The 49,703-nt window shown below is 51.4% G+C and carries 45 protein-coding genes, 7 tRNA genes, 1 rRNA gene and 1 other RNA gene; 7 read left to right on the top strand and 47 right to left on the bottom strand.

Annotated features, from left to right (window positions below; all coding sequences use genetic code 11):
- On the top strand, positions 1–173 hold a 173-nt coding region (locus GON22_RS22525; protein WP_160394370.1), incomplete at its 5' end, for an IS3 family transposase.
- A 47-nt stretch (positions 174–220) separates the two neighbouring features.
- Here the strand turns inward: GON22_RS22525 and GON22_RS22520 are convergent.
- The 13 genes from GON22_RS22520 to GON22_RS22460 all read right to left on the bottom strand — a co-directional run bounded on the left by GON22_RS22520 (position 221) and on the right by GON22_RS22460 (position 15,804).
- The gene (locus tag GON22_RS22520) at positions 221–583 is read right to left on the bottom strand and encodes an NAD(P)H-dependent oxidoreductase (RefSeq protein ID WP_272898822.1); all 363 of its coding nucleotides are present in this window, start codon (positions 581–583) and stop codon (positions 221–223) included.
- A 120-nt stretch (positions 584–703) separates the two neighbouring features.
- On the bottom strand, positions 704–1,186 hold the full coding sequence (locus GON22_RS22515; protein WP_160398359.1) for a hypothetical protein: 483 nt from the start codon (positions 1,184–1,186) through the stop codon (positions 704–706).
- Between the two features lie 570 nt (positions 1,187–1,756).
- Positions 1,757–2,121: a transfer-messenger RNA gene (gene ssrA, locus GON22_RS22510) on the bottom strand.
- 527 nt (positions 2,122–2,648) lie between these two features.
- A complete protein-coding gene (smpB, locus tag GON22_RS22505; protein WP_160398358.1) occupies positions 2,649–3,131 on the bottom strand; it encodes an SsrA-binding protein SmpB in 483 nt (160 codons plus the stop codon).
- Positions 3,132–4,109: 978 nt separating this feature from the next.
- Positions 4,110–7,394: a ribonuclease R gene (gene rnr / locus GON22_RS22500; protein WP_160398357.1), complete on the bottom strand. Its 3,285-nt coding sequence runs from the start codon at positions 7,392–7,394 to the stop codon at positions 4,110–4,112.
- 333 nt (positions 7,395–7,727) lie between these two features.
- Positions 7,728–8,153: a MerR family transcriptional regulator gene (locus GON22_RS22495; RefSeq protein WP_160398356.1), complete on the bottom strand. Its 426-nt coding sequence runs from the start codon at positions 8,151–8,153 to the stop codon at positions 7,728–7,730.
- Between the two features lie 251 nt (positions 8,154–8,404).
- A complete protein-coding gene (secG, locus tag GON22_RS22490; RefSeq protein ID WP_160398355.1) occupies positions 8,405–8,641 on the bottom strand; it encodes a preprotein translocase subunit SecG in 237 nt (78 codons plus the stop codon).
- Positions 8,642–8,759: 118 nt separating this feature from the next.
- Complete coding sequence (locus tag GON22_RS22485; RefSeq protein ID WP_160398354.1) at positions 8,760–9,650, bottom strand: ROK family protein; 891 nt, start codon at positions 9,648–9,650, stop codon at positions 8,760–8,762.
- Positions 9,651–9,727: 77 nt separating this feature from the next.
- Entirely contained in the window at positions 9,728–10,501 is a 774-nt protein-coding gene (locus tag GON22_RS22480; RefSeq protein WP_160398353.1) for a sugar phosphate isomerase/epimerase family protein, read from the bottom strand.
- Positions 10,502–10,744: 243 nt separating this feature from the next.
- Positions 10,745–12,040: a phosphopyruvate hydratase gene (gene eno / locus GON22_RS22475; protein ID WP_160398352.1), complete on the bottom strand. Its 1,296-nt coding sequence runs from the start codon at positions 12,038–12,040 to the stop codon at positions 10,745–10,747.
- 244 nt (positions 12,041–12,284) lie between these two features.
- Positions 12,285–13,817, bottom strand: coding sequence for a 2,3-bisphosphoglycerate-independent phosphoglycerate mutase (gpmI, locus tag GON22_RS22470; RefSeq protein ID WP_160398351.1), 1,533 nt, complete (start codon positions 13,815–13,817; stop codon positions 12,285–12,287).
- A gap of 1 nt (position 13,818) precedes the next feature.
- Positions 13,819–14,574: a triose-phosphate isomerase gene (gene tpiA, locus GON22_RS22465; protein WP_160398350.1), complete on the bottom strand. Its 756-nt coding sequence runs from the start codon at positions 14,572–14,574 to the stop codon at positions 13,819–13,821.
- Between the two features lie 48 nt (positions 14,575–14,622).
- Positions 14,623–15,804, bottom strand: a complete 1,182-nt coding sequence (locus GON22_RS22460; protein ID WP_160398349.1) for a phosphoglycerate kinase — start codon at positions 15,802–15,804, stop codon at positions 14,623–14,625.
- 20 nt (positions 15,805–15,824) lie between these two features.
- On the opposite strand from GON22_RS22460, the gene GON22_RS22455 reads away from it, so the two are divergent.
- Entirely contained in the window at positions 15,825–15,974 is a 150-nt protein-coding gene (locus tag GON22_RS22455) for a hypothetical protein (RefSeq protein WP_160398348.1), read from the top strand.
- A 319-nt stretch (positions 15,975–16,293) separates the two neighbouring features.
- Here GON22_RS22455 and gap read toward each other — a convergent pair whose 3' ends face one another.
- Positions 16,294–17,298 carry a type I glyceraldehyde-3-phosphate dehydrogenase gene (gap, locus tag GON22_RS22450; protein WP_160398347.1) on the bottom strand — a complete coding sequence of 335 codons (1,005 nt, stop codon included), beginning with the start codon at positions 17,296–17,298 and terminating at the stop codon, positions 16,294–16,296.
- A 108-nt stretch (positions 17,299–17,406) separates the two neighbouring features.
- Positions 17,407–18,453, bottom strand: a complete 1,047-nt coding sequence (locus GON22_RS22445; protein ID WP_160398346.1) for a sugar-binding transcriptional regulator — start codon at positions 18,451–18,453, stop codon at positions 17,407–17,409.
- A 274-nt stretch (positions 18,454–18,727) separates the two neighbouring features.
- Between GON22_RS22445 and GON22_RS22440 the strand changes: the two genes are divergently transcribed.
- Positions 18,728–18,802: transfer RNA gene (locus tag GON22_RS22440), tRNA-Arg, on the top strand.
- A 161-nt stretch (positions 18,803–18,963) separates the two neighbouring features.
- On the top strand, positions 18,964–19,545 hold the full coding sequence (gene clpP, locus GON22_RS22435; RefSeq protein WP_199558771.1) for an ATP-dependent Clp endopeptidase proteolytic subunit ClpP: 582 nt from the start codon (positions 18,964–18,966) through the stop codon (positions 19,543–19,545).
- A gap of 80 nt (positions 19,546–19,625) precedes the next feature.
- On the opposite strand, the gene GON22_RS22430 is transcribed toward clpP, so the two are convergent.
- Positions 19,626–20,531: a LysR substrate-binding domain-containing protein gene (locus GON22_RS22430; protein WP_160398345.1), complete on the bottom strand. Its 906-nt coding sequence runs from the start codon at positions 20,529–20,531 to the stop codon at positions 19,626–19,628.
- Between the two features lie 119 nt (positions 20,532–20,650).
- Here GON22_RS22430 and GON22_RS22425 point away from each other — a divergent pair, with 119 nt between their 5' ends.
- From GON22_RS22425 to GON22_RS22415, 3 genes are all read left to right on the top strand, one after another.
- Positions 20,651–21,934, top strand: coding sequence for an adenylosuccinate synthase (locus GON22_RS22425; RefSeq protein ID WP_160398344.1), 1,284 nt, complete (start codon positions 20,651–20,653; stop codon positions 21,932–21,934).
- 147 nt (positions 21,935–22,081) lie between these two features.
- A complete protein-coding gene (locus GON22_RS22420; RefSeq protein WP_160398343.1) occupies positions 22,082–23,404 on the top strand; it encodes a diguanylate cyclase domain-containing protein in 1,323 nt (440 codons plus the stop codon).
- Between the two features lie 19 nt (positions 23,405–23,423).
- Positions 23,424–24,659, top strand: coding sequence for an extracellular solute-binding protein (locus GON22_RS22415; protein WP_160398342.1), 1,236 nt, complete (start codon positions 23,424–23,426; stop codon positions 24,657–24,659).
- 186 nt (positions 24,660–24,845) lie between these two features.
- Here GON22_RS22415 and GON22_RS22410 read toward each other — a convergent pair whose 3' ends face one another.
- The 31 genes from GON22_RS22410 to GON22_RS22260 form a co-directional block, all read right to left on the bottom strand.
- Positions 24,846–25,115 (bottom strand): HPr family phosphocarrier protein, encoded by a 270-nt coding sequence (locus GON22_RS22410; protein WP_006039595.1) that lies wholly within the window; start codon positions 25,113–25,115, stop codon positions 24,846–24,848.
- A gap of 161 nt (positions 25,116–25,276) precedes the next feature.
- Positions 25,277–26,206, bottom strand: a complete 930-nt coding sequence (whiA, locus tag GON22_RS22405; RefSeq protein WP_160398341.1) for a DNA-binding protein WhiA — start codon at positions 26,204–26,206, stop codon at positions 25,277–25,279.
- 6 nt (positions 26,207–26,212) lie between these two features.
- Positions 26,213–27,202 (bottom strand): gluconeogenesis factor YvcK family protein, encoded by a 990-nt coding sequence (locus tag GON22_RS22400; protein WP_160398340.1) that lies wholly within the window; start codon positions 27,200–27,202, stop codon positions 26,213–26,215.
- A gap of 12 nt (positions 27,203–27,214) precedes the next feature.
- Entirely contained in the window at positions 27,215–28,105 is an 891-nt protein-coding gene (rapZ, locus tag GON22_RS22395; protein WP_160398339.1) for an RNase adapter RapZ, read from the bottom strand.
- A gap of 99 nt (positions 28,106–28,204) precedes the next feature.
- Positions 28,205–29,155: an ROK family glucokinase gene (locus tag GON22_RS22390; RefSeq protein ID WP_160398338.1), complete on the bottom strand. Its 951-nt coding sequence runs from the start codon at positions 29,153–29,155 to the stop codon at positions 28,205–28,207.
- Between the two features lie 413 nt (positions 29,156–29,568).
- On the bottom strand, positions 29,569–30,519 hold the full coding sequence (gene trxB, locus GON22_RS22385) for a thioredoxin-disulfide reductase (RefSeq protein WP_160398337.1): 951 nt from the start codon (positions 30,517–30,519) through the stop codon (positions 29,569–29,571).
- Between the two features lie 127 nt (positions 30,520–30,646).
- Positions 30,647–32,404 (bottom strand): tetratricopeptide repeat protein, encoded by a 1,758-nt coding sequence (locus GON22_RS22380; protein WP_160398336.1) that lies wholly within the window; start codon positions 32,402–32,404, stop codon positions 30,647–30,649.
- 132 nt (positions 32,405–32,536) lie between these two features.
- Entirely contained in the window at positions 32,537–33,487 is a 951-nt protein-coding gene (locus GON22_RS22375) for a ribose-phosphate diphosphokinase (RefSeq protein WP_160398335.1), read from the bottom strand.
- 85 nt (positions 33,488–33,572) lie between these two features.
- On the bottom strand, positions 33,573–34,379 hold the full coding sequence (gene hisJ, locus GON22_RS22370) for a histidinol-phosphatase HisJ (protein WP_160398334.1): 807 nt from the start codon (positions 34,377–34,379) through the stop codon (positions 33,573–33,575).
- Positions 34,380–34,417: 38 nt separating this feature from the next.
- Positions 34,418–35,125 carry a bifunctional phosphoribosyl-AMP cyclohydrolase/phosphoribosyl-ATP diphosphatase HisIE gene (hisIE, locus tag GON22_RS22365; protein WP_160398333.1) on the bottom strand — a complete coding sequence of 236 codons (708 nt, stop codon included), beginning with the start codon at positions 35,123–35,125 and terminating at the stop codon, positions 34,418–34,420.
- On the bottom strand, positions 35,122–35,880 hold the full coding sequence (hisF, locus tag GON22_RS22360) for an imidazole glycerol phosphate synthase subunit HisF (RefSeq protein ID WP_160398332.1): 759 nt from the start codon (positions 35,878–35,880) through the stop codon (positions 35,122–35,124). The genes hisIE and hisF overlap by 4 nt, the downstream gene beginning before the upstream one ends.
- 49 nt (positions 35,881–35,929) lie before the next feature.
- Positions 35,930–36,544: an imidazole glycerol phosphate synthase subunit HisH gene (gene hisH / locus GON22_RS22355; protein ID WP_160398331.1), complete on the bottom strand. Its 615-nt coding sequence runs from the start codon at positions 36,542–36,544 to the stop codon at positions 35,930–35,932.
- A gap of 3 nt (positions 36,545–36,547) precedes the next feature.
- A complete protein-coding gene (gene hisB / locus GON22_RS22350) occupies positions 36,548–37,147 on the bottom strand; it encodes an imidazoleglycerol-phosphate dehydratase HisB (protein ID WP_006039607.1) in 600 nt (199 codons plus the stop codon).
- 44 nt (positions 37,148–37,191) lie between these two features.
- Complete coding sequence (hisD, locus tag GON22_RS22345; protein WP_160398330.1) at positions 37,192–38,484, bottom strand: histidinol dehydrogenase; 1,293 nt, start codon at positions 38,482–38,484, stop codon at positions 37,192–37,194.
- 36 nt (positions 38,485–38,520) lie between these two features.
- On the bottom strand, positions 38,521–39,129 hold the full coding sequence (gene hisG / locus GON22_RS22340) for an ATP phosphoribosyltransferase (RefSeq protein WP_160398361.1): 609 nt from the start codon (positions 39,127–39,129) through the stop codon (positions 38,521–38,523).
- Between the two features lie 29 nt (positions 39,130–39,158).
- Positions 39,159–40,367: an ATP phosphoribosyltransferase regulatory subunit gene (locus tag GON22_RS22335; RefSeq protein WP_160398329.1), complete on the bottom strand. Its 1,209-nt coding sequence runs from the start codon at positions 40,365–40,367 to the stop codon at positions 39,159–39,161.
- Positions 40,368–40,597: 230 nt separating this feature from the next.
- On the bottom strand, positions 40,598–41,800 hold the full coding sequence (locus tag GON22_RS22330; protein WP_160398328.1) for an acyltransferase: 1,203 nt from the start codon (positions 41,798–41,800) through the stop codon (positions 40,598–40,600).
- 22 nt (positions 41,801–41,822) lie between these two features.
- Positions 41,823–42,329 carry a DapH/DapD/GlmU-related protein gene (locus GON22_RS22325; protein WP_160398327.1) on the bottom strand — a complete coding sequence of 169 codons (507 nt, stop codon included), beginning with the start codon at positions 42,327–42,329 and terminating at the stop codon, positions 41,823–41,825.
- A 16-nt stretch (positions 42,330–42,345) separates the two neighbouring features.
- Entirely contained in the window at positions 42,346–42,987 is a 642-nt protein-coding gene (gene ppaX / locus GON22_RS22320) for a pyrophosphatase PpaX (RefSeq protein WP_160398326.1), read from the bottom strand.
- Between the two features lie 87 nt (positions 42,988–43,074).
- A complete protein-coding gene (gene lgt, locus GON22_RS22315) occupies positions 43,075–44,034 on the bottom strand; it encodes a prolipoprotein diacylglyceryl transferase (RefSeq protein WP_336604358.1) in 960 nt (319 codons plus the stop codon).
- Between the two features lie 93 nt (positions 44,035–44,127).
- Positions 44,128–45,066, bottom strand: a complete 939-nt coding sequence (gene hprK, locus GON22_RS22310; RefSeq protein WP_160398324.1) for an HPr(Ser) kinase/phosphatase — start codon at positions 45,064–45,066, stop codon at positions 44,128–44,130.
- Between the two features lie 164 nt (positions 45,067–45,230).
- A complete protein-coding gene (locus GON22_RS22305) occupies positions 45,231–46,352 on the bottom strand; it encodes an ABC transporter ATP-binding protein (protein ID WP_160398323.1) in 1,122 nt (373 codons plus the stop codon).
- A 93-nt stretch (positions 46,353–46,445) separates the two neighbouring features.
- Complete coding sequence (locus GON22_RS22300; RefSeq protein WP_160398322.1) at positions 46,446–47,540, bottom strand: PucR family transcriptional regulator; 1,095 nt, start codon at positions 47,538–47,540, stop codon at positions 46,446–46,448.
- 140 nt (positions 47,541–47,680) lie between these two features.
- Positions 47,681–48,538 carry an MraY family glycosyltransferase gene (locus GON22_RS22295; RefSeq protein ID WP_336604357.1) on the bottom strand — a complete coding sequence of 286 codons (858 nt, stop codon included), beginning with the start codon at positions 48,536–48,538 and terminating at the stop codon, positions 47,681–47,683.
- Between the two features lie 274 nt (positions 48,539–48,812).
- Positions 48,813–48,888, bottom strand: a tRNA-Lys gene (locus tag GON22_RS22290).
- Positions 48,889–48,897: 9 nt separating this feature from the next.
- Positions 48,898–48,982: transfer RNA gene (locus GON22_RS22285), tRNA-Tyr, on the bottom strand.
- A 35-nt stretch (positions 48,983–49,017) separates the two neighbouring features.
- Positions 49,018–49,093 (bottom strand) — tRNA-Phe (locus tag GON22_RS22280).
- Between the two features lie 46 nt (positions 49,094–49,139).
- Positions 49,140–49,216 (bottom strand) — tRNA-Asp (locus GON22_RS22275).
- A gap of 12 nt (positions 49,217–49,228) precedes the next feature.
- Positions 49,229–49,304 (bottom strand) — tRNA-Val (locus GON22_RS22270).
- A 12-nt stretch (positions 49,305–49,316) separates the two neighbouring features.
- A tRNA-Met gene (locus GON22_RS22265) sits at positions 49,317–49,393 on the bottom strand.
- A gap of 186 nt (positions 49,394–49,579) precedes the next feature.
- Positions 49,580–49,703: ribosomal RNA gene (locus GON22_RS22260) — 23S ribosomal RNA — on the bottom strand; the annotation flags it as partial.

The following is a 49,703-nucleotide window of genomic DNA, read 5'->3' as shown; positions in this document are numbered from 1 at the left end:
TGGAATCCTTTTGGGGAAAACTGAAGATGGAATGGCTCAATGATTACACATTCAAGACGCGAGCTGAGGCTAAGAAGGCAGTATTTGAATACATCGAGCTTTTCTACAACCGTCGGAGAACGCATTCCTCCAACAATTATGTCCCGCCATTCCTGGTCGGAGCAGAGATGTAACTATTAGACTAATTGGTGTCATTGAGGGTTTCTGCGTGTCTACTTTTTCAGGGCAAGGTCAATACGTCCCTGTTCAGTTGTGAATACTGAAAGCCCAGATCATATGCTCGTTTCAATAATCCCTCCCTAGCGTTAAGGTCAGCATCAAGCGTGTTATACAAAATTTCTACTTTGGAATTAGCGATTCCAGCGTAATTAGCCATGCCAACATTGAGCTGATGGGCAAGCATTTTATCGTAATTCCTTTTCTCAAAATGCTCAAATGAAGCACCTGCCAGCCCAAGCCACAAAACCTGCTCATGATGAAGCTTGCCCGTTCCGTATGCATAGCCATTGTTCCACACGCGGTCGATATACCCTTTTAACATAGCTGGCATGCTGTACCACCAAATCGGGAAAATATAAGCCAAACTATTCCTATCCTATAGCTTACCGATTACAAAATTTTGACCTTGTATCAAAAAAAGGGGCTTCTATACGGTATTGGTCCCAGCCAAAGAAAAAAGACCCTGGGGAAAGGGTCCTTACAATTAATACACTAACCGCAAATTTACGATGCCGAAACCTGCCTGTTCTCGCCCTTCGATCCCAAAGGTATAAGTACCATCCGGAACCAAGGCATCAGTTACATGGCCATCTACAGGATTTTTGGTAACCCATTCGCTAAAAAGGGCGCTAGTAGCGGAGCCATTATCATTTTTATATATCATACGAACATCTACCAAACCAAACCCCGCTTGTTCTTTCCCTTGAATTCCGATAACCAATTTGTCATTAGGTAAGTATTCATCTTTAATCCAGTGGTGATTGCCGTTAGTGAGCCAACCAGTTACTTGAGTTACCCCACCAGTATCGTCATTATGTTTACGAAAGTGTAATCTAATATCTGTGATGCCAAACCCAGCCTGTTCCTTGACTTCAACGCCTGAGATTACATGTCCATCTGGGACAAATATTGGTCCACGCTCTTCACCTTCTTGGTTTGTCGTAACCCAATTAGAAAAACCACTCACCTTAAAACCTCCTTTTATCCCCCAACACCTCCATAATTATTTGTTTTCTCTCCCCTTATTATTCATGCTGCCTAGACACGGTGAAGTATTACAACTTTTATTTTCTATATGAAATTGCGGGGTACTGTACTCTAGCAATACCTATACAAATACAAAGTGCAGCCAAAGGACGTTTTGACCTATTACAAATGTCAATCAAAATGCGGACATACAAGTATTCGTAAAGAGGACATTGAACAGATAACAATACGCGAACTAGTCTCTAACGAGGTTGGCTAATTGGATCGAAGCATTAAGAGCCGGTGTGAATGCGTTATCGAGAACTCAAGATAGCTGTTCAGCGCAAAGAAGCACTGTAATATGAATTAAAACAAGCTGAAATTCTTAATCAGACGAACTTACTCGACGCATCAATTGTTATTAATATCATCAACGCCAAAAAGGACTAGCTCCAATCCGCCGATGATGACGAAATGAAACAAGTCCTTCAAGAATATGTAGATCGTCTCGTGAACCAATCGCCCACCAATATAAACAAAAACCCCGACCTCATGCGGTCGGGGTTCCTGATGGTGGAGGCGAGGGGATTTGAACCCCTGTCCAGAGATAACGCCACACAGGCTTCTACGGGTGTAGTCACAGATTTGATGTCACCTAGGCCAACGCCCTGTAACCGGCTTCGATCAAGGTCAGCCTGATTATCTTATTCCGTCGACCCCAGGCGGAGACCGAACGGCGTATCCCACTACTTGTTAGCCCCTAGTCTAGTCACATGGGCGATGCTAGGTAGGAGCACGCTCACAGGTTATTAAGCTGCGAAAGCGTAGTTGTTTTGTTGTTTGCCAGTTAATTGGCTTTAGCGTTGATGAAGCGGACGCTCCCCACTACCCGCAACCCATGCTCGAACTACCCCCGTCGAATCCATAAACGCCCCCAAAAAGTTCGGCATAAGCGGTCCATCAACAATCAACCGTTAGCCTTGCAGGCGACTCGAATGGGTCGGCACTACTGTGCCATTCCTAGCGAGCACGAATGCTTCTTGCATCAATCAGCCTCTAGATCACCAGCTAACAATCACTCATGACCGGCTGTTGAACTCAGTATACCACGTCCACCGGACAAAATGTCTGGTTGGTTGTTGGCAGCACTAGCGTTCTTCGCCTAAATCGGCTAAAAGTACGAGAAGACCTTAATTGTAGCAACTCAGCGTTTGGATTGCAAGCTACTTCCAATCCCTGTCCGCTAATGCCCTTAATTCGTTTACTTTGCATGTATTGAAAGACTGCTTTCTACTTTGTTCGTCGCCGACTGGCACATAAGCTCACGGAACCTTAAGGCATTGGCGTTTACAATCGCAAACAAATAAAACCTTTGGCGCTACTCCGATAATCGAGATCCTGAGATCTGAATTGATCGTAGTGTTTACCAAAGGGTTTTTATTTAGCCGGATAAGGGCGTCAGGTTATCTCGCCACTTTTTGCTTCTCGCGCAGTGCGCGCTGGATATCACGTTGAGCGTCCCGCTTCGCCGCGGTGTCGCGCTTATCGTAGTTCTTTTTACCCTTGCCGAGACCAATTAGCAGCTTAGCATAACCGTTACGGATGTATATTTTGAGCGGTACAATCGTGTACCCTTCTTGCTTGGACAAGCCGAGCAGCTTATGAATCTGCACCTTATGCAGCAGCAGCTTACGCGTACGTGTCGGATCAGTCGGGTTATGGCGATTGCCTTGCTCGAATGCGCTAATATGCATGTTGTGAACGAACATCTCGCCATTACGGATCGTCGCAAATGCATCACTAATATTCGCTCTACTGTTGCGAACCGACTTGATCTCCGTACCTGTCAGCACGATGCCCGCTTCATACGTATCCTCGATGTAGTAGTCATGCGATGCTTTCTTATTCTGTGCGAGTGGCTTGCTATCATTCGTTTGCTTCGCCATGGTCTCTCCACCTTCCTTGGTTACGTAATTCATTAGCATGAGATCAGCAGCAGCCAAAAAGCCCGCCAATGCTGGCAACTAGACCTTCATTGTAGCAACTTTCCAGTTCGAAAACAAGGCATGGCTGGCTTGCTGAGCATAAGAACTGTCCGGCTGCACAGCTGTATGGACAGATGCAAGGGATACAACGGCATCGTATAAAGCACATGAGGGTTAAGTGATACATAATCCCTCTTTCATCAGGAGATACCAATATGGCTGTCTGTCAACAGGCAACTCATCTTCGAGTAAAGGAGGCGTCGCATTCCATGTCGACACGTCGAGAAAACGGCAATAAACAACAAGGCCACGGCAACCAGAACACGCAAACGAAATCCGGCGATAAAAAAGGCAACGATTAACAGCGGCAGCTTGCGTTGAATCTGAATTCAAATACTTAGCAGTCAAAAGAAGTATGTGCGAACTCGTCACTGTGACGGGTTACCGCACATGCTTCTTTTTGGTTGGTTGCTACTACTCCACTGAACTTCAGCGTACTGCAGGATGAGAGCTGCCGCGGCCAAATAAGATACGTTATGTGTGTCATTGCATTCCATACAATGAACCGACGCCCATTTAGCCATAATTGCTCCCCTCATTGTAAAACGTACAATGCCCGCAAACGCCCAAGGAGTAAATAACACCATTTACTAGCTGGCACTTACTTCTACAAGCAGTTTTCATTGTACAAACTACAATGACAAAGGCTCATCCGCCAAATTGATGTGTTCTCATTGTACAGACTGCAATGCACGGCCTTCAGATGCTTGAGAGAGTGTTACTTATACGACAGTAGGACCAGAACCAGTTGTTCTCGATCATACTGGCTCGTAATGTTCTCTGCCCCGACAAAAAAGCATGTGCGAACTCCCACTGTGGCGGGTTATCGCACATGCTTCTTCCAGTTATAACTGCTAACCTCTGTGTTTAAGGATTCGCTTATTTCCGTTTCTTGCGGACGAACGCTGCCGTAGCGTTGCCTCCGGATTTCTTCTTGCGCGGCTTGCCATGGCCTCCGTTGCCTTGACCAGATGGACCACCACCGTTGCCCGCGCCAGTGCTGCGCTGCGCACTGCCGCCTTCTGAGCGGTTGCCCGAGAACACGCCGCTCTCGGACGTATTTTTCCGTCGGCCGGATGAGCGGCCGCCTTGGCCGCCTCCGAATCCTCCGCCGCCACGGCGATTGTCGCCACCGCGACGCCCGTCTCCGCGGCGTGCCCCTTCGCCGCCTTCGCCGCCGTCATCGCGGCGAGGGTTAAAGCCGCCGCGAATCGGCAGGCCCCACATGTCTACACGTGGGCCTTTATTCGCCGCACGCGGGGGCCGCGTGCTCCAGAGCGCGCCGTCATCGTCGCGCTCCGCCGAGCTCCGCTCGGCGCCATCGCTCGTCGCGTCCATCCGGCGCGGAGCCTCGCTCCACGCTTCACCGCCCGGCGCGCTATCGCCACGCCGTCCGCGCCCACGCCCCACTTCGCTCGCGCCCCACTCGCGCTCGCCCGCGCCTTGCGCGCCGCCGCTCGCTCCACGCCCGCGTCCGCGGCCTTGCCCTGCTCCGCCGCTAGCCGCTCCTTCGCTCGCGCCCCAAGCATCCCGCGCACCTGGCGTGCCGCCGGTCTCGTTCAAACCCCAAGTGCCGCGCTCGCCGTCAATTTTGCGCCCTCGGCCTGCTCCTCCGCTCGCATTACCGCCTGCTCCACGCCCACGGTCCGCTCCATTCACATTCCACTCACGCTCGCCTGCGCCATTCGCTCCACGTCCACGCCCGCGGCCTGCCTCTCCGCTCGCACTGCCGCCTGCTCCACGCCCACGGTCCGCTCCATTCACATTCCACTCGCGCTCGCCCGCGCCTTGCGCACCGCGTCCACGGCCGGCATCTCCGCTCGCTCCGCGCCCGCGGCCTCCTTCGCCACGCGGCGCGCCGCCGCTATTGCCTGTTCCGCGTCCACGGCCCGCTCCGCCACGGCCGCCGCTCGCTGCCGTTCCACGATCATCGCGCCCGAAGCCGCCGCTGCGCTTGCGCGCTGGCCCGCGTCCGCCCCCGGACTCCGCAAACCCGCGGAAGCCGCTTCGGGGCTTCATATCAACCATTTCAAAATCGATCGTATAATCTTCCATATTCACGCGCGCCACACGAATTTTCACTTCGTCGCCGATCCGGTATACCTTGGAGGTCCGCTCACCGATCAACGCCATATGCAGCTCATGGAAGTGGTAGTAGTCGTCGGTCAAGTCGCTCAAGCGAATCAAACCATCGACTGTATTGTCCAACTCAACAAACATGCCGAAGCTTGTTACACTGCTAATAAGCCCATCGAATTCTTCGCCGACCTTATCGAGCATGAATTCGCATTTTTTGAGCTTATCCGTATCCCGCTCAGCATCAACCGCTACGCGCTCCCGCTCTGACGATTGCTGTGCAATCTCCGGCATTCTGGCGCGGAGCGTATCATTACGCAGCTCCGTGAGCGTCCCGCCATTCTCGATTACCTCGCGCATCACGCGGTGGATAACCAAGTCCGGATAACGCCGAATCGGAGATGTAAAGTGCGTATAAAATTCCGCCGCGAGTCCAAAGTGGCCCAAGCTCTCTGCGTCATACTTCGCTTGCTTCATCGAACGCAGCATCATCGTTGAGATGACCGTCTCTTCCTTGCTTCCCCGAATTTCTTCGAGCAGCGTCTGGAGGGAACGTGGGTGAACCGAGTTGCCCTTTCCTTTGACCACATAGCCAAAGTTGGACACGAGCTGCATGAAGTGCATCAGCTTCTCGCCATCTGGATCATCATGGGTCCGGTACAGGAACGGCACGCGCAGCCAGTGGAAATGCTCTGCCACCGTCTCGTTCGCGGCGAGCATGAATTCCTCGATGATCATCTCCGCGATGGAACGTTCCCGCTTTACGATATCGACCGGCTTGCCCTGATCGTCGACGATAACCTTGGATTCTTGGAAGTCAAAGTCGATCGCACCGCGTTTCATCCGCATTTTGCACAGGCGCATTGCCAGTTCTTCCATTAAATCAAACAATCCGAGCAAGCCTGCATACCGTTCTTTCAGCTCGGTTTCCGGCTCTTCTTCTGTCGCCGTGAGCAACCGCTTCACATTCGTATACGTCATGCGCTCTGTCGTACGGATTACACTCGTAAACACTTCATGGCGTACCCGCTTCAGCGTCGTAGCATCAAACTCCATCTCGCACGACATCGTCAGGCGGTCCACCTGCGGATTAAGCGAGCAAATGCCGTTGGACAGCCGATGCGGCAGCATCGGAATAACACGGTCTACGAGGTAGACGCTGCAGCCACGGCGGTACGCCTCTTCATCGAGCGCCGACCGCTCCCGAACATAGTAGCCTACGTCTGCGATATGAACGCCGAGCAGGTAGTTGCCGTTTTCGAGCCGCTTAACATGTACCGCGTCATCGAGATCCTTCGCATCCTCGCCATCGATCGTCACAATCGTCTCGCCACGCAAGTCACGGCGGCCCTGCTGGACAATCTCTTCCTCCGTTATGGAGTCCGGTGCCGCTTCCGCTTCTGCCAGGACGTCTACAGGGAAACTCTCCGGCAACTGATGCTTGCGGATGATCGACAAAATATCGACGCCCGGATCATCCTTGTGACCGAGAATCTCAATAACTTCGCCCTGTGCCGCTGCTCGGCCTTCTGGATAAGCCGTGATGCGCACGACAACCTTTTGCCCGGATACTGCACCGCCGAACTGCCCTCTCGGGACAAAAATATCTCGGTTGATCCGCTTGTCATCCGGCAGCACGAACCCATACGCATCATGGTTGTCAAACGTGCCTACAACCTGTGTCACCGCACGGGTTACGACGCGCACAACCTCGCCTTCCATTCGTCCGCCGCCCTCGCTCTGCGAGGTGACGCGCACGAGTGCGATATCGCCGTTCATCGCGCTCTTAAGATCGTTGGCATGCAAATAAACATCCGGATGCTCTTTTTCGTCCGGAATGAGGAAAGCAAAGCCTTTGGCATGCGCCTGGACGCGCCCTCGCACAAGGTTCATCCGCTCAATGACGCCATAGCGGTCATTGCGGGTCCGAATGATTTTGCCCGCTTCCTCTAATTCGTTTAGCAGCTTCAGGAACGACCGGAAATCCTCCGCGTCCGCCATCTTGAAGTGCTGCTCCAGCTCCTGGTAAGTCATCGGCTTATATGCCGTTTCTCTCATAAAATCAAGCAAGTCCTGCTCTAAGCTCATGATTCCTCCGCCCTCGCGTCGTCTTGACCGGGTCTCTTGTAGTTCGACAATAAAGGATATATTTTCATATACCATCTAGTATACACGAAACCCTTGTCCTTCATCCGCAATCCTAAAAAAATACAAACACGCTCACACCGCATGGCAGCGGCATTCTTAAGCCATTCAACCCCCGTCCTATCGGCTCCCTTCGCGGCGTATTCCTTTCCCATATATCATATGCAGACGACCCTCTAATATCCGCGGCACAAAGCCCGTTCCTGCCATGCTAACCTGCTAACCTGCTCCGCTCTAAGTTCTGTTCTTAGATCTGCTCTGCTTTTCATTCTTTGCTCAGTCGCTCATCGCCTTCAACTGTTTCACGCGATCCATCCGCTGCTGAAAACCGGCGCGCAGCTCCTGCAGCTTATTTATCCGTTCATCAATCCGGTCCATAAAAGATTGCAACTCGATCTCGCCCTGGTCGAGAAACTTGCGCTTTTCCTCGGCAGTCGTCTCTTGCGAATAGGCGCTGCGGATTTCGCCAAGGCGTCCCTCTAATGCCATAATTACTTTAATCTCTTGCAGCGAAATGCCTAGCACTTCCTTCATCCGCACGATCTGCTCAAGCTGTACCATAATCCTGTCATCATAATACCGGTGGCCGCCTTCCGTACGTGGCACACCGCTCAACAGGCCAATTTCCTCATAGTAATGAAGCGTTCTCGCCGTCACGCTGAATCGTTCGCATACTTCTTCGACTGTGTATCGTTCCTTCATGCGCTTCCTCCCGAACCTGCCGGCCTGGCAATAATTATCCCAATTATTATAAACGATATCTTACGCAAGCATAAGGCAATCCCGTTGAAAAGGAACATAATTTCGCTGGGGGGCAATATTATATAGACCATGGCCATTCCTGATTTCAACAAAAAAGAAGCCGAGACAATGTCTCAGCTTCTCCATGTTTAGCATCATAAAAGATACCGGCCATTAACATTAATGGTTTAACCCGTTAATGGTTAATGGAACTAGTTTTTAACGACATACGATACAACTAGCGCGAGGATGAAGAAGCTAGCTGCAAAGCCGATCGTCAGGCGCTGCAGGAACAAGTCCAAGCCGCGTGCCTTCTGTTTGCCGAACAAGTGCTCCGCACCGCCGGAGATGGCGCCGGACAACCCTGCACTCTTACCTTTCTGAAGAAGCACGACCGAGATCAAGCCCAATGCCGCGATGATCAGCAAGATTTTGAATAAAATGTCCACTTTTCCACCTCCTAAGTTGAGCCTTGTACGGATCAAAATCCGCCCATTTTGTTTTAGAACAAGCCTAAAAACAGTAATTTGATTGTATCATATCGATACCCGCGGCACAATAGTGAGATTATGCACCGCTACTCGCTTGCTGTGCCGCCCTAATCCCGAGCGCAAGCGCTCCGCTTAGGCCTGCGTTATCACCAAGCCCTGGCGGCACAATATAGGAATCGATATCGTCCAACAGCTGCTTTGAGCTGACATAACCGTTTAACAGCTTCTTCACCTCGGCACGAATCAACGGGAACAGCTGCGCCTGATGCATCACGCCGCCTCCCAGAATAACCTTGCGCGGGGATAGCATCAGAACCGCATTCATCACCGCTTGCCCGATATAATACGCTTCTATCTCCCATGCTGGGTGGTCGGCAGGCAGCGCGCTGCCCTTGGCTTGCCAGCGCTTCTCAAGCGCCGGCCCTGCAGCCATGCCTTCCAAGCAATCGCCGTGGTATGGGCACGCCCCTTCGAACAAATCCTCGGGATGACGCCGCACCAGCACGTGTCCCCCTTCTGGATGGACAAGCCCGTGCACAAGCCTGCCCTCGGCATATACGCCAACACCGACACCTGTGCCAATCGTATAATAAACGCAGCTGTCTAGCCCTTTGGCCGCACCCCATTTAGCCTCGCCATACGCTGCTGCATTCACATCCGTATCCCATCCCATTGGTACATCGAACGTACGCTTGATCGTCCCCAGAAAATCATAGCCAGACCATCCCGGCTTTGGTGTTGTTGTAACATGGCCATAGTCGTCCTGGCTCGGATCAAGCCCGATCGGGCCGAATGTGCCGATGCCGATCGCCTCCACCCGTTTGCCCTGGAAAAACTGAATGACTTGCTTCATCGTAATGTCCGGATGCTCCGTCGGAAACGACACCCGCTCAACAATCGCGCCCGTCTCATCACCGATTCCACACACAAACTTTGTTCCACCAGCTTCAATTGCTCCTATTATCATCCGTTACTTCCCCCCTGATCTCCACAAGAAGAGATGGCCGCGGACAGCAGCCATCTCGATTTTTATCCCATTTCGTTTTACAAATAGCCTTTTTTACGGAAGTAGTCCAAGCTAATTTTGGCGCTCTCAAGAGAAGAATTTTGGAACTGCTCTTGCTCCACGATGAAATATTCAATGCCAGCTTGCTCGGCAATTGCCAGCACCGGCTGGAAGTTCACTACACCTGCACCAATCTCCGTATCGCTGCGATGGTCGCCGAAATCCTTGAAGTGTGCAAGCGGCACTCGTCCTGCATAACGCGTTATATAATCAACTGGAGTTCCGCCGCCGATATGCACCCATCCAAGGTCAAACTCCGCAATCAGCTCGTCTTGCGTCACCTGCTGCAGCAGCCGATCGATTAACGGCACCCCGTCCACCAGCTTCAATTCAAAATCATGATTGTGATACCCATAGATCATGCCAGCCGCCCGAACCTTAGCCGACGCTTGCTTCAAAATGCCCGCAAGCTTATCCACATCTTCTTGGTTTGGATTTTCCGGCAATGGCGCCCATGGCGTCACGATGTATTGAAGGCCAAGCTCCTTGGCGAATGCAATTTGTTCATCGAACGCTTTCCACATTTCGCCTTCGGATTCTGTCCATTGCAGCCCGATATGCGCCGAAGGCGCTTTCAAGCCTGTTTCCTCTAACACTTTCTTTACATCACTTGCTGCTGTGTTGAAGAAACCTGCGAACTCAACTGCCTGATACCCAAGCTTTGCAACCTCACGGAGCGTTCCTAACAAATCATTTTCGGTACGGTCACGAAGCGTATACATCTGAATGCCGATAAGCGGTTTAGCTGACATAATGTTTAGCACCACCTTGAGTATTGTATGCACTGTGTTTGCACTGCATCTACTTTGTATTATAGACGCTGGACTTTCACAAACTACCCCACTTTTTGTGCGGTTTATTTGTCATTTTGGCTTTATGAAACCGAATTCAAACCTATACGATTCGAATTTCATCAAATAATGGAATAAAAAAAGGCTCCCTCCCAGCAGAACCAGCCGCCAAGAGAGAACCTTCTAAACAATCGCAACTGCGATTTATTTGTTGAAGTTTTTGAGGTTGTAGAACGCGCTTGCGCCTGCGTATTGAGCAGATGCACCCAATTGGTCTTCGATACGAAGCAATTGGTTGTATTTCGCTACGCGGTCCGTACGGGAAGGAGCACCCGTTTTGATTTGGCCAGCGTTCGTTGCAACCGCGATGTCAGCAATCGTGCTGTCTTCGGATTCGCCGGAACGGTGGGAGATAACTGCTGTGTAACCAGCGCGTTTAGCCATTTCGATCGCGTCAAACGTTTCCGTAAGGGAACCGATTTGGTTAACTTTAACGAGGATGGAGTTACCCACGCCTTGATCGATGCCGTCTTTGAGGCGAACTGTGTTCGTAACGAACAGGTCGTCACCAACGAGCTGAACTTTGCCGCCGAGTTTCTCAGTGAGCAATTTCCAACCTTCCCAGTCGTCTTCGGAGCAGCCGTCTTCGATTGTGATAATTGGGTATTTGTCAGCCCACGAAGCGAGCAGGTCCACGAATTCTGCCGAAGTGAAGGAACGGCCTTCGCCTTCGAGGTGGTACTTGCCGTCTTTGAAGAACTCAGTCGAAGCAACGTCCATACCGAGGAATACGTCAACGCCTGGCTTGTAGCCAGCGAGCTCGATAGCGGAGATGATCGTCGTGATCGCTTCTTCATTGGAGCTAAGGTTCGGTGCGAAGCCGCCCTCGTCGCCTACTGCCGTGTTCAGGCCTTTTTCTTTCAGAACCGTTTTGAGGTTGTGGAAGATTTCAGCGCCGATACGCAGTGCTTCTTTGAACGATGGAGCGCCAACTGGCAGAACCATGAACTCTTGAACGTCGATGTTGTTGTCAGCGTGCTCGCCGCCGTTAACGATGTTCATCATTGGAACTGGAAGCGTCTTAGCGTTGAATCCGCCGAGGTACGTGTACAGTGGAACGTCCAGCGCGTCTGCTGCTGCGCGAGCTACTGCCATCGAAACCGCGAGGATTGCGTTAGCGCCGAGCTTGCCTTTGTTGTCCGTGCCGTCGAGCTCGATCATTTTGCGGTCGATTGCAACTTGGTCCAGTGCGTCCAGGCCGATAACTTCTGGAGCGATGATGGAGTTCACGTTGTCAACGGCTTTGATAACGCCTTTGCCGAGATAACGGGATTTGTCGCCATCGCGCAGTTCTACTGCTTCGTATGCGCCAGTGGATGCGCCGGATGGAACGATTGCGCTGCCTTTGCCACCGGATTCAAGAGTTACTTCTACTTCAACAGTTGGGTTGCCGCGGGAGTCGAGGACTTCGCGTGCGTATACGTCAGCAATGATAGACATGTTTGTAACACTCCTTGTTTGTAAGGTTATAGTTGTTGCCCAATTTCTAAAAAAACCAACATTTCTATGGTAAACGAAAACCCGTCTGAATGCACGTCCTAGACGCCTTCAAACGCTTATTTTCGTCAAAATAATGCCGGCTGCGCAGGCTGACTATGTTTCCGTCCGTGTCTCTCCCACTATATGTCTATACCTGCGCAAGCCAAAAGCATTGAAAACGGTTATTCGATCGCAAAAACTGCGATTACTTCACCAGTGTCTCGCCCGTCATGTCAGCCGGCTTAGCCAGCCCCAGCAAGGACAGAATCGTTGGCGCGATGTCGGCCAGAATGCCGCCTTCGCGAAGCTCAGCGCCTTGCTTCGTTACGATGAATGGAACCGGATTCGTCGTATGTGCCGTGAACGGCCGGCCGTTCTCGTCGATGACCATATCCGCGTTGCCGTGATCCGCCGTAATGAGGCACACGCCGCCTTTTGCCAAAACCGCTTCAACAACTTGGCCAAGACATGCATCCGTCGCTTCAACCGCTTTGATCGTTGGCTCCAGCATGCCGGAGTGGCCAACCATGTCAGGGTTTGCGAAGTTCAGGATGATCGCGTCGTGGTTGTCCGCCTCGATCTCTTTGACCGCTGCTGCCGCAACCTCATAGGCACTCATCTCTGGCTGCAGGTCATACGTTGCAACCTTAGGCGAGTTGATCAGAATGCGCGTTTCGCCAGGAAGCTCTTTATCGCGCCCGCCACTGAAGAAGAACGTGACATGCGGATATTTCTCTGTCTCGGCGATGCGAAGCTGTTTCTTGTTGTTTTGTACCAGCACTTCGCCCAGCGTGTTGTCGAGGTTTTTCGGTGAGTATGCAACGAACCCTCCAACCGTCTCGCTGAACAGCGTAAGGCATACAAAGTATAGGTTGCTAGGCACATTCGCCCCACGGTCGAAGCCGCGGAAGTCCTCATTCGTGAACACTTGGGAAAGCTGGATCGCGCGGTCTGGGCGGAAGTTGAAGAATACGACTGCATCATTCGACTCCACAAGGCCAACAGGCTTGCCATTCTCAACGATAACCGTCGGCATAACGAATTCGTCCATAACCGACTTCTCGTACGATTCTTTCACAGCTTGCAGCGCGTCCGTGTATTGCGGGCCTTCGCCATACACCATGGCACGGTACGATTTTTCCGTACGTTCCCAGCGCTTGTCGCGGTCCATCGCATAATAACGGCCTTGAACCGTTGCGATTTTGCCTACGCCAACCTCCGCGATTTTCGCTTGGAGCTGCTCCAGGTAGCCAACTGCGCTGTCTGGCGATACGTCGCGGCCATCCAGGAATGCATGGATGTACACTTCCTCCAGCTCTTCCTTCTTCGCAAGGTCAAGCAGCGCGAACAGATGCGCGATGTGGCTGTGAACGCCGCCATCGGAGAGAAGGCCGTACAGGTGAAGCTTCGTGCCTTTCTCTTTCACGTGGCGAACCGCGCCCAGCAGCGTCTCGTTATCGTAGAATTCGCCGTCGCGAATCGACTTGCTGATGCGAGTTAGGTCCTGATACACAACGCGGCCAGCGCCGATGTTCAAGTGGCCAACTTCGGAGTTGCCCATTTGGCCTTCTGGCAAGCCTACTGCCTCGCCGCATGCCGTCAATGTCGTATGCGGGAAAGTCGACCAGTAACGGTCGTAGTTTGGCTTGTTCGCTTGTGCTACTGCGTTGCCTACAACGTCTTGGCGCAAGCCAAAGCCGTCGAGGATGATCAGTGCTACCGGTTTAGGCGCCGTCATCTTACTTCGCCCCTTCAACCAGCTGGATGTACGATGCTGGCTCAAGGCTTGCGCCGCCAACGAGTGCGCCATCGATGTTCGCTTGGCCCATGTACTCCGCTACGTTGTTCGGCTTAACGCTGCCGCCGTATTGGATGCGAACTGCGTTCGCTGTTGCTTCGCCATAAAGGCCAGCTACGATGCCACGGATATAAGCAATTACGTCTTCAGCATCAGCTGCAGTCGACGATTTGCCCGTGCCGATTGCCCAGATTGGCTCATAAGCGATAACGACTTGCGCCGCTTGCTCAGCCGACAGGCCTTTGAATGCAGCTTCCGTTTGCACTTTGCAAACTTCTTTCGTTTGCTCGGCTTCACGCTCTTCGAGCTTTTCGCCTACGCAGACGATTGGCGTCAAGCCGTGCTTGAACGCTGCATGCGTCTTTTTGTTCACAATCTCATCGGATTCAGCGAAGTAAGCACGACGCTCGGAATGTCCGATGATCACGTATTTCACGCCCAGGTCAGCCAGCATAACGCCGCTGATTTCGCCCGTGAATGCGCCATTGTCTTCGAAGTGAAGGTTTTGCGCGCCGATCGAGATCGACGTGCCTTTTGCTGCTTCTACGAGTGCTGGCAATGCCGTGAAAGGTGCGCAGATAACGCTCTCTACGCCTGCTACCTCCGCTTTGCCTTTTACTTCTGCGAAGAACGAAGTAGCTTCGCCAACCGTTTTGAACATTTTCCAGTTGCCTGCAATAATCGGTGTTCTGCTCATGTAAGGTAAATCTCCCTTCTCATGCTATATGCTACAGCGTTGCGCTGCTTATTTATCGTTAAGTGCTACTACGCCTGGAAGCTCTTTGCCTTCCATGAACTCGAGCGATGCGCCGCCGCCAGTGGAGATGTGGTCCATGCGGTCTGCCAGGTGGAACTTCTCAGCTGCTGCAGCCGAGTCGCCGCCGCCGATAACCGTGTAACCAGCTGTTTCAGCACATGCTTTAGCAACAGCTTGCGTACCATGGGAGAATGGCTCGATCTCGAATACGCCCATTGGTCCGTTCCATACAACAAGCTTCGAGTTTTTAATAACTTCGCTGTAGATCTCACGCGTTTTAGGGCCGATGTCGATGCCTTCCCACTCTGGGAGCATGCCGTCAACGTCAACGATTTGCGTGTTTGCATTTGCGCTGAAATCGTCCGTGATTACAACGTCTACTGGCAGGTAGAAGTTTTTGCCGAGTTTTTTTGCTTTCTCGATGAACTCAAGCGCCAGATCAAGCTTGCTGTTGTCCACGAGCGATTTGCCAATTTCGTTGCCTTGTGCTTTGAAGAACGTGTAGGACAAGCCGCCGCCGATGATGATGTTGTCAGCGATCTCGATCATTTTGTTGATAACGTCGATTTTGTCCTTAACCTTGGAGCCGCCCACGATAGCTGTGAAAGGACGCTCAGGGTTGTTCAAAGCTTTGCCAAGCACTTCAAGTTCTTTCTCTACGAGCAAGCCCGATACAGCTGGAAGCTGGTGAGCGATGCCTTCTGTCGAAGCATGAGCGCGGTGAGCAGCGCCGAATGCGTCGTTCACGAACAGGTCAGCAAGCTCAGCGAATTGTTTCGCCAGCTCTGGATCGTTGCTCTCTTCGCCTGGGTAGAAACGAACGTTCTCAAGCAACAAAACGTCGCCTGCGTTCAGTGCAGCTACTTGTGCTTTAACCGCTTCGCCTACTGCTTCGTCAGCTTTAACAACTGGTTTGCCAAGCAGCTCGGACAGGCGTGCAGCAGCTGGCGTCAAGCGCAGCTCTTCTACCACTTGGCCAGCCGGACGGCCAAGGTGGGAAGCCAAAATAACTTTAGCGCCGCCTTCGATCAGGAATTTGATTGTAGGAAGCGTTTCGCGGATACGCGTGTCATCCGTAATTTGACCGTTTTCCAGAGGTACGTTGAAATCGACACGTACGAATACACGTTTTCCTGCGACTTCGACGTCGCGCACACTTTTCTTGTTCATGAGAGAAAGCCTCCTTCTAATTGGGCGAAGATAAGAACTATATGGGGTTTGGGTCGCGCAGCGAGCAGCACTTAAATCGCGCAGCGATCCAAGCCGCGCAGCGGCTAAGTCGCAAAGCGACTTGCCCGGTCGCTTTAGCGACCAAGACGGATCGCAAAGCGAGCCGTTAACACAAAAAAATCGTTCCTTCGAAGAAGGAACGATACAAACCATTGGTTCAGCCCCCATAAGGGGGCGCGAACCAAGGGCCTAGACTCCGTCAAAGGAGTCGCGGCCCCCCGGTCCCGCCGGCACGGCGATATCCCTTCCGTAACACGGGAGCGCCAAACGCCAAAGCGTGTCCGTCAGGACGAAAGCGTTCCTAGCACAAAGTCACGCAGGAGCGCCAAACGCCCCTCCCACGACAAATCTCTTAACGGGAGTCCAGAGGGCAGAGCCCTCTGGGGCCCCCTTTGTAGACCAAAGGGGGTTTGGGGGATTAGATAATCCTTATAGGCCTTTGCTTGCTACGAATGCTGCGAGGTCAACTACACGGTTCGAGTAGCCCCACTCGTTGTCGTACCACGAAATAACTTTAACCATGTTGCCTTCAACAACCATCGTCGACAGAGCGTCGATTGTGGAGGAAGCTGGGTCGCCGTTGTAGTCGCTCGATACGAGCGCTTCGTCGGAGTAGTTCAAGATGCCTTTGAGCGAAGTGTTAGCAGCTTCTTTCAGTGCTGCGTTAACTTCTTCAACCGTTACGTTAACTTTCAGTTCAGCAACGAGGTCCGTTACCGAAACGTTAGGCGTAGGAACGCGCATAGCCATGCCGTTCAGTTTGCCTTTCAGTTCTGGCAGTACGAGGGATACTGCTTTAGCAGCGCCCGTCGACGAAGGAATGATGTTTTCTGCAGCAGCGCGAGCGCGGCGCAGGTCTTTATGAGGAACGTCCAGTACGGACTGGTCATTCGTGTAGGAGTGGATCGTCGTCATCATGCCTTTAACGATTCCGAATTTGTCGTTGATAACTTTAGCGAACGGCGCGAGGCAGTTCGTCGTGCAAGAAGCGTTGGAGATGATCGTGTGGGAAGCAGCGTCGTATTTGTCTTCGTTAACGCCCATAACGATCGTGATGTCTTCGTTCGTAGCAGGTGCGGAGATGATTACTTTCTTCGCGCCGCCTTTCAAGTGAAGCTCAGCTTTTTCTTTAGCTGTGAAAATACCCGTGGATTCTACAACGATCTCTGCGCCAACAGATGCCCATGGAAGGTTCTCAGGGTTACGCTCGGCAAACACTTTGATCTCGCGGCCGTTAACGATCAGCGCGCCTTCTTTTGCTTCAACCGTACCATCCAGCTTGCCGTGCGTCGTATCGTATTTCAGAAGGTGAGCCAGCGTGGACGTATCCGTCAAATCATTGACTGCTACGATCTCTACATTAGGGTTGTTCAGCGCTGCGCGGAACACGTTACGACCGATACGACCAAATCCGTTAATACCAACTTTAACCATTTTTTTCTTCCTCCCAGACTGATGAGTTTGTTATATACTCAAGACGTTGTACGGCTCGGCATGCCGGCCGCAGATCGTCAAGATCACAAGTTTTTGAAAAGCACCTTATTAAGCATTGCCCAATTCCGCTTCATCAATAAGCCGGATAATTTCGATCGCTGCTGCTTCGTCCGTCACGAGCACATCGTCGTGCCCGAACTTCATTACTGCCGCAATGGCTTCGCCTTTGCTCTGGCCGCCTGCTACCGCAATGACAACCTCCGTTGCCATAATATCCTCGAGCCGAAGCCCCGCGGTTTGCATTTTGTGGACGACAGACCCATTCCGGTCAAAATAATAACCGAACGATTCTGCCAGCGCACCCTCGGCCTTCATTCCATCTACCACGCCTTGATCAACCTTCCGGCGCCTAGCCATGACCATTGCATCACCAATTCCATGCACGACTATGCGGGATTTCCGAATGACATCGACAATTTCTTGGATGTTCGGCTCTTGCATAAGCGTGACATACGCTTCATCGCCCAAATGGTCAGGCACATGAAGCAAACGGTATTGCGCTCCGGTCCGCTTCGCCATCATGGAAGCGATCGTGTTCGCTTGGTAATCGAGGCTTTCGCCCAGCCCGCCCCTTGCAGGCACGAACCAATTGTTCGGCAGTGGCACCGGCGATGTCAGATGATGCGCAATTTGCGCCATCGTCGTGCCGCCAGTTACGGCGACTACATCATCCTTGCCTAACGCCCGTATGAGCGCCTGGCTGCCTGCGCGGCCCAGCTCCCGCTTCGCCGTCTTGGAAGAATCAGAATCGCCTGGCACAATGTGCACTCGGCTAAGGCTGTAATAACGCCTAATCTTCTCTTCCATCTCGGAGAGCCCGAACAATTCTTGGAACAGCGGCTCCATCTCTGACACAAGCTTGCGGCCTTGCTCACTAATTCTCATGCCTGAAACATGAATGTCGAGCAATCCTTGTGCTTTCAAATAATCTGTTTCGGCGCGAAGCACGCGTTCTGTCATGCCGAGCGCACCTGCTAAGGTTCGCCTTCCGACAGATTCCGACAGCATTACATGACGCAGGATGAAGTAACGCTTCTTCATAACCTCCAACAGATCCGGCACAAGCTGCTGCTGCAATTCGATCATCGGTCGCATCTTGGGCACACTCTCCATAGCCGAATGATATTGTTCTTAATATGAAGAAACCGTTAAATTGGAATTCCTTCAAATGAGTCACTGGACCATTTACGTCCCGCTTATTCATTTTAAGTCCCACTCGTATTTTATCGAATTACGGAAAAGACTGCAAGTTCATTTTCATCGTTGTAATCGCTTTCCGACACGATTTGGTCAACTTTTATTTTTTTCTGGAGCAAAGGTTGCAATCCTAGGAAATATGCGGTATGATAACTCTCGTTCCAATTTTTTTGCGCCCGTGGTCCAATGGATATGACGTAGGCCTCCGGAGCCTGAGATCTAGGTTCGATTCCTAGCGGGCGCGCCATACTTAAACTAATGAACCGGCTGATGCCGGTTTTTTTGCGTTTATTTAAACCTTCGCCCTCCGTCTGACTATCTTTGACTTTTCAAAGCCCATCCGCTATTATAGTCATACAACAAAAGCATCACATTTAATTTACCATTCGGGAGGGAACTTTCATGGATATGAACTTTGTGCCTATGGTTATCGAGCAGAACAACCGCGGCGAGCGCGCATACGATATTTACTCGCGGCTTCTGAAGGACCGGATTATTTTTCTCGGAACAGGCGTTAACGACATCGTAGCCAACTCCATCATCGCGCAATTGCTGTTCTTAGCGGCAGACGATCCGGAGAAAGACATCTCTCTCTACATTAATAGCCCCGGCGGCTCGATTACCGCTGGCATGGCGATATACGACACGATGCAGTTCATCAAGCCTGACGTTTCCACGATTTGCGTAGGCATGGCGGCTTCGATGGGCGCTTTCCTGCTTACAGCAGGCGCGATCGGCAAGCGCTATGCGCTGCCTAACAGTGAAGTCATGATTCACCAGCCGCTCGGCGGCGCTGAGGGCCAAGCAAGCGATATCGAGATTCGTGCGAAGCGCATCCTCAAAATGCGTGACAAACTCAACGGCATTCTCGCTGAGCGTTCCAACCAGCCGCTCGAGAGAATCGAGAAGGATACCGACCGCGACTACTTCATGAGTGCTGAAGAAGCGCGCCAATACGGCCTGATCGATAAGGTGATCGACAAGCTGTAACGTTCACATTAAGAATCCCCTCACTTATGCCGTATGGCTGGTGAGGGGATTTTTGTGCATATCCGCTATACGCTCCCCCTTCAAGGAAGCATAGCAATAAACGTCTGCGCCGCCTTCGACAACGGCACTTGAGGCAGCGTCACTACACCAATTCTTCGGGCAGGGATTCGTGATTCCAGCCTCACTTCAACAAGCTCCCCGTTAGCGAGTTCCTGTTCGACGAAATTGCGGACCACACATGCAATGCCAAGCCCAGTCCGCGCAAACTCGCATAAGAGGTCCAAGCTGCCCAACTCCATGCTCGGCTTCAATGTGACGCCATGCGTGGCTGCGACGGTATCCACGTACGACCGGATTTTGCTGCCCCGCTCGAGCATCAGCAACGGCTGCTCAGATAACTTTAGCCAGCTCATGCCCTTGCCGCTAGGCATTGCTTGGCTAGTTAGCGCAGTATGATTAGGCCGTGCTACGAATATGTCACTCAACTCTGTGCTTTCCCGTATGTGCAGCCTGCGATCATCCAGCGGCAAGTTAATGATGCCAAAGTCGATTTTGCCATCCTTCAACAACTGCACCGTTTCCGCCGTCGTTCGATTCGTCACTTGAAACTGAATGCCAGGGTATCGCTCATGAAATTCACGCAACCGTGGCAGCAAGTAATGTTTGCACAGCGTATCGCTTGCCCCAATTCGCATATCCCCTTCCAGCAGCGCGTGCCGATCAGCCAAACTGCGCTCTCCCGATTGAATAAGGTGAAAAGCCTGTTCAACATATCGCATCAGCACTTCCCCTTCAGCACTCAGCTTGACACCCTTGGACGTTCGGAAGAACAATCGGCATGCCAATTGCCCCTCCAATTGCTTGATCGCATGCGTAACGGCTGGTTGAGTAATGAATAGCTCCTCGGCTGCTTTAGACAGGCTCCCCGTTCTAGCTGCCCAATAGAAAGCTCTATACCACTCCATGTTGGTTACGTTATGGCCCACTTATCTATCAAACTCCTTTATAACAGATATCACTTATATTCATTTCATTTATATTATTATCGCTCGTATAATCGGTATTGGGAATCCATTACAACAAAAAAAGAATGGAGCGATCAGAAATGAGCGTAACTGCTGTTGTCGGAGCGAACTGGGGAGACGAGGGAAAAGGGAAAATAACCGATATGCTCGCCGGTCAATTCCGTTACATCGTTAGGTATCAAGGAGGCAGCAACGCCGGGCATACGATCATCAATGATGCCGGCCGGTTCGCGTTACACCTTCTGCCTTCCGGCGTCTTGCTCCAGAACGCAATTAACGTAATCGGGCCAGGCGTCGCCTTTGATCCGCAAGCTTTCATGCAAGAATACGACGCGCTTCTCAGCAGAGGCGTCGCCGCGCCAAATATTCGCATCTCCAATCGCGTCCAACTTGTGCTTCCATTTCATGTCTTGCTTGATTCGCTCGAAGAGGAACGGCTTGGCGCCCGCAGCTTCGGCTCCACCCGATCTGGCATCGCCCCCTTCTATGCGGACAAATATTTAAAAACAGGCATTCAGCTTGCTGAACTGTTCGGAGATGAGCCGCGCTTGCGCGCTAGAATACACGCAACCCTTTCATCCAAGAATATACAATTAACACATCTTTACAATCATGCCCCGATTGATGCAGACGCTGTAACAGATGATTTGCTGCGCTTGTCAGAAAGGCTGTCGCCATTCGTATGTGATACAACCGCATTGCTGCAAGCAGCGCATGCTGCTGGGGAGGCGATTCTCGTAGAAGGCCAGCTCGGCGCGCTGCGCGATCCAGACCACGGCATTTTCCCGTATGTCACCTCCTCTTCTACACTCGCCGGGTTCGCCTCGATCGGGGCTGGCATTCCGCCACAAGCGATCGAACGCATCATTGCGGTAACCAAAGCGTATTCCAGCTGCGTAGGGGCCGGCCCGTTCGTGACGGAGCTCAGCGGCAGTGAAGCCGAGGGGCTTCGCGCAAGAGGCGGAGATGCTGGCGAATATGGGGTGAAAACACGCCGCCCCCGCCGAGTTGGCTGGTTTGACACCGTAGCAACCCGCTATGGCTGCATGCTGCAAGGAGCTACTGAAGTTGCCCTCACGAACCTCGATGTACTCAGCTATTTGGACACGATTCCTATCTGCGTAGGCTACAGCATTAATGGTGAGGAGATTGCTTCTTTACCGCCTACAGGCTTGCTAGAGCAGGCTGAACCGATCTGGGCAACGCTGCCCGGCTGGCAGCATGCGGATCTTACTAGCATTCGAAAATTCGAGGCTTTGCCTGTGAATGCACAGCAATACATCCGCTTCATCGAGCAAGCAATTGGCGTGCCTATCCGCATGGTTTCTGTCGGGCCGCACAGGGACCAGATCATTTACCGATAATCGAACGAACCCAGAGCCACATGGCTCTGGGTTCGTTATTTTTACAAAAATTTACTTTTAAATTTACTTTCTTAAATATAATTATCAATTGCATTGGAATTTACGATAAAATAATAATGAAACCTAGAACACATCGGAGGTAACCTGGTGATATTCTCGCTGCGCAAGAAACTGTACATCAGCTTTATGATTATCATTGTGTTATTCATTATTACAGCGGCCTTCTCATTCCTTCTTTCCCGCAAAACCGTTCATTTGATGAATGATATTCTTTTATCCGAAAAAAGGCTCGAAGTCGTCCAACGGCTTAATTTATTCGCCCGGACCGCTAACGATAATGGCGCACATTACCTTCTTGCCCCTTTGTATATCGAAGATGATTTTAAATCCCGGTTTGACTCCAGTGTCAATTACGTGAATGAGGGCATTGCTGAGCTGTTTGATTTAACCCCCCATTCAGAAGACCAACGCCTCATACTGCAGTTCAAGGACAAATGGACTGCTTATACGCATGATAGCGAGGCTATTTTGTCCCTAAAGAAAGAAGGCAATGTCACACAAGCACAAGAGGACTTTACGAAAGACAGCTTTGATCCAATCGCCTTCTCCCTGCATAGCTTCTATATGTCCGAGCAAGCGCAAATTAATGGCTTTAAACAGCGCATTGAAGACAGCAGCCGCACGATCCGGGTCGTGAACGTCGCGTCTGCATCATTCGCTATCCTATTATCAATTTTTATTGCCGTCATTTTATCCAACTATTTGCTGCGCCGGATTCGACTGCTCAAGACGTCTGCCCAGACGGTGGCAAAAGGGGACTTGCAGGTTCCAGATCTCCGATTTAGCGGAGCAGATGAGCTTACTGAGCTTGCAAACGCCTTCAATGCGATGACGTATTCGCTCCGCACCATGCTAGACTCTAATCATGTCCTTATGCAGCTGTCCACGCGCGACGGCCTTACAGGCATTGCGAACCGCAGATGTTACGATGAAACGTTAGAACGGGAGTGGAAGCAGCTTGCCGCCTCTGCTAAGCCGCTATCCTTAATTTTGCTGGATATCGATTATTTCAAGCCATTCAATGACTGGTACGGGCACCAAGCTGGAGACAAATGCTTGCAGCAAGTGGCCAACCTTCTGCAAGAGCATGCCACAGAGCCTCATCAGTTAGCCTCACGCTACGGAGGTGAGGAGTTTGCCATCCTGCTGTCTGGCCAATCTACGGAACAAGCTGTTCATATAGCAGAAAGCATCCAGCAAGCGCTTAGAAGCCTCAGCATCCCCCATATGCGCTCTGAAGCAAGCGATTATGTAACAGTCAGCATTGGCATTTCATCAGTTATTGCGACGGATGAGGCGCCTGCAAGCGAACTCATGCACCAAGCCGACCAAGCGCTTTACCTGTCCAAACGGAACGGCCGGAACCGAATTGCAGTCTACCATCCGCCTGAAGGGCACCTGCGCGATTAAATAGGAGATGATCCCATCGATGAAGAAGCTTCTTGCACCTGCAGCGATCATAACTATGCTTTTCTTGGCGGCAGCTTGCGGGCAATCGAGCTCCAAGCCTTCCGGCGTTGCATTAACGTTCTGGACAACCACCTCCGGTGATGAAACCGCGTTCTTCAAAAACCGCATCGCTGCGTTCGAGGCAGAGCACCCTAACGTGACTGTAACCATGAAACAATTGCCTTTTGCCAACGCTACGAATGAGTTCAAAAACGCTATCCTTGGCGATCAAAACGTCGATGTGTTCCGTTCGGACAATACGTTGATCCCCGAATATGCTGAACTGGACATTCTATATCCGCTCGAATCCATCGCAGAGCCTAGCGATCTGGACAGCTTCGTGCCTTCAGCGCTAACTAGTACAACCTATCTTGGCCATGTATTTGGGCTGCCGTCGGTTCTAGAGGTTCCTGCATTGCTATATAACAAGCAGCTCCTGAGGGAAGCTGGCCTCACGCATCCTCCCCAAACGATGGATGAGATGATGGGCATAGCCAAGGCCACCACTACGGTTGGGCATTACGGGATCTTTGTAACCGAGGATTCGTACTTTGCCCTCCCTTATTTATGGGCTTTCGGCGGCGGCACAGTGACGGATAAGCGGGAGATCAAAATCGCAACTGAACAATCACAGCAAGCCATCGCCTTCATGCGCAAGCTTTGGGAAGATGGCCTGACGCAGCCCTATAACGATTTTCAAGACTGGTACGGGCGAATGATGAACGACTTTGGTGAAGGGCGATCAGCGATGATCATCAATGGCCCATGGGCGATCCATGACCTTCTTCAAAGCAATGCCTTCGCGGATCCTAGCAACCTGGGCATCGCCCCGATTCCTAAAGGACCTGGCGGGCAAGGCTCCCCTATCGGGGGCCACAGCCTCGTCATCAATAAATACAGCGAGCACCCTGAGGAAAGCTATGCGCTCATTCGCTTCCTCACTAGCCCGGAAACGCAGGTGCTGCAAAGCCATACGTTCCGGACACTGCCAACCCAAACATCGGCATATGAGGATGCCCAGCTCGCCGCTGATCCCGTTTACCAAGGCTTTAAAGCGCAGCTAAGCGTCGCGAAGAGCCGACCGATGATTCCCGAAGGGGCGAAGCTATTCCGTGATTTCACTTCAAATCTTAACGCCATGCTTCTCGGGAAGGAATCCATTCCTGACGGCACGCTGAAGATTGAAGCGGCTTGGAAGAGCATTTTGCAGCAATAACGCGCCTATCATAAAGGGTGTCCCACAAGCCAAGACGGCTGAGGACACCCCTTATTTTTGTACAGCAACGGTTGCTGGAGTTGTGTTTGGCCCTAGTTCCACCGGATCGCCGCCATAGGTCTCCCAAACAAAAAACCCAGTGCCTATAAGGCACCGGGTTTGCTTTTTGCATATCCGTTCGGAATATTATTGGTTTTCCAGTTCTTCTTTGCTTACCAGGTTGACTAAAGCGGTTACAGCCTGGTCGGCATCGGAACCTTCAGCGCTCACGTAGATTTCCGTACCAGAGCTAATCGCGAGACTCATAATGCCCATGATGGACTTTGCGTTGACTTTCTTGTCGTCCTTCTCTACGAATACCTCAGAAGAGAACTTATTCGCTTCTTGAACGAACAATGCTGCTGGCCTTGCATGCAGCCCCGTCTTTAGCCGTACGATAACCGGATGTCTTGTCATGGAAACCATACCCCCTACACATATTTCTAATGAACCAAAAGGAATCATTCATTGATCGACAAATGAAGCAATGCTGGTGCACAAGCACTACAAGCCGTTGTAACAACGGCATTTTGTTAATTATTATATCATTATCAAGCTTTGTGCACTAGGAAAATCGTTCAACCATTGCGTATTTTTTCAGCCAATTCGTCGATTTTACGAAGCCGATGATTAACGCCCGATTTGCTGACTTTAACCTTTAATAGTTCGCCAACTTCCGTCAAATTCATATCGGGATGCAACAAGCGGATTTCTGCCACTTCGCGAAGCTTGTCAGGCAGGCTTTCCAGCCCAACTTCCTTCTGGAGCAATCTAATATTGTCGATCTGCCGAACAGCTGCACCAATCGTTTTGTTCAAATTAGCCGTCTCGCAGTTCACAATCCGGTTAACGGAATTGCGCATATCGCGCATGATGCGAACGTCCTCGAACTTGAACAACGCCTGGTGGGCTCCGACAATATTGAGCAGCTCGATGATTTTCTCGCCCTCTTTGATATAGAAGATGAAGCCCTTCTTCCGCTCGATGCAACGGGCGTTCAAATCGAACTTGTTCGCCAAATCAGCAAGCGCTTGGCAATGCTCCTCATACAGCGAGGCAATTTCCAGATGGTACGAGGAGCCTTCCGGGTTGTTCACAGAACCGCCTGCAAGAAATGCGCCGCGAAGGTACGATCGCTTGCAGCATGATTTTTTAATGATATCCTTGTCGATTCCCTGTTGAAACAAAAAGCCCTCAGATACGATGCTGAGCTCTTTTAGTATTTCCTGTACTTTGGCAGGAATTCGCACCATGTATACATTATTCTTTTTGAGCCGCATTTTTTTGCGAACCAGCAGCTCGGTATGCACGTCGAAACGTTTCTTAATCAAGCCATAAATCCGTCGAGCGATGGCCGCATTCTCCGTCGAGATGTCGAGAATCACTTTGCGGTTCGTCAACGATACCGAGCCGTTCATGCGGATAAGTGCGGACAGCTCCGCTTTCTCGCAGCATGTGTCCGTTTCGATTAACGTCAATTCCTTTTTCGTTTGCGCCGCAAAGGACATATCGTATCACCTCTTTCGTGTCATCCAGCCGTCAACTAGCTGATAAATGTGTTGGCTTAGCTTAGCGGCATCGTGCCGCAAATAAGTACGGAATAGCACGAGACGGTCCGCAATGACCTTGTAGCCCCGCTTTTTCACTTCTTCTAAGTCAAGATGGACCGCCTTAGCGCCCTTCTCGGCGTATTTGCCCTGGACTTGTGGAGGAATTTCCCCGTTATTCACGATAATATAATCAAACAAATGATGCCCGATATGCGCGTACAGCGCATCCAAATGATCGCCCACGGAATAATCATCCGTCTCGCCTGGCTGCGTCATGACGTTGCAGACGAACATCTTGAGCGCATCGGACGATACGATGGCATCCGCAAGCTTTGGAACGAGTAGATTCGGAATGATGCTTGTGTATAGGCTGCCAGGGCCGATCAGGATCGCATCCGCCTCTCGGATCGCCTCTACCGCCTCCGCGAGCGGTTCAACATCTGCAGGCTCAATGAATACCCGCTTGATCGCCTTGCCCGCTTTCGGAATCATCGATTCGCCCACGACAATCGTTCCGTCCATCATCTCGCCTTTGAGCACAATAGCCTGGCCAGCCGCCGGAAGCACTCGCCCCCGAACGGCTAGTACGCGGCTAAGCTCACGAACACCGGTTACAAAATCTCCAGAAATATCCGTAATAGCTGCGAGCATCAGGTTGCCTAGACTATGCCCTATGAGGCCTGTACCGCTGTTAAACCGATAGTTCAACAGATTCGATAGCAGCGGCTCCACATCGGCTAGCGCAAGAAGTACGTTGCGAATATCGCCTGGAGGCGGAATTTGAAGCTCATTGCGCAAGATGCCTGAACTGCCGCCATCATCCGCAACTGTAACAATAGCTGTTATATCAAGCGCTTTCTCCTTCAAGCCCCGCAGCATGACCGATAGGCCAGTGCCACCGCCGATGACGACGATTTTGGGGCGTGCCGAAGCCGATTGTTCGCTGCCTTCCATTCCTGCACCCCATTAATGCCGATCCCGGTCGGAGTCACGGTGGCTAACTCTTACCGTCTCCGTATCGCTGCTGCCGAGCATGCGGCCCAAATATTCAGCAATAGCTACTGAGCGATGCTTGCCGCCCGTGCAGCCAATGCCGACAACAACTTGGCTTTTCCCTTCCTTCCGATAAAGCGGAATTAGGAAATTAAGCATATCAAGCAGCTTCGTCAGAAACATCTGCGTTTCTGGCCACTTCATAACATATTCATATACATCGGGGTTTTGTCCCGTGTTTGGCCTTAAATGCTCAATGTAGTGCGGGTTCGGCAAAAAACGAACATCATAGATCAGATCTGCATCGATTGGAATGCCGTACTTAAATCCAAACGAAGTGACGTTAACGTTGATGCCCGTCTGCTCTACGTTCGTAAAGCGTGAAACGATGCGCTCTTTCAAGTGTGCTGGCTTTAGGTTGCTCGTATCGATAACCTGCGTGGCCATGCCCTTAAGGTCTTCTAGCATACGCCTTTCCAGCCCAATGCCGTCAAGCGGCATGCCGTCTGGCGCGAGCGGATGGCGTCTGCGGCTTTCCTTGTACCGTTGAACGAGCACCCCATCTGTCGCATCCAGGAACAAAATTTCGCAGCTGATCGTGTAATGCTCTTTAATAAAAGCAAGCGACTCCGACAATGCCGTGAAGAAGTCTCTGCTTCGCAAGTCGATGACGAGCGCCACCTTGCCGATTTTGCCATTCGACTGTTCAATCAGCTCTGCGAATTTAGGAATAAGGACTGGGGGCAAATTGTCGACGCAGAAGAAGCCAAGATCCTCCATGCTCTGCACGGCAATCGTCTTGCCCGCTCCTGACATTCCTGTAATAATGACGAGTTTGGCTACTTGCATGGTTCCATTCTCCATGTTGAGACAACTCCTCTCCTACGAGCAGAATCTGCCCTCTCATAGACAAACCCGCCGGTAAGGGCGGGTTTGCCATCTCTTTGTAAATTCCAGCGCTACTTACGAGCGCAAAATCAAACCAGCGGCGCCGACGACACCCGCGTCGTTGCCAAGCGTAGCTGGAACGATTGTTACATTCTCCGCCGCTACCTCTGGCGTGTACTTGAGGAATTCCTCACGAATTTGCTCGAACAGGAACTCGCCTGCTTTGGATACGCCGCCGCCAACGATGAAACGTTGCGGATTCAGCACGACAGCAACGGATGCCATCGATTTGCCGAGGTAATAAGCTGCGCGGTTAACGATGCGGGAGGCAACTTCGTCGCCTGCCTTAGCAGCATCGAAAACCTCTTTCGCCATAATATGCTCTGCCAGCGACAGGGACGTACGGTCGCCGCGCTCTACAGCATCATTGGCCATGCGGATAATGCCAGTTGCTGAAGATACCGTCTCCAAGCAACCCATTTTGCCGCAGCCGCACTGGATCGCTTCCAAGTCCGGCACGATTTGCATATGTCCAAGCTCTCCGGCCATGCCGTTGAAGCCCTCGTAGATTTTGCCGTTAATGATAATGCCGCCGCCTACGCCAGTTCCAAGCGTATAGCATACGCAATTGTCGACGCCCTTGCCTGCTCCAGCCCAAGCTTCGCCAAGCGCTGCAACGTTAGCATCATTGTTGATGCGTACCGTCTTCTGCAAGTGCTGCTCCAGATAGTCCTTCAGATGGACATCGCGCAGTCCAAGATTAACCGATACCTTCACAATGCCGTTCGGAATGTCTAAGAAGCCGGCGATTCCAACGCCCACGCCTCCAACTTGTTCCCAATCGTAGGGCGACTCCTCTACGATTCTCCGCGCGTAAGTTGCGATATTATGTAGGACAGTATCCGTCCCTTTCTCGCATTCGGTCGGTCCTTCGTACGTATGGAGAAGATCGCCGCTCGGGTTGCAAATGCCAACCTTGATGGCGGTACCTCCGATATCAACTCCAACGTAGATTTGCTCAGACATCACTAGGCCACCTCGTTCACAAAGTTAAACTGCTTCTGTACCAACTATAAGCGAATGGCCCCGATAGGTCAAGGCACGCAAAGCTGGAAAGGACGGGCGATTGCCCTGCCGGCACAAGCTGTAGGAAGCGCCTCCAAGCAGCGCGCGAGCAGGCGGCCATTCCGTTGGATTGGCCACCTTTAGCTCTAGCAATCTATGAGAAGCTTAGCAGAATAGCAGATTTGCCTTGCCTTACCTAGCATGCATCCAGCTTCAACCTGCTCCCTTCGTCCCACTCCCCGTTCGTTCGCAAGAAGCCCATCATGATATAAAAAATCTCCAGTCGATCCGCAAGTTAACAAAAAAACTCCCGCTTGCCGCCGGCACCTATCTCGTGCCTGTAACGTTAAACGGGAGTTGCCCATATTTCAACCTTATTTCAACGAAACGCTCCAGTCTTGCGTCACGTGCCCATCCAGGAATTTCTCTGCGTCCAGTGCGGCCATACAGCCGCTGCCCGCCGCGGTTATGGCTTGGCGATATTTGTTATCTTGCACATCACCGCAAGCGAATACCCCTGGCACGTTCGTTTCCGTAGAGCCCTGCTTCACCTTGATATAGCCGTGCTCATCCGTATCGATTTGCCCGCTCAAGAAGCCCGTGTTCGGCGTATGGCCGATAGCGACGAAGATCCCATCGGTATCTAGAACCTCATCCTCGCCCGTCTCATTGTTCCGAACCTTAAGCCCTGTGACGCCCATGCCGCTCGCCACGACTTCAACTGGCGTCTTGTTTAGGCCCCAGCTAATTTTATCGTTCTCGCGGGCGCGATCCTGCATAATCTTCGATGCCCGCAGCTCGCCGCGCCGATGAACGAGCTTAACCTCCGACGCGAACCGCGTCAAGAAGTTCGCTTCTTCCATCGCGGAGTCTCCGCCACCGACTACAATAATTTTCTTGCCCCGGAAGAAAAACCCGTCACAGGTCGCGCACGTGCTAACGCCTCGGCCGACATTGTCTTTCTCTCCAGGTATGCCAATATACTTAGCGGAAGCGCCTGTCGAAATAATAAGCGTTTCGCCTACAAGCTCACCGTGTCCCTCAACTTGCAATTTAAACGGGCGCTGCGACAGGTCAACACTGTTTACCCAGCCCGTACGAAACTCTGCGCCGAAGCGCTCCGCTTGTTTGCGCATATTCGCCATTAGATCAGGCCCCATAATCCCATCCGGGAAACCGGGGAAGTTCTCGACTTCCGTCGTCGTCGTCAATTGGCCGCCAGGCTCCGGCCCTTCAATCACGAGCGGTTTCATATTCGCACGCGCCAGATAGATTGCCGCAGTCAGGCCTGATGGGCCCGTTCCGATAATGATCGATTTGTACATTGCCAAACCTCCTGAAAGCGGCCTGCCGCCACAAGGCAGGCAGCCCACGATATGCTGTCCTACCCTAGGATACCCGCTAAGGAGGACCATCAATCACGCTTATTCCGAGGCAATATGCACGGTGCTGCTACTCTTGGCCATCTATTGGGCGTGTTTGGAGCACAGCGTTTGCGGAACGCATTTTATCCTGAATGCCGCATACTTCATCGATCCGGCGTGCATGCTTACTTACTGTAGCGGCTGACGTCTCATAACGGCGCGCAACTTCCTCAAAGGAAACCGGCCGGCTATGCATCTTCGCTGTCCAGTATTCGAGCGCTGCTGCCCATCCGCCCGGCTTGCCTATCTTCGGCACATCCGGATAGATGCGAGAAAGGAATTCAATCCATAACGTTAATAGGTCATGCTGCTGCACCAAATCATAGCTTGGGCGCATTCGCCGAAGCGCCTCCTCCAGCACGTCCTGCCAACTGTCCTCCCAAACTGGCAACCGTGTTGGGATACGCCGGGGTTCTACTATTGTTGGTTCGCCGCCGAACACTGCTTCTACCGATTCCGTATCGCCAATCGAGCGAAGGACAAGCAGCGCAATTCGCTTGAGATCGTCCTCTTCCTGCGGCTCTTTCAGGAACGCATGAAGCGCTTCGCGCACTTCATCATCGCCGATCATGCCAAGCGCCTGTATCACCTGCAGCTTCGTCTGGCGGTCGCCATGGCGCAGCGCCCAGAAGAAGGAGGAGCGTACCAGGGGGTCACGCTTAAACCGTTCTGGAATCGCTTCTCCCGGAAGGCGTTCCCACAGTTTAATCTGTTCTTCAAACGGCAAATGATAATGATAGCTGACAGGGGCAGGCTGTTGCCCCTTTGCCTTGACTTCAGCTAAGTAATCCAAATAATAAGGCGCCACTTCTGACTGTGGATCCACCGCTTTCCCTTGTTGCCACAGCTTCTCCGCTTCGGCATAACGGCCCGTTTGGCAAGCTGCAACAGCCGCGTAATGGCATAGGCTGCCATCTACATTGCCGCTCGTCCGGATCAACCGGCTGAAATGGCGATAGGCCCCTTCGTGGTCGCCAAGAATGCCAAGCGTCGTTGCCAGCTTAAACGCATGCTCTTGGTGGAATGGATAGGTTTTGCGAAGCAAGCCCAGCATGTTTGCCAGCTTCTCCCGCTCCCCACCGTGCTGATAGAAGATTGCCAGATTACATAAGGCATGCAGATTGCCCTCGTCTAGCTCCAGCACCTTCAAGATCGTTTGCATTGCCTTGTCAAATTGGCCCATATAGTAGAATGCAAGCGCAAGATTATTCCGTGCTGCAGAGAACTCTGGATGCTGTTCGACGATATCCTCCAGCAGCTTTACTGCTTGTGCGAACTTGCCTTCCTCGAGCAGCACGCGGGCTTGGTCATGCTCGCGCATCCCGCCAAGCGATTTAATGTTTGCCTGCTTCGTCGGCCGAGCCAGCTCGAAGGTAAGCAGCTCCATCATTTCCTCGGCTTCGTCGATGAAATGCCCCTCGTCATCCTCTTCCAAATACTGAACGAGCGAATCTTCCGCCGCTTCATACATTTCCATATTGGCATAGTTGTTAGCCATATAAAAATGGCACTCCGTCATCGTCGGGTCAAGCTCGTCGACGATCCATTTTAGAATCTTATTCGATTCCTCATAGTTTCCAAGTTCCGACAAAATCCCTGCCATATTGCAATGGTTAACCGGATTTTCCGGCTCAAAATGAGCGGCGCGCTTAAAATTCTTCAGTGCCTTGTCATAATGATATCGATCTAGCGACCGAACGGCCCGCTCGAAGAAGTACGTCGCGTCCCATTGTACTGGTATTATCTTTGCTGGCTTGCCCGAAACCGCGCGTTGCTTCTCTTTCATATGCAAGGCACCTCCCGTTATCGTCTAATGTTGTCACGATTATATCACAGCGCCGCCCATCGTTACAGGATGGAAAAAGCGGAAAAATCGCGGGCGCATGCTGCGTCCCGCGATTTTCCTAGGTTTGCCGGCTTAAACGCCAGCGTTTTTGAAGAGCGTACTGATCGATCCGCCCTGCATGATGATCCGCGTAGCGTCAGCTAGCATCGGAGCAACAGTCAGTACTTTGAAACGTTCCGGGCGGTGGCTCGGAAGCGCGATCGAGTCGGTTACGACTACTTCTTTAATATTCGGGTGATCCAAACGCTGTAGGGCGTTGCCGGAGAACAACGGATGCGTCGCGCATACGAAGATATCCTCTGCGCCGCGTTCCTTCAGTCCCTCAACAACGTTAACAATCGTACTGCCCGTATCGATCAAGTCCTCGATAATAATCGGGGTCTTTCCTTCGACATCGCCGATGACATGCGTAATGACCGATTCATTATGCGCAGGCCGTTTCTTGATCATCATCGCGAAAGGGCAATCCAAGTAGTTGGCCAGCATCTCTGCAGTCGATGCCCGACCCGCATCAGGTGATACGACAATTGGATTCTTGATGTCTTTCTTCTTCAGATAGTCGCTGATTGTATCAAGCGCCGTCAGATGGTCAACCGGGATATTGAAGAAGCCTTGGATTGCTGGTGCGTGCAGATCGATCGTCACGACACGATGAGCACCGACCGTAGTCAGTACGTCCGCCACCATTTTGGCCGAAATCGGCTCGCGCGGCGCTGCTTTACGTTCTTGGCGTGCATAACCATAGTGCGGCATAATGACGTTGATCGTCCTTGCGGACGCCCGCTTCGCTGCATCGATCATAATCAACAACTCGACGAAATGATCGTTGATTGGATGCGATAATGATTGCACGAGGAAAACGTCGCAGTTCCGGATCCCTTCTTCGTAGTTGACGTAGATCTCGCCGCCTTTGAACCGGGATAGCTTAATGGCACCGAGCTGGAGTCCCAACTCCGCCGCAATCTTCTCGGCTAATTCCGGGTTGGACGAACCCGAAAAAATACGCAACTTGTCGCTTAACATGATACCCTCCTGAGCGTTTGAACCACATTATATTTACTATTACAGCTTGTTCGACAAACTTATTATACATCGAATACAGAATAATTCAAAAATCGACCATCGTTCTAATTCGGCGCTCAAACGTCGCCAGCTGTACAAAACCGGCCTCTTTCAGACATACACGCGCTTGTTCCAAATTTTCTGCCAATCTAGCAGGGGAATGGGCATCTGAGCCGATCGTAATCGGAATGCCTAATTCCTTGGCGTAATTTAGCATTCGCCTGCCTGGAAACATCTCTGCACAAGCATGGCGTAGGCCTGATGCATTGAGCTCAATAGCCATCCCGCTCCGTTGCACGGCCTCCAATGCAGCGTTCTCGAGCGCGGTCACATCGCCTTCTGGCTTAAAGCCAAATCGCTTGATCACATCAATGTGGCCGATGTAATCATAGAAGCCTGTCTTTGTTGCTTTAATGATCGCATCATAGTACTGTTCGTAAACCGCCATTGGATCACGGCCTTCCCAGCCTTGCGTCTGCCGGAAGTCAGTAATGTCCCATGTGCCAAGGAAGTGAACGGAACCAATCACATAATCCCACGGATAGGCATTTATGATTGCTTCTATCTTCTCCTCAGAGCCCTCGATATAATCACCCTCCAGCCCAACGCGAACGTCGATCTGGCCTTTGTACTTTTCCTTTAGCGAGAAAGCTTCCTCAACATAACGAGGGAGCTCCGCCATCGGCATTGCCATCTCCGGATAATACTCGTCTGGATTGACGTGCAGCAGCGGCATATGGTCGGACAGCCCGATTTGGTGCAAGCCGATCGCAATGCCTTGCTTCACGTATTCCTCCAGCTTGCCCACCGCATGGCCGCACCGCTCATGATGCGTATGGTAATCAATAAGCATCTGCTTGCCTCCCGCTTCTTGTTACGTTATGGCCTGCCCTAACGGTTCATTTTATTCGTCGTCGGCTTGTTGTGGCGGGCGCCTAGCTCAGCCATGACGTCATCGAGCGAAATGCCGCGTTCGCGCAGCAGCACCATGAGGTGGAACAGCAGGTCGCTCGTCTCGCTCCGCAACTCTTCGTTGTCTCCGTTTTTGGCAGCAATCACAACTTCAATTGACTCTTCGCCGAACTTCTTTAGTATTTTATCGAGACCCTTCTCGAACAAATACGTCGTATACGCGCCTTCTGGACGTTCTGCATAACGCTTGGAAATGATCGCCTCCAGCTCATTGAGCATGCGGAATCGATCTCCCTGTACGTCTTGCGCACCCTCGACCGCAGGCTGCTCTTCCACGATTGGGTTGAAGAAGCACGAATATCGTCCCGTATGGCAAGCTGCACCGTTTTGGTCCACGCGTACAAGCAGCGTGTCCGCATCACAGTCATAATGGATAGAACGGATCGGCTGCGTATGGCCGCTCGTTGCGCCCTTATGCCACAGCTCGCTGCGCGAACGGCTCCAGAACCAAGTCTCGCCGCTCTCAATCGACAGCTTAAGCGACTCAGCATTCATGTAAGCCAGCATAACGACCTCTTTGCTAACAGCGTCCTGAACGATTGCAGCAACCAGTCCGTCCTTGTCCCACTTGATGCGCTGCTGCAGCTCCTCTATCGATGCCGCAGCTGCCGTTTGGTTGTCGCTCATCGTACTTCGACCCCTTTACGCTTCAAATCGTCTTTCACTTCTTGAATCGTCATTTCTTTATAGTGGAAAATCGTTGCCGCAAGCCCCGCGTCCGCTTTGCCTTCTGCGAATACGTCGTAGAAATGCTCCACGCGACCAGCGCCTCCGGAAGCGATAACCGGGATGCTCACGAGTTCCGATACCGCGCGCGTTAGCTTCACGTCGAAGCCATCCTTCGTGCCGTCAGCATCCATGCTCGTCAACAGCAATTCGCCAGCGCCAAGGCGTTCCGCTTCGCGTACCCATTCCAGCGCGCGAATGCCTGTGCTGTTGCGACCGCCGTGCGTGAACACTTCCCACTCGCCCCACTCCTCGTTGAATTTCGCATCAATCGCGACAACGATGCATTGTGAGCCGAATTTCCGTGCGCCGTCCGAAACGAGCTGCGGATTGCGAATCGCCGCTGTGTTAATTCCGATCTTGTCTGCACCTGCGCGAAGCAGCCGCTTCATATCGTCCACATGCGAGATGCCGCCGCCTACAGTAAACGGAATCGTAATCTCGCCAGCGGTGCGTTTCACGACCTCGACCATCGTCGCTCTGCCTTCTACGGAAGCCGAGATGTCCAGAAACACAAGCTCATCTGCACCCTCACGGTCATATGTAGCTGCCAATTCGACGGGATCGCCCGCATCGCGCAGGTTAACGAAGTTAACCCCCTTGACAACGCGTCCATCCTTCACGTCGAGGCATGGAATAATCCGTTTGGCCAACATGCCGATCTCTCCTCTCTCCTAATACTCAGTGAATGAAGTAATGAAATATTTACCGGTTCGCTGATCCCGCCAGTTTCAAGAAACCTGCAAGCAGCTGCATGCCAAGGTCGCCGCTTTTCTCTGGGTGGAACTGCATGCCGAACAAATTGCCGCGGCCAACGATGGCCGTAACTTGCTGATGATAATCTACCGTTGCAAGCAGGTCGCTCGCCAGCGCTGGCTGAACATGATAAGAGTGAACGAAGTACACATGCCCTTCTTCGAGCCCTTCGAACAATGGGGATGATTGCTGCACTTCGAGCTTGTTCCAGCCCATGTGAGGCACTTTGTAATCCCCTTGGAACCGGATGACGCGGCCTGGCAATAGTCCCAAGCCTGCATGCTGCCCATACTCCTCACTCTCATCGAACAACAGCTGCATCCCTAAGCAAATGCCGAGCAGCGGTTTGCCTGAAGCAACATATTGCTTAACGACCGACTCAAGGCCTGTCTCGCGCAAATTGTCCATGGCATCGCCGAACGCGCCTACGCCGGGCAGGATTGCCCCATCTGCTGCCAGAATGGCCGCCGGGTCCGCTGTTACGACCGTCTCGTAGCCGAGACGTTCTACTGCTTTATTCACACTGTGCAGGTTGCCCATGCCGTAATCGATAATGGCGATCATCGTTTACAGCACCCCTTTCGTCGAGGGCACTCCTTGTACGCGTGGGTCAATGCTCGTTGCTTCATCCAACGCACGTCCAAGCGCTTTGAATACCGCTTCGATCATGTGATGCGTGTTCTTGCCATAGTGCACGATGACATGCAGCGTCATGCGCGCTTCCAATGCAAACTTCCACAGGAACTCTTCAACGAGTTCAGTAGAGAAGCTGCCTACTTGCTGGGAAGGATATTCTGCCCGATATTCAAAATGTGGGCGGTTGCTCAGGTCGACGATAACCTGCGCCAGAGCCTCGTCCATTGGCACGAATACACTTGCATAACGCTTGATGCCGCGTTTGTCGCCCAGAGCCGCCTGGAGCGTCTGACCGAGGCAAATGCCAATGTCCTCTACCGTGTGGTGATCGTCAATATCGATATCGCCTTGCGCTTCGACCGTCAGGTCGAATTGGCCATGCTTAGCGAACAGGTCGAGCATATGATTCAGGAATGGTACATCCGTTTCGAGTTTTACTTGTCCGCTTCCGTCGACGCCAAGCGCCAGCTTGATGTCCGTTTCATTCGTTTTGCGTGCCACGTCGGCAACGCGTTGTACTTGCTCTGCCATGGAAAGGCCCCCTAATTTGTCCTATTTCATCAAGATGCAGCACATTACGCCTTGCCGCCCTCTTTTTCCAACCGGATTTCAATCGCGCGTGCGTGCCCTTCAAGCCCTTCATGGCGCGCCAGCGCCATAATCTTCCCGCCATTGGCAAACAACGCTTCCTTGCTGTAATAAATCAAGCTCGATTTTTTCAAGAAATCATCCACATTCACCGGCGAAGAGAAACGTGCCGTGCCGTTCGTCGGCAAGATGTGGTTTGGCCCTGCAAAATAGTCGCCGACCGGCTCCGAGCTATACGGCCCGAGGAATATCGCGCCGGCGTTCTCAATGTGAGGCAGCAGCGCCATCGGATCGGCCGTAAGCACCTCCAGATGCTCTGGGGCCATCTTGTTGATCACGTCGATGCCCGCTTCTATTGAATCGACGACCAATACCGCGCCGTAGCTATCAATGGAGCTGCGCGCGATGTCCGCACGAGGCAAGAGCGCCAGTTGGCGCTCTACCTCAGCAGCGACCGCTTCCGCTAGCTGCTGCGATGGCGTTACGAGCACAGCCGAAGCCATTTCGTCATGCTCGGCCTGCGACAGCAGGTCAGCCGCTACATATGATGCGTCCGCCGTATCATCGGCAAGCACCGCGATCTCGCTCGGGCCAGCAATGCTGTCGATGTCGACAACGCCGAATACTGTACGTTTGGCGAGCGCGACGTAGATGTTGCCAGGTCCCGTGATTTTATCGACTGGTACAATTGTATCCGTGCCATAAGCCAATGCAGCGACCGCCTGCGCTCCGCCAATCCGGTACATTTCCTTCACGCCGGCTTCAGCCGCTGCGACTAGAATGTAAGGATCAATGCCTTCCTTGCCACCCGTAGCAGGCGGCGTCACCATCACAATCTCCGGTACGCCCGCTACTTGTGCTGGAATAACATTCATAAGAACAGAGGAAGGATACGCCGCCTTGCCTCCAGGAACATAAACGCCGACCCGCTTCAGCGGGCGCAGCACCTGGCCCAGCATCGTGCCGTCTGGCTGCATGTCGATCCAAGAGTTGCGCATTTGCTTCTCATGGAACTTGCGTACATTATCCGCAGCTTCTCGAATAGCCACTAGAAAATCAGCATCTACCCGATCATATGCTGCATTAATTTCTTGTTCCGTTACACGCAGCGTTGCAGGTTCCAGCTTCACGCGGTCCAACTGCTCCGTATAGCGAAGAAGCGCCGCATCGCCCTCTGTCCGAATCGCTTCAACGATCGTCCGAACGACTTCATTTTGCTCTGGCGTGCCGTATTCGACCTGCCGATCCAGCTTGAATTGCTCCGCTCGCATGATTCGCATAGTTTCGCCCCCCTAAAGGTTTTACGTTTGCTGCGTCTAGGCTTTAGCCGCCAACGTATGCTGCAGCAGGTCGCACAGCTTTTGAATTTGGTCATTTTTCATCCGGTAGCTCACACGGTTGGCAATAAGGCGGCTCGTGATGCCGAAGATCGATTCCATCTCGACCAATCCGTTCTCCCGCAGCGTTTGGCCCGTTTCTACCATATCTACAATCCGGTCAGCAAGCCCGATAAGCGGTGCAAGCTCAATGGAGCCGTTCAGCTTAATAACTTCAACCTGCTGGCCTAGCTCACGAAAATATTGCGAAGCCACGTTGGGGTATTTCGTCGCGACACGCGGATGAATCGCCGGCTTCCAGTCGGGCAGCCCGATAACGGACATGCGGCATTTGGCAATGCCCAGATCGAGCAGCTCGTAAACGTCCTTACTTTCCTCCATCAACACGTCTTTGCCGACGATCCCAATGTCCGCCACACCGTACTCGACATACGTCGGAACGTCCACTGGCTTCGCCATGATGAATTCCATGCGTGCGTCCGGCACCTCTATGATCAACTTGCGCGAATCGTCAAAATCGACAGGAATCGGCAGTCCAGCTTCACGAAACAGCTTCGATGCCTGTTTATATATGCGCCCCTTGGGCATTGCTACCTTCAAAATATCCTGCTGTCCGCTCACTTCGATTGCTCTCCCTTCGCCTCTTGCGCTCCGAAGAACGGGATAAACTTAGCATAACCGCTCTGTTTCGCCGAATTCGCACTTGCCTTCGCTTCCGTTGATTCCATTCGTACCGTCACGGCAATAACGCCTTGCGCACGCAACGACTGCGCTTGCTCCAACGCTGCTGCACGCCCCTGCGCATCATAACCAATCAGCACACGCTCTGGCTGTTGCTCTTCCTCGCTGCCCAGCAGCTCAAGAATGCGCGTCGTCTTGAGCGCAAAGCCCGTAGCTGGCGCCGGACGCCCGAACTGCGTCAGCAAGTTGTCATAACGCCCGCCGCTTACGACTGGGAAGCCCAAATCCGCTGCATAGCCCTCGAATGTCATGCCCGTATAATACGAGAAGTCCCCGATCATCGTCAGGTCGATCAGGACGTGATCGCATACGCCATACGCTTTCAGTACGTCCCAGATTTCGCACAAATGTTTAATCGACGACTTTGCCGTCGCATCTACACTCATTTCCATCGCTTGGTCGCAAATTTCCTGGCCGCCGCGCAGCCGAAGAATGCCTTCAAGCTCACGCTGCACGGGATCAGCCAGCTTCAGCTCGCGCAGCTTCTCGCGATAGCCGACATAGTCGCGCCCGAGCAAGCATGCTTTCAGCACCTCTTGCGCCTCTGGCTGGTTAGGCAATGTTTCTTCGAATAAACCATTTAAGAAGCCTACATGTCCGATAGCAATTTTGAAACGTTCCACGCCTGCAGCTTTGAGCGATGCGATTGCCAGCGCTACGACTTCAGCATCTGCTTCTGCCGATGGATCGCCAACGAGCTCAACGCCTGTTTGATAAAACTCGGCATCCCGGCCCGCTTCTTCTTCAATCGCACGGAATACATTCGCATGGTACGACAGGCGCAATGGAAACGCAGCTTCCTTCAATAAGGAAGAGACGACACGTGCAATTGGTGCCGTCATGTCGGAACGGAGCACAAGTGTCGTTCCTCTATTATTAAGCAACTTAAACAGCTTCTGGTCCGACGTAGCGCTCGCTACACCGACCGTATCATAGAATTCCATCGTTGGTGTAATAATTTGCTCATAGCCCCAATGGCTCATGCAATCGAGCGCCTGCCGCTCAATTCGGCGCAGCTTCGCTACCGCATGCGGCAAGTAATCTTTAACCCCTATTGGCTTTTCAAATACCTTTGGTTTCGACACGGGACTCACCCTTCTTCTAATCGTGTTTGTATAACCATCTATTGTTGCATTACATTACTTATCATTCATGAATGCTGTTATCTGCACTGAAACTTATGTAATTCAGAATCACTTCAACGCATTAAAGCGACTCCTTATTACCATACTACCAACTGAAAGCGATTAGTCGTTATCGTAACATGACAAAGCGGCGCCCGTCAAGGTACGGACACCGCGCTTCCTATGCTTTATTATGAGCCAACAGCCGTGCTTCCAGTTCCCTTATTTCTTTGATTCGCCGCAGGTGCTGGCTTGCCAAACTTGGCAGGAGCAGCACCGAACAGCATCCATGACCACCCTGCCCAGCGGTAGAACGGGAGCAAGACGGCAATTGAGCCGATTAAAGCGACTGCAAAGATGCCTGCTACCCAGAACACGTACTGATAAGGCATGCCGGGCAATGGAACCAGCTCCCGATAAGCTAGCAGGAAAACAGGATGGATTAAGTAGATCCCGAAGGATAGTCCTCCTAGATCGGTCAGCCTCAGCTCAATGAACCGGCTTTTAGAGGATCGAATCCACCCGCTTAGCTGCAATAGAATAGGAATCGTGAATAAAGTGAACGCCTCGTAGCCGAACTCATAATATTGCGAAGAGAACTTATGCCCTCCTGTACGGTTTTCATGCCATAGGTAAACTAAAAATACGGCCGAAGCCGCCCATGCCAGCCACATCACCGTGCGTGCGATCGGCATTTTACGCGTCATCCACTGCAGAAGCACATCATACCGCAGTGCCGCATACATGCCTAAGAAGAACGGGCCCGCGTAAGAAAGTGCCCAGCTTCCTTTGGAATCGACCTGCCACCAGTAACGGTTCGCATAATAGAAGCCCACTTGAAGCCCAATGCCGATCACGACTAGCCAAATTCCCCGATTTCGCAATCGTTTGACCAGAAATAGCAGCAATGGGAAAACGACATACAGTTGTACCGTTATAATGACATAATATAAGTGCGTATAAGCGTTTCCAGTTAACAAATAATCAAAGTACTTCGATAACACTTTAAGCGGTTCAATCGTTCCGCCGGCACGTATGACATACAACTGCTTAATGCCTAAGTACATCAGGGACATAAATGCATAAGGCACAAGAATGTACATCAACCGTTTTTTGAAAAATGCTCCGAGCTCCCTGAACCCAAGCTGCTTGTCACTATAATTGTAGAACAGTACGAACCCTGTCAAAAAAACAAAAGCAGGCACACAAAATAACGCTATTGTGTTCAATGCATTAAACAATCCGAATAACGAGGACTCCTTAAGCTTCACGACGGCTGACGATGTAGAATGCACCGTCAACACGCCGATCATCGCAAGCCCGCGCAAAATGTTCATCTCATGAACAACCGGTTTTCGATTAGACAAGTAGAGCGAACCCTCTTTCTGCAGCATAATAATAGCTTACCTCATCTGCCTACCCGTCTTGATGGCCTTGCCCCGATTTTCTTAGCTCGCGTAATGGGTTGCCTCCGACGAACATGCCTGGAGGTACATCTTTATGCACAACAGAGCCTGCCGCAACAACTGCCCCATCGCCAATCGTAACGCCAGGAAGTATCGTCGTGTTGGCCCCAATCAGCACACTATTGCCAATCTTAACGTTGCCAAGCCGGTATTCACCGATCAAATATTCATGGGTTAATATCGTCGTATTGTACCCGACAATGCAGTTATCGCCAATCTCGATCCGCTCTGGAAAAAACACGTCAACCATTACCATTAGCGCAAATGCGGTCTCATGCCCTACCTTCATGCCAAGCACTCGCCGATAAATCGCATTTTTCACAGGCAGTGAAGGGCAATACCGAGCGATCTGGATGAACATGAAGTTTCGTACCGCCTTAAACCGATTAACTGTCTTGTAAACCTGCCAGAGCGCATTGGCGCCCTCCATCTTGTACCGTTCCACATTACGAGCCACTAGCCATTCGCTCCCGTTAGATGAACTTATACAGATCGCGCATATCGTGAATGATATGCTGTGCTCCACTTTCACGCAGCTTCTGCTCACCCTTAAGCGACCAAGCTACGCCAACTGAAATGACGCCCGCTGCTTCAGCAGCTTCGATATCAACGGTGCTGTCACCAACCATTATTGTTCGTGCCGGGTCTGCCCCAAGCTCCTCAAGTGCACGGAGGACAGGCTCTGGATGCGGCTTTGCATTCGTCACGTCATCGATTGTGACAACACTGCGCATATACTCATTTATTCCAACGAAAGCCAGGCCACGATCTGTCGTTTGGCGAATTTTCGTCGTGACAACGCCAACCTGAATGCCTCGCTCCACTAGCGTTTGGATGACTTCCATGACGTTCGGGAATAGTTTTACATACTCATCATGTACACGATTATTATGCTCTCTGTATCGCAAAGCCAAATGGGTTACATCCTCAAGCCCAGAAAAATATTGAAGCTGGTCAATCAAAGGGATGCCCATTCTCGGAATAATGCGGTCCGGACCGAAGTTTTCGTCTACGATGCCTTCAAGTGCATACAGGAACGATTGAATGATTAACTCATTCGTATCCAGTATAGTGCCATCCAGGTCAAAAAGCATTGTTGTTATTTGGTTTGCCATAGCTGAATTGCCTCCCCTTACTTAATCGGCCCCGCCGTAGCCCTAGGAGCTAACGAGCGGAGCCAATTGTACTTCTAACTTATTTAGTTAAGCCACGCTCTGCGGCTCATCTTTAACTTTAGGCGGTTTGCTCGATACGATTGGATCCAGGTACTTGACCTTGCCTGATCCCGATGTGCGCCTTACAACGATAATGATGACCGTCACCAATAATAGTGCGACGCTGATGAGCTGCGAAATCCGCACATTGCCTTCCAGGCCATTGAGGTAGCCTGCTTGGAAGCCCATTCCCTTCATTGGCGCCCACAGCCCATTCATAAACGAAGCTAACCATTCTGGACCTTTGAATGCTAAGCTGTCCGTACGAAGCCCTTCAATGTAGAACCTGCCAAGTGCGTACCAGATGAAGTAAAAGCTCAACAGCTCACCAGCAATCAGGAATTTCTGGCGGCGAAGAAGGAGCAGAAGTGCAAGTCCCACCACATTCCATAATGATTCATACAAGAATGTCGGATGATGGAATACGCCCTCTACATTCATTTGATTCACGATCCATGAAGGCAAGTGCAAATCGTTGCGAAGGAACGACTCCTGTACTGGACCTCCGTATGCCTCCTGATTAACGAAGTTGCCCCAACGCCCGATCAATTGCCCAATAATGAGCCCCGGCGCACAAATGTCTGCAATTCGCAAGAAGCTGTAACCCTTATAACGTGAATAAATAATGCCGCAAGCAAATGCACCGATCAGCGCTCCGTAGATCGCAATGCCGCCCTCCCAAATGTAGAAGACAGACAGCAGGTCACCCTTGTAGTCCTCCCATTTGAACGCAACAAAATAGATACGGGCCACGATCACAGCAGATGGCACGCCAAAGAGCAGCAAGTCCATAAAGAAGTCAGGCGAAATCCCGAATCTTTTCCCTTCCCTTACAGCAAGCAGCAATCCTGCCAGGGCCGCGAGCCCAAGAATTACGCCGTACCAATGCACCGTAATCGGGCCAAGGTTGAATGCAATAGGATTCAATAGAAGCGTTTCCAGCATAATAGGGCCGAATCTCCTTTTGATGGTTTCTAATACAGGTGCATCTGACCGAATCGATCACGATACACCTGCAATCACTTCTAATCCGCAATTCTTTTATTCGTAATCATCCATGTCGTCAGCAATCGTTTCAGTCAACTTATTCGTAAACTGAAGCGCCGCATTGTAACCCATACGCTTCAATCGATAATTCATTGCCGCTACTTCAATAATGACCGCTAAGTTACGCCCTGGGCGAACCGGGACCGTTACAAGCGTTACGTCAGTATCGATAATGCGTGTCGTCTCCTCATCCAAGCCAAGACGGTCATATTGCTTATCAGGCTGCCAATTCTCTAGCCTAATGACTAAGCCGATCCGCTTGTTATTTCGTACGGCGCCTGCACCGAATAACGTCATGACATTAATAATGCCCAATCCGCGGATTTCGAGCAAATGCCTTATTAGCTCTGGCGCCGAACCATGCAATTGTGAATCAGATGTTTGGCGAATTTCTACCGCATCATCCGCAACAAGACGGTGCCCACGCTTCACGAGCTCCAGCGCAGTCTCACTTTTGCCGATGCCGCTGCCACCCGTAATCAGCATGCCAATGCCATACACATCCACTAATACGCCATGGATCGTAGCAGTAGGCGCAAGCTTCTTCTCCAAGAAGTTTGTGACCCGGCTTTGCAAAATCGTTGTTGCAGTCTGGCTGCGCAGCACTGGAATATTCGCAATTCGGGATTGTTCGAGCAGCTCAACTGGCGGCTCCATTCCCCGCGTAATAATAATACACGGCGATTCTTCATTACAGAGCTTCTCCATGCGTTCCGTACGGGAAGCAGCGCTGAGCGTTTCTAGAAACGTTAGCTCCGTCTTTCCTAGAATTTGCACCCGCTCACGCGGATGATAGTGGAAGTAACCCGCCATCTCTAGGCCAGGGCGATACAGGTCGTCCGTCATAATCGTACGGCGAAGCCCATCTTCACCCGATAATATTTCTAATTGAAACTGTTGAACAAGTTCAGATACCTTTACTTTCTTGGGCATTCCTTCTGCCTCCCTTGCCGTTTTTCCAATGTCTTCATCGTAAATGAAAAAGGCGCTAAACGCAATGTTTAGCGCCTCTACGCGAACGAACTAACTCCACTGCACAATCAAACAACCCCCATGCCGATTAGGCTGGGGGTTGCCATATCATCATAGACGAGAAATTAGTTCTCGAATACGTTTTGTTCCGTTGCTTTATCGAATACATGAACTTTGTTCATGTCGATTGCGAGTTTAACGTTCGTGCCTTCACGAAGCGTCGAACGTCCGTCAACGCGAGCCGTTACCGCCTCAGTGCCGATACCGTTCAGGTAAAGCAACATTTCGTGGCCGAGGTTTTCTGCTACGTCTACGTGAGCGTTAACGATCGTATTCGAGGAAGCTTCCAGGAATACTGGCTCTTCGTGCAGGTCCTCTGGACGAACACCGATTACAACTTCTTTGCCAACATAGCCTTTGTCGCGAAGCGTTTTTGCTTTGCCTTCTGGAACGACAACGTCTACGCCAGTCGTTTTGAAGCGCAGTTCTCCGCCTTGCTCAGACAGCGTACCTGCGATGAAGTTCATCGAAGGAGCGCCGATGAAGCCTGCAACGAAGATGTTCACTGGGTGGTTGTACAGCTCTTCTGGTGAAGCTGCTTGTTGAATGATGCCGTCTTTCATAACTACGATACGGTCGCCCATCGTCATTGCTTCGACTTGGTCATGGGTTACGTAGATAACAGTAGTTTCAAGACGTTTAGCCAATTTGCTGATTTCCGCGCGCATTTGGCCACGAAGTTTCGCGTCCAAGTTGGAAAGCGGTTCGTCCATCAAGAATACTTGTGGCTCACGAACGATTGCACGGCCCAAGGCAACACGCTGGCGTTGGCCGCCGGAGAGTGCTTTTGGTTTACGGTCGAGCAAGTGCTCGATATCGAGAATTTTAGCAGCTTCACGGACACGTTTGTCGATGTCTGCTTTTTTGAATTTGCGAAGTTTCAGGCCGAACGCCATGTTTTGGTACACGTTCATGTGTGGGTACAGGGCGTAGGATTGGAATACCATCGCGATGTCGCGGTCTTTAGGGGCTACATCGTTCACAAGGCGGTCGCCGATGAACAATTTGCCTTCAGAGATCTCTTCCAAACCAGCGATCATACGAAGCGTCGTCGATTTACCGCAGCCCGATGGGCCTACGAGTACGAGGAACTCTTTATCTTTAATGTCGAGATTAATATCTTTAACGGATGCGATGTCAGTACCAGGATATTTTTTGAACACATGCTCTAAGCGTACGCCTGCCATGAGTCATTTCCCCCTAAACAAATAATGAATTCGTCTTGCTTTAATATTAACCCAGTGCACCCGATATGACTATGCACATTCCCTACAAAAAATTTAAGCCCTTTTCGTAACTTTGTACAATAGCAAAATAATTTTCATTAAAACCGCGTCCCTAAACACACGAACGTCCAGGCCAGTTTCCTGCTTCAGCTTATCCAGCCGATATAATAACGTATTGCGATGAATGTATAATTTCTTAGCTGTTTCGCTCACATTGCAGTCTAAGGCAAAAAACGTTTCCAGCGTCGACATTGTCTCCGTTTCCATGAAAACATCGGAACGGCCCAGCGCTTGCTCCACATACCGTACTCGAACTGGTTCTGGAATGCTTGCCAATAACCTCTCCAAGTGCATATTCCAAGGAACATGCATATTGGCCCCGACTTGGAACACTCTTCCTAGCTCAATCGTTTCCTGCAGCTGAACCACCGACGCCACAGCTGATTTGACTGGCTTCATCGGCCGTCCGACAGCAAGATGGCATTCCCCGATCCATTCGCTTGCAAGCATCTCATATAAGCCGGATCCTATAGACTCCAGGCTTTCCTCAAGCGCATCCGCCTGCTCGTCTCTCTCCTCCAAAGTATCACGAACAAGCGATACCGGAGCCAGTATAAGCCACTCCTGCCCTTTCAGCGGAATAACAATGACTTCCTCATCCAAAAACGAAACCAAAAGCTTCTGCAGCTCACGGAAAGCAGCCGCCTCTGCTGCTTGCTCGGTTTCAAGCAGGAACGGGATCATTTCTGCGTATAGTCGCCCATCCTGTGCAATATCGTCCGGTATAGGATCCGCCAGCGCCAAGCCCGTTGCACTCTGTCGTACAATCCACTCGCCTAATGCTCTAGCATTACGCTCAGCTTCCGACTTGGCATCTTGTTTGGTTGATCCTTTTGCAGCCACTTGAGTGGACCTTGCAACAGACCAGCTAATGAGCTGTTTCTCCGTTTCCGTCCAATTGTCGCGATGCACCTGTAGCAGCCGTATGCTCCGATTGTCCGATTGAATGATAACTTGCAAATATCCATCTAAATGATCTATTAAAGTCCCTGGCTGCAAACCAGTTAGTTCTGGATGATCCGATATCGGAACTTCCACAGCGTTTATCGGACAGTCTAAAATGTGCTGCAGTTGTTCCCAACCTGACATGCTCATTCTTTATCCCCTATCCCGCTCGCCAACGTTTGTGCCACTAACATGCAAGTCTGTGATATGAATATACAAAGATTTATCAGCTAGGACACATGGCGTTTTGACGTCATTGTATCATAATGCCCATTCATGAGCCATTAACCCGTCCAGATCAGCAGCAAAATGGACAATAAACAAAACACGGCCGCTATCAAATATAGAAATGAAACCGTCTGTATTTGATTCAATCCCCATCTCATCAACAAATGGTGGGAATGCAATTTATCAGCTTGATGCAGCCCTTTGCCAGTCATTAGCCTTCTTAGCATCACGATTACGGTATCCATAATAGGCATGCCCAAAGCTAATAACGGAACGACCATCGTCAAAAATGTTGCGCTTTTGAAAGCACCGCCGACAGCGATAACAGCAAGTGAATATCCAATAAACGTCGCACCTGCATCACCCATAAAAATTCGTGCAGGGTGAAAGTTAAACACAAGAAACCCAATACACGAGCCACCTAATATGACCGCGAGTATCGCTATATCTGGCTGTCCCTTAACCAATGCGGTCAAAAACAACGTAAATGCCGAAAGTGTCGAAATCCCCGAAGCCAGCCCGTCCACACCGTCTATAAAATTGATCATATTAATCAATGCGAATACCCAAATCACTGTACTGCCCCATGATAACCATTGCGGGAATAGAAGCATTCCGCCCTCCCCCAAATTGGAGACGCCGTCTATTCTAATGCCAAACCATAAAGGAAGCATTGCTACAAACAAATATGCAATCACGCGTGGCATTACAGGAAAATCTTCACCCTTAGATTTTGCATAATCATCAACCATTCCCACCACCACTAGAATTAGCCCCCCAGAAATAATGGCAAGGCTCATTCTCGTAAGGCCGACGAATACCAATAAAGACACAATTGTAGCTATGTATATTGCTGCTCCACCCATAAGTGGAATTGGGCTACGGTGTATTTTTCGGCTATTCGGCCGATCCACAAATCCAATCCTCAAGGCTACCTTACGGAACAATGGAACAAGTGCAAACATAAAGGCGAAGCTGATAAGCGACGCTCCCAAATAACGCATGATTGGACACTCCTTTACAGATGCTTGCCATAACGGGCAACGACTGTACTAAGTGTTCCCTTCATTTTCCGATTTCACACGAGCTATTTCGCCATATATCGACATCTTTCACTCTAATTCCAAGCGGCAATTGTTTATAAAACGAAAAAAACCGTAGACATAGTCTACGGTAATCATTCATAAATGGTGAGCCATGTAGGACTCGAACCTACGACACCCTGATTAAAAGTCAGGTGCTCTACCAACTGAGCTAATGGCTCATAAAGAAGTGGTGGAGGATGATGGATTCGAACCACCGAACTCAGAGAGAGCAGATTTACAGTCTGCCGTGTTTAGCCACTTCACTAATCCTCCACGTTTGCCTTTAGCTCTGAAGCTTAAAGAACAAATGGTGGCTCGGGACGGAATCGAACCGCCGACACAAGGATTTTCAGTCCTTTGCTCTACCAACTGAGCTACCGAGCCTTATTTGTAATGCATTTCTTTCCACGTTGGTTATGGAAGAAAAAAATGGCGGAGCCGACGGGATTCGAACCCGCGGTCTCCTGCGTGACAGGCAGGCATGTTAGGCCTCTACACCACGGCTCCGCGTTGTAAAGATGGTGGAGGCTGACGGGATCGAACCGCCGACCCTCTGCTTGTAAGGCAGATGCTCTCCCAGCTGAGCTAAGCCTCCATATTAGGTTAGTGGTAGCGGCGAAGGGATTCGAACCCCCGACCCTCCGGGTATGAACCGAATGCTCTAGCCAGCTGAGCTACACCGCCACACTTGTCCATTTTAATGGTATGGAACCATCAGGTTTATAGCGTCACCAAACGCTATATGTAATATCCTTTAGTCGTATGAACTCGCCATCAGACTTTTAGATGATTACACCCTGAAAACTGGATGCGAATGTTGAATCCTTAGCTTTGTCTTGCTCACGAAGTTGCTTCTCTTAATAAGAAGCTTAGGATAAGCCCTCGACCTATTAGTACTCGTCAGCTGCACGCATTGCTGCGCTTCCACCTCGAGCCTATCAACCTGGTCGTCTTCCAGGGGTCTTACGAATTGGGAAATCTCATCTTGAGGGGG

This window comes from Paenibacillus sp. MMS18-CY102 (assembly GCF_009789195.1).
GTDB lineage: Bacteria > Bacillota > Bacilli > Paenibacillales > Paenibacillaceae > Paenibacillus_T.
Note: the sequence above shows the minus strand (reverse complement) of the source record. Positions and strands in the feature narration are given on the sequence as shown.

Excerpts from the sequence above, each read along its gene's own strand:
- smpB (WP_160398358.1), bottom strand. The coding sequence starts at position 3,131 with ATGGCGAAGCAAACGAATGATAGCAAGCCACTCGCACAGAATAAGAAA.
- rnr (WP_160398357.1), bottom strand. The coding sequence starts at position 7,394 with ATGAGCTTAGAGCAGGACTTGCTTGATTTTATGAGAGAAACGGCATAT.
- GON22_RS22495 (WP_160398356.1), bottom strand. The coding sequence starts at position 8,153 with ATGAAGGAACGATACACAGTCGAAGAAGTATGCGAACGATTCAGCGTG.
- GON22_RS22485 (WP_160398354.1), bottom strand. The coding sequence starts at position 9,650 with ATGATAATAGGAGCAATTGAAGCTGGTGGAACAAAGTTTGTGTGTGGA.
- GON22_RS22480 (WP_160398353.1), bottom strand. The coding sequence starts at position 10,501 with ATGTCAGCTAAACCGCTTATCGGCATTCAGATGTATACGCTTCGTGAC.
- eno (WP_160398352.1), bottom strand. The coding sequence starts at position 12,040 with ATGTCTATCATTGCTGACGTATACGCACGCGAAGTCCTCGACTCCCGC.
- gpmI (WP_160398351.1), bottom strand. The coding sequence starts at position 13,817 with ATGACGGCGCCTAAACCGGTAGCACTGATCATCCTCGACGGCTTTGGC.
- tpiA (WP_160398350.1), bottom strand. The coding sequence starts at position 14,574 with ATGAGCAGAACACCGATTATTGCAGGCAACTGGAAAATGTTCAAAACG.
- GON22_RS22460 (WP_160398349.1), bottom strand. The coding sequence starts at position 15,804 with ATGAACAAGAAAAGTGTGCGCGACGTCGAAGTCGCAGGAAAACGTGTA.
- gap (WP_160398347.1), bottom strand. The coding sequence starts at position 17,298 with ATGGTTAAAGTTGGTATTAACGGATTTGGTCGTATCGGTCGTAACGTG.
- GON22_RS22445 (WP_160398346.1), bottom strand. The coding sequence starts at position 18,453 with ATGCGACCGATGATCGAATTGCAGCAGCAGCTTGTGCCGGATCTGTTG.
- clpP (WP_199558771.1), top strand. The coding sequence starts at position 18,964 with ATGAACTTTGTGCCTATGGTTATCGAGCAGAACAACCGCGGCGAGCGC.
- GON22_RS22425 (WP_160398344.1), top strand. The coding sequence starts at position 20,651 with ATGAGCGTAACTGCTGTTGTCGGAGCGAACTGGGGAGACGAGGGAAAA.
- GON22_RS22415 (WP_160398342.1), top strand. The coding sequence starts at position 23,424 with ATGAAGAAGCTTCTTGCACCTGCAGCGATCATAACTATGCTTTTCTTG.
- GON22_RS22410 (WP_006039595.1), bottom strand. The coding sequence starts at position 25,115 with ATGACAAGACATCCGGTTATCGTACGGCTAAAGACGGGGCTGCATGCA.
- whiA (WP_160398341.1), bottom strand. The coding sequence starts at position 26,206 with ATGTCCTTTGCGGCGCAAACGAAAAAGGAATTGACGTTAATCGAAACG.
- GON22_RS22400 (WP_160398340.1), bottom strand. The coding sequence starts at position 27,202 with ATGGAAGGCAGCGAACAATCGGCTTCGGCACGCCCCAAAATCGTCGTC.
- rapZ (WP_160398339.1), bottom strand. The coding sequence starts at position 28,105 with ATGGAGAATGGAACCATGCAAGTAGCCAAACTCGTCATTATTACAGGA.
- GON22_RS22390 (WP_160398338.1), bottom strand. The coding sequence starts at position 29,155 with ATGTCTGAGCAAATCTACGTTGGAGTTGATATCGGAGGTACCGCCATC.
- trxB (WP_160398337.1), bottom strand. The coding sequence starts at position 30,519 with ATGTACAAATCGATCATTATCGGAACGGGCCCATCAGGCCTGACTGCG.
- GON22_RS22380 (WP_160398336.1), bottom strand. The coding sequence starts at position 32,404 with ATGAAAGAGAAGCAACGCGCGGTTTCGGGCAAGCCAGCAAAGATAATA.
- GON22_RS22375 (WP_160398335.1), bottom strand. The coding sequence starts at position 33,487 with ATGTTAAGCGACAAGTTGCGTATTTTTTCGGGTTCGTCCAACCCGGAA.
- hisJ (WP_160398334.1), bottom strand. The coding sequence starts at position 34,379 with ATGCTTATTGATTACCATACGCATCATGAGCGGTGCGGCCATGCGGTG.
- hisIE (WP_160398333.1), bottom strand. The coding sequence starts at position 35,125 with ATGAGCGACAACCAAACGGCAGCTGCGGCATCGATAGAGGAGCTGCAG.
- hisF (WP_160398332.1), bottom strand. The coding sequence starts at position 35,880 with ATGTTGGCCAAACGGATTATTCCATGCCTCGACGTGAAGGATGGACGC.
- hisH (WP_160398331.1), bottom strand. The coding sequence starts at position 36,544 with ATGATCGCCATTATCGATTACGGCATGGGCAACCTGCACAGTGTGAAT.
- hisB (WP_006039607.1), bottom strand. The coding sequence starts at position 37,147 with ATGGCAGAGCAAGTACAACGCGTTGCCGACGTGGCACGCAAAACGAAT.
- hisD (WP_160398330.1), bottom strand. The coding sequence starts at position 38,484 with ATGCGAATCATGCGAGCGGAGCAATTCAAGCTGGATCGGCAGGTCGAA.
- hisG (WP_160398361.1), bottom strand. The coding sequence starts at position 39,129 with ATGCCCAAGGGGCGCATATATAAACAGGCATCGAAGCTGTTTCGTGAA.
- GON22_RS22330 (WP_160398328.1), bottom strand. The coding sequence starts at position 41,800 with ATGCTGCAGAAAGAGGGTTCGCTCTACTTGTCTAATCGAAAACCGGTT.
- ppaX (WP_160398326.1), bottom strand. The coding sequence starts at position 42,987 with ATGGCAAACCAAATAACAACAATGCTTTTTGACCTGGATGGCACTATA.
- hprK (WP_160398324.1), bottom strand. The coding sequence starts at position 45,066 with ATGCCCAAGAAAGTAAAGGTATCTGAACTTGTTCAACAGTTTCAATTA.
- GON22_RS22305 (WP_160398323.1), bottom strand. The coding sequence starts at position 46,352 with ATGGCAGGCGTACGCTTAGAGCATGTGTTCAAAAAATATCCTGGTACT.
- GON22_RS22300 (WP_160398322.1), bottom strand. The coding sequence starts at position 47,540 with ATGTCAGGTTGGGAACAACTGCAGCACATTTTAGACTGTCCGATAAAC.